Here is a 56,057-nt window from a genome sequence, read left to right on the forward strand (position 1 = left end):
GTAAAGCTGGTTTCTGATCAACTCTGACATCACGACCCCCATTGCGGAGCGCCGCTTCGGCACCGCGCACCAATAACGTTTCAATGGGGGAATTTTAGGGAGCGCGTCGCCGCCGATAAATAGCGGCAACGCGAAGTCACTTGTTCGGCAAACTGAACAATCGCGTCAGGACGCCTTCGCCATGCCGATCAATTGCGCGTCGTACAGCGTGCGCGCATAGGCGCTAGCCCCGACCGGCCGGCTGTACAGGTAGCCTTGCTGCTTGTCGCAATCGATCGCGCGCAGAAACGCCGCCTGCTCGGCGGTCTCGACGCCCTCGGCGGTCACGTTCATGCCGAGCGAGTGGGCCATCGCGACGACCGCCTGCGTGATCGCGATCGAATCGCGATGATCCGGCAGCCCTGCGACGAACGACCGGTCGATCTTCAGGTTATGCAGCGGAAAGCGCTTCAGGTACGACAGCGACGAATAACCGGTGCCGAAATCGTCGACCGACACGCGCACGCCCATTGCGCTCAGCGCGCACAGCATCGGCAGCACGGTGTCGCTGTCGCTCATCAGCAGCCGCTCGGTGATCTCGAGTTCGAGCGCGGCGGGTTCGAGCCCGGACTGCGCGAGACAGCGCTCGATCCGCTCGAGCAGCCCGTCGTTGAATTGCCGCGGCGACAGGTTCACCGCGACGATCAGATGCGGCGCCAACGTGCGCCGCCACTGCGCAACCTGCTGGCAGGCGTGTTCGAGCACCCAGTCGCCGATCTCGACGATCAGCCCGGCGTCCTCGGCGACCGGAATGAATTCGCCCGGCGACACGTTGCCCAGTTCGCTGTTGTACCAGCGCAGCAGCGCTTCCGCGCCGATCGTGCGACCGCTCTGGCTATCGACGATCGGCTGGTACACGAGGCTCAGCTCGTTGGCCGCGAGCGCGCGCCGCAGCGACTGCTCGATCGTGAAACGCCGCTGCAGATGCTGGTTCAGCTCGGCGGTGAAGAACTGGAAGTTGTTGCGACCGCGCTGCTTCGCGTGATACATCGCCGAGTCGGCGTTGCGCATCAGCGTCGCGACGTCCTGGCCGTCTTCGGGAAAGAGGCTAATGCCGATCGACGCGCCCAGGTAGTACTCGTTGCCCGCCACCGCGAACGGCACCGCGATCATGTCGAGAACGCGATGCGCGAGGGCGATCAACTGACCCGTATTGCCGTACGCGCTAGCGACGATCACGAACTCGTCGCCACCCACCCGCGCCAGCGTGTCGCTGCGCCCGACGCAGGCCGACAGCCGCTCGGCGACGCTGCACAGCAAGGTATCGCCGGCTTCGTGACCGGCGGTGTCGTTGACCTTCTTGAAGCCGTCGAGATCGACGAACAGCACGGCGACGCTGGCGAGTTCGCCGCCATGGTCGCCGCTGGCGCGCGGCGCGAACAGGTCGCGCATCCGCTCGGTCAGGTAGGCGCGGTTGTAGAGGCCCGTCAGCGAATCGCGCGTGGCGAGGTACTTCAGCTGGCGCTGCGCCTCGCGCACCGGCCCGATGTCGGAAAACGAAATCAGCACGGAATCCGGCTCGCTGTCGCCGGGCCGCAGGATCGGCACCACGTTTTCCGTGATCCACACGACTTCGCCGCTCATCAGCTCGAGGCCGATCGTCACGCCGAGCATCGGCTTGCCGGTCGCGAAGACCTGGGTGACCGGACGGTTGCCGTCGCCGATCACCGAGCCGTCCTCGCCGAACGCGCGTGTCATCACGGTCTGCATGCTGCGGCCGACGACCTGCGCTGTCACGTGCAGCATGCGCTGCGCACTCGGATTGCAGGCAAGCACGATGCCGGTGCGCGACTGCACGACGATGCCTTCGCTCAGATGATCGACGACCAGCCGGTGACGCTCCTCGCTATGCGCGAGGCGCTGCGCCATCGCGTCCTGATGGACCGCGAGGCCGACGCTGCTGCCGATGTCGCGCAGCATCGCCTCTTCCTCGGGGGTCGGACGGCGGGTGGCGCGGTAGTAGACGGCGAACGCGCCGAGCACGATGCCGGCGTCGTTTTCGAAGGGCACGGACCAGCAGGCGCGCAAGCCGTGCGGCAATGCGAAAGCGCGGAAGTTTTCCCACAGCGGATCGGATTCGATGTCGTCGACGATCACCAGGCGGCGCTCGAACATCGCCGTGCCGCACGAGCCGGCGCGCGGACCGATCGCGGCACCCTCGATCGCGGCGCTGAACGGGGGCGGCAGCGACGGCGCACCGCCGACGCGCACATGCAAGCCGTCGGGGTCGAGCAGCAGGATCGAGCAGCACGCGCCGTCGCCGAGCAGCGCCTCGGCGCGACGGCAGACTTCGTCGAGCAACTCGGGCAGCGGCGTGTTGCGCGTGATCAGCCGCAACACGCTGCGCTCGGATGCGAGTACTTCCTCGGCCCGTTCCGGGCGATAGCGGGCGCCCTCCGGCGCGGCTGTCGTCGTGCCACGTGATGTCGCTTCGCAAATCATAGTTGCGCCCCCCCAACCCAACATCGGCAAGTTAGTGTACGCGGCACACCGGGGTTTACGCTAAGCACGGCGTAAAAATCTGCAGCGCATCGCGTGCGGACGGCTACGGGTGTGGCGTGCAAGCATCGGTTGACGCGGGTACGACGGACGACGGCGCTTTTGGGGTGTCGGTTCGTGGCCCGGAGGCGCCGCGCGGCGGCTCGACGCGCCGGACCGCCGCGGCAGGTTGCGGCGGCCCGTTTGGCACGATTGTCTTCAGCGCGGCGGCGGCGTCAATCGCTCAAATGTCAATTGTTGCCGCCGCCTCCTGGAGGCCGTGTTCCGCCGCCACCGCCGCCTTGAGGACCACCGCCTTGGGGCCCGCCTTGATGACCGCCTGGGGGACGATTTCCGCCGCCCTGCTGGCCGCCGCCCGGCGGACGACCGCCTCCGCCGCCTTGCGGTCCGCCGCCCGGTGGCCGACCGCCGCCGCCCTGCTCCACGCCGGGAGGACGGCCGCCGGCGCCGCCCGGCGGGGGGCCACCCGGTGGGCGTCCACCCGCGTGACCCGGTGGTCGGCCTCCCTCGTTACCCGAAGGCCTTCCACCCGCATTGCCCGGATGCCCACCCGGTGGACGGCCACCCGCATTGCCCGTAGACGCTCCCCCCGGCGGACGCCCGCCCCCATGCCCCGGCAATGGCCGCCAGTTCGGCGGCGGATGCCCGGCGCCCGGCCGCGGCGGCGGGGGCGGCGCATGACGCGCCCAGCGCGAGCGCTGGCCGTACCACGGCTGGCCGCGGTAGTAGTTGCCCCAGTAATCGTTGATCGAAAACGCGAGGATCGGCAGACCGAGCGCGGCGCCGTAGTTCAGCGGCATGTTGTAGCCCTGGTACGGCGAACTGAGCCGCGATGCATACACCCAGCCGCGCAGATTCGGTGTGGCGACGTCGCACCACTGGTAATTGCTCAGGCACCCCATCACCGTCACCGGAACGCCGCCCGGTAGCTGCGCGACGATCGGGTAGTCGGACGCCGGGCCCGCGCGCACGTTGGTCCCGCTGTTCGTATAGGCCTGCGACTGCGCGGCGGCCACGCCGGGCAAACTCAGCAGGCCCGCTGCCATGTAAAGACCGATCACGAGTTGTCGTTGCATTCGTTCTCCCAATTTCGATGGTCGCCTTTGAACCATGCCGGCCTATGGGCCCCCAGTTCCCATCAATAGACGTTGCGCCTATTTCATGACACGCGAACGCGCGCTCGCGCCCGCAGCGCTTACGCACGGCATATGCCAGCCGGCAAGCCCGCGCGGCAACATCTGGTAACGACCCGCCCGAACTCCGGCGTTGTTCGTACGTCTGCGGGGCGGGCAACCGGCCGATCATCGGCGGCATGACCAATCGATGCCCCGCGGGGACCTGATGACCCTCTTTCGCCCCCTCCTGATCGCCGGACTGCTGCTCGCGCATCCGTACGCCAACGCCACCAGCTTCGACTGCCAGCGCGGCCGCTCGCCGGCGGAGCGCATGATTTGCGGCGATTCCGCGCTGTCGGCGCTCGACGACACGTTGGGCCAACTCTACTGGAAAGCGCGTCGACGGGTCGCCCAGCGCCGCGCGTTCATCGACGACAGCGACAGCAAGTGGGCCTGGCGCGAAGCGAACTGCCGCGACGCCGGGTGTCTGCGCACGTGGTACGCGACGCGCATCGACGAATTGCAGCGGCTGCTGGCGAGCTTGCCGGGCGGCGCGCGGCACGCGGCGCCCGTGGGTGGGGATGCGCAAGCGCACTCGGACCACTCGCCGCTGCAATGCACGGCCGCGAAGCCCGGGCTCGTCGTCAACGAGCAGTGTGCGAGCGTGATCGGGCAGTCGGGTCAGCGGTGGAAGTATCAGCCGCGCGATGGCGACTGGTTCTGCGGCGTGGCCACGCTCGAGGCGGCGGACATGGCGCCACCGCAAGCGCAAGCGCCGATGCCGATGCCGATGCAACCGCAGGTGCAGGCGGGCGTCGGGGAATGAGACGGAAGAACGCACCGGTCTTGAATTCCGCGCCGGTGCCGAGCGTGCCAACAAGCTCAGTCAGCGGCCGACGACTCGCCACCCTCGCCCGTGCCGAACAGCTCCGCGCAAAGCTGCGCGCCGCTTTCGCTCAGCGACACGGCTCCGGTGCCATCGTCGTGGAACATCGTATCGACGAGACCACCGCCCGACAGCGCCGCCAATTGCCGCCGCAAGCTGCTCATCGGCACGCCGGCCTGCTTCGACAGCTTCGCGAGCGACCACGCGCGCCGGGGCGTCTCGCGATGCGCGCGCCATAGCTGCGCGAGTATCGCGGCGAGTTGCGGGTCGATGTCGTCGTCGTTCATGTCGGTCTCGCTGTGTTGTGTTGCGCCGTTCACGCCATCGCCGTAGCCAGCTCGCCGAGTGTCTTCAACGCCGCCTCGGCCTGCGCGGTCCACGGATAGCTGTAATTCAGCCGGATGAAGTGCCGATAATCGTTGCTCGTCGAAAACATCATCCCCGGCCCGACCGTGATCCCGCGTTCAAGCGCGGCCTGATAAAGCCGCATCGAGTCGATCGCAACCGGCAGCTCGACCCACAGCACGTAGCCGCCGCGCGGCGTCGACACGCGCGTGCCGACCGGGAAGAAGCGCAGCACCAGCGCGCTCATGATGCTCGCCTGTTGCCGGTACACGCGCCGCAGATGCCGCAAATGCCGGTCGTAGCCGTCCTGACGCAGATAATCGGCAACCGCGACCTGCGGCACCGACGGCGTCGTCAGCGTATTCAGGAACTTCAGCTTCTCCACCTGCGCGCGATAACGCCCCGGCAGCGCCCAGCCGATCCGGTACGACGCGGTCAGGCTTTTCGAAAACGACGCACAGTGCAGCACCAGCCCTCTGGTGTCGAAAGTCTTCAGCGTCGATGGCCGCGCGTCGCCGAAGTACAGCTCCTGGTAGACGTCGTTTTCGATCGCGGGAATCTCGTGCGCGGCCAGCAGTTCGACCAGTTGCCGCTTGCGCTCGTCGGACATGCAGAAACCCAGCGGATTCTGGAAATTCGGCATCACCATGCACGCGGCAATCTTCTGCCGCGCGATTATCTTCGCGAGCGCGTCGATGTCGATACCGTCGACCGGATGCGTCGCCACCTCGATCGCGCGCATGCCGAGGCGCTCGATCGCATGCAGCATCGCGTAGAAGGTCGGCGATTCGACCGCGACGGTATCGCCCGGCTTGGCCACCGCCTGAAGGCTCAGGTTGATCGCCTCGGTCGCGCCGAGCGTGATCACGATTTCGCCGGGATCGACTGGCAGACCGTTTTCCGCATAGCGCCGCGCGATCTGGCGGATCAGCTCGGGGTTGCCCGGCGGCAGATCGTCGATCAGATTCCAGCTCGCGTGCCGCCGTGCGATCGCGTTCGCGTACTGGTTGATGCGCCGCCACGGAAACAGCGACGGATCGGGATACGGCGAGCCGAACGGCACGGCATCGTGCGCGCGGATGCTGCGCAGTGTCGACAGCACGAGCCGGCTCACGTCGACCGTCGCGGGCACCGGCGGCGGCGCGGACTTGCCGCCCGCGCGCGCCGCGGCAGGCACCGGCGCGAGCGCCCGCGCGGCTGCGTCGCGCACGAAATAACCCGACTGCGGCCGGCTCTCGACGATGCCGCGGCTCTCCAGCAGCGCATACGCGTGCAGCACCGTCTTGATGCTGACGCCGTGCTGCTGACTCGCCTGCCGCACCGACGCAATCCGCTCGCCGGCCGCGAACACACCGCGGTGCACGGCTTCGGCGATTTCGTCGGCGAGTTTTTCGTACAGCTTCATGCGATTCGGGCAGGTTCAGGGATCGTCGCGCAACTGTACTCCTGTTCTTTCCGATTTTCTGTATCCGACATGCATTGTGGAACACAGTACGCTGCGGGCATTGGTCTGCAAAGCCTGTCGAATCTTTCCATCGTCACGTCATGAAGAAGAACGAAGCACAAGCCGAACCCCGCATCGAGCCGTACAAGCACCCCGCCGCCGGCTGGGGCGCGCTGAAGTATGTCGCCATCAATCTGCTCAAGGAAAAGGTCGCGGGCGGCAACTACCGCACTCTGCTCAAGCAGAACCAGCCCGACGGCTTCGACTGCCCCGGCTGTGCATGGCCGGATCGCGAGCACGCGTCGACATTCGAGTTCTGCGAAAACGGCGTGAAGGCCGTGGCTGCCGAGGCCACCGGCAAGCGCGTGACGCCCGCGTTCTTCGAGCAGCACAGCGTCACGGAGTTGATGACGCAATCCGACTTCGAGCTCGAGCAGCACGGCCGCCTGACCGATCCCCTCGTCTACGACGCCGCGCGCGACCGCTATGTGCCGATCGGCTGGGACGACGCGTTCGAGCTGATCGCGAGCCATCTGAAGCGCCTCGACGATCCGAACCGCGCCGCGTTCTATACGTCGGGGCGTGCGAGCAACGAAGCCGCGTTCCTGTACCAGCTGTTCGTGCGCATGTATGGCACCAACAATTTTCCCGATTGCTCGAACATGTGCCACGAGGCGACGAGCCGTGGCCTGCCGCACACGGTCGGCATCGGCAAGGGCACGGTCACGCTCGACGACTTCGAACACGCGGATACGCTGCTGATCTTCGGCCAGAACCCGGCCACCAACCATCCGCGCATGCTCGGCGAGTTGCGCGAATGCGCGAAGCGCGGCGCCACGATCGTGTCGATCAATCCGCTGAAGGAGCGCGGCCTCGAACGTTTCGCGAGCCCGCAGCATCCGGTCGAAATGCTGACGATGGGCAGCACCAGAATCAGCTCGGTGTTCATCCGACCGAAGGTCGGCGGCGATTTCGCGCTGCTCAAGGGCGTCGCCAAACGCGTGCTCGAACTCGACGACGAAGCGCTCGTGTCGGGCCTCGAGCGCGTGCTCGACGTCGACTTCATCGCCGAACACACGGTCGGTTTCGCCGCCTTCGCTGACGATCTGCGCGCCGAGCGCTGGGACACGATCGTCGCCGAGTCCGGCGTACCGTTCGACGAGGTGCTGAAGCTCGCCGATATCTATGTGAAGGGCCGCGCGGTGATTTCGACCTGGGGCATGGGTCTCACGCAGCACAAGAACTCGGTCGCAACGGTGCAGCTGCTGTCGAATCTGATGATGATGCGCGGCAATATCGGCCGGCGCGGCGCGGGGCTGTGCCCGGTGCGCGGCCACTCGAACGTGCAGGGCGACCGCACGGTTGGCATCGAGGAAAAGCCTACCGAAGCGTTTCTCGACAAGCTCGGCGCGGCCTACGATTTCACGCCGCCGCGCGAGCACGGACTCGACGTCGTCAACACGATTCAGGCGATGCTCGATGGCCAGGTGAAAGTGTTCATCGGCCTCGGCGGCAACTTCTCGATCGCGACGCCGGACACGCCGCGCACATGGGACGCGATGCGCGCATGCGAGCTGACCGTGCACGTGACGACGAAGCTCAATCGCAGCCACCTCGTGCACGGCCGCGACGCGCTGATCCTGCCGACACTCGGGCGCACCGAGATCGATATTCAGAACGGCGTGGCGCAAGGCGTCAGCGTCGAGGATTCGATGAGCATGGTGCACATCTCGTACGGGATGAACAAGCCGGCGTCGGACAATCTGCTATCCGAAGTGGCGATCGTCGCGCGGATGGCGCATGCGACTTTGGGCAGCGGCAAGGTGGACTGGCTCGCGCATGCGGCCGACTACGCGCTGATTCGCGATGGCATCGCGAAGGTGATCGACGGCTTCGACGACTACAACGAGCGCCTGAAGAAGCCGGGCGGTTTCCATCTCGGCGTCGCGTCGCGCGATCGCATCTGGAAGACGCCGAGCGGCAAGGCGCAGTTCATCGCCCACGCGATCGCGCTCGACACGCCGATTCATCAGGCGAAGAAACGTCACGGCGAACGCCTGATGACGCTGATGACCACCCGCTCGCATGATCAGTACAACACGACGATTTACGGTCTCGATGATCGCTATCGCGGCGTGTACGGACAGCGGCGCGTGCTGTTCGCCAACAAGGACGATCTCGCGATGCTCGGGTTCGCGGTCGGTCAGCGCGTCGATATCACGAGCGTGTGGGCCGATGGCATCGAGCGACGGGTGGACGGCTTTCTGCTAGTCGAATACGACATTCCGCGCGGCTGCCTCGGCGCTTACTACCCGGAGACGAATCCGCTGGTGCCGCTCTCCTCGGTCGCGGATGGCGCGGGGACGCCGACGTCGAAGTCGATTCCGGTTTTGCTGACCGCGTCGGCGGTGCAGGATGCCGCTGCTCTGGCGGCCTGACGTCAGCTCCATTCTCCGCGCCTGCCGCGCGGTGTCCCTCACACGGGCTTTTTCGCCAGATCGCGATGCGTCAGATACAGACGTAGATCGAATTCGATCTGGTGGTAACCCGGCTGCATGAACTCGCACAGACGATAGAACGCCTTGTTGTGATCGCTCTCTTTCAGATGCGCGAGTTCATGCACGACGATCATCTTCAGAAACTCCGGCGCCGCGCCCTTGAATAACGACGCGATGCGGATTTCCTTCTTCGCCTTCAGCTTGCTGCCCTGCACGCGCGAAATGCTCGTATGCAGGCCGAGCGCGTGACGCATCACGTCGAGTTTGCTGTCGTAAGTGACCTTGTCGATCTGCTCCGCGTTGCGCAGGTGTTCGCGTTTGAGCTCGGCGCAGTACTCGTACAGCGCGCGGTCGGTTTGCACCTCGTGCGTGTTCGGGTACTTCTGCGCGAGGTAGGAGCCGAGCTGATCGTCGGCAATCAGCGTCCTCACCTTGTCTTGCAGAGGTGCGGGGTAGCCGGTCAGGTATTTGAGGGGGGACATGAAGGCGGATTGAGGTTGGCGGGGGTGATATTACGCTCTAGCGGATGCTACGGTTTGCGATTCGTCTGTTTGTTGTCCAGACGCCTGGTCAACGTCACAGCCCTGCACGAGCGGTCGAGTTGGCTTCATCCGGTCAACGCCGAAAACTTATATTGTCCAGATCATCAACGGGCCGGACGGGAAGCCCGCCTTCGTCGTCATTCCCTACGCGGATTACATGACTGAGCGCAATGCGGACCGAAACCTGATTCCGAACGACGTCGTGAGCCGCACGGTTGACGGCGCTTCACCGGTACGCGCATGGCGCGAACTTCTCGGTTTCACTCAGGCGGACATCGCGGCGCGTCTTGGCATCAGCCAGTCTGCTTATGCACAACAGGAAAACAGCGATCGTCTGCGCAAATCATCGCGCGAAAAGATCGCGGCGGCGCTCGGTATCAGCGCGAAGCAACTGGATTTCTGATCGGGAAAACTGGAGAGCGAGATCGGCACGGCGATCATCGGCGTGCGCGCATCGTGCCTGTCATTTGAAACTTTGGTGCCGGGGACCGGACTTGAACCGGCAAGCCCGAAGGCGGCGGATTTTAAGTCCGCTATGTTTACCAATTTCATCACCCCGGCAGGGGTCGCAATCGCGCGTGGTCGCGAATTCTACCATCGCGTCGCCGGAGCCCCAAGAACGCCCGACACCACGTTCATCCCCAAGTCACAAACCTTGCCGATAATCCGCTCACGAAAACGATTACAGCGGGCCGCAAACCGATGACGCCGACGATCAAGGATGTCGCCGCCCACGCGGGCTTTTCCATCGCCACGGTATCGCGCGCGATCAACGCGCCGCATACCGTGAACCCCATCACGCTCGACAAGGTACGTCAGTCGATCGACGCGCTGAACTTCCGCCCAAGCCCGCTCGGCAGGCAATTGCGCGGCGAGCGTACGCGCCTGATCGGCGTCGTTCTGCCGACTCTCGCGAACCCGGTGTTCGCCGAATGCCTGCAAGGCATCGACGATCTCGCGTCGGCGCAAGGCTATCGGCTGATGCTGATGACCACGCAGTACGACGTGGACCGCGAACGTCACGCGATCGAAACGCTGCGCGAGCATCGCGTCGAAGGCCTGATCCTGACCGTCGCCGATGCCGACACCCACCCGCTGCTCGACGAACTCGACCGCGACGGCCTGCTGTACGTGCTGATGCACAACGACACGGTGCGCCGCCCGTCGGTGTCGGTCGACAACCGCCTCGCCGCCTACGACGGCGTGCGCCGGCTCATCGCCAACGGCCATCGCCGCATCCTGATGCTGGCCGGCTCGTTCGCCGCGTCGGATCGCGCGCGTCAGCGGCATCTCGGCTACACCCAGGCGATGCAGCAGGCCGGCCTCACGGCCGCGCCCGCGCTCGAAGTCGATTTCAACGCCGACGAACTCGCGCCGTCCGTGCTCGCGCACCTGACGCACGGCGCAAACCCTCCGACCGCCCTCTTCTGCAGCAACGATCTGCTCGCGATGGTCGTGATGCGCGGCCTGCGCCGCGCGCGGCTGAAGATTCCGCAGGACATGTCGATTCTCGGCTTCGACGGCCTCGCGATGGGCGAACTGCTGTCGCCGGCGCTCGCCAGCATCTGCGCGCCGAATCGCGAGATCGGCCGCGCGGCGTGGCAGCGCTTGCTCGCACGCATCGGCGGCGCTCGCGATGAGCGCACATTCCCCGCCACCTCGCTCGCATTGACCTTGCCGCACAGCGTGCGCGAAGGCGCGACGATCGCGGCGCTCGGGTCGCAGACAGATCACTACAGGGCATCACCAACGCAAGGGCTGACCGCCTAGGCAGCTTTCGCGCAATACAACCGCTTGCAACCACCTTTTACGGGCCCGGAGTGAGTGCGAAAGCACTTGCACCGATCGACACAGGAGACCTGCAGTGACCCGCTCAACCTCACGCTTCGCCACCTCGCTCAATCCGCTCTGGCAGAAACTCTCGCACGCCGCCGCGACCGTACTGCCGGCGAGCCTGCTCGTCGCCGGCGCGGCGCTCGTCACGCTCGCGCCGCAAAGCGCGCGCGCCGATGAAACCGCGATCTGCTACAACTGCCCGCCCGAATGGGCCGACTGGGCGAGCCAGATCAAGGCGATCCAGCAAAAGACCGGCATTCGCGTGCCGTTCGACAACAAGAACTCGGGCCAATCGATCGCACAGCTGATGGCCGAGCAGAAAAGCCCGGTCGCCGACGTCGTGTATCTCGGCGTGTCGTCGGCGTTCCAGGCCAAGGACAAGGGCGTGATCCAGCCGTACAAGCCCGCGCATTGGGACGACATTCCCGCCGGCCTGAAAGACCCGCAAGGCTACTGGTTCACGATCCACTCGGGCACCCTCGGCTTCTTCGTCAACAAGGACGCGCTCGAAGGCAAGCCGGTGCCGCGCTCGTGGGCAGATCTGCTGAAGCCGGAATACAAAGGGATGATCGGCTACCTCGATCCGTCGAGCGCGTTCGTCGGCTATGCGGGCGCGGTCGCGGTGAACCAGGCGCTCGGCGGCACGCTCGACAACTTCGAGCCGGGCCTCGACTGGTTCCGCAAGCTCAAGGCGAACGCGCCGATCGTGCCGAAGCAAACCGCGTACGCGCGCGTGCTGTCCGGCGAAATTCCGATCCTGCTCGACTACGACTTCGATGCGTACCGTGCGAAGTACAAGGATCACGCGAACGTCGAGTTCGTGATTCCGCAGGAAGGCACGATCTCGGTGCCGTACGTGATGAGCCTCGTGAAGGGCGCGCCGCACGAAACGAACGGCAAGAAGGTGCTCGATTTCGTGCTGTCCGACGAAGGCCAGAAACTGTGGTCGCAGGCGTATCTGCGGCCGGTGCGCGCGAGCGCGATGAATGCCGAGACCGCCGCGCAGTTCCTGCCCGCGAATGAATACGCGCGCGCCAAGCCGGTCGACTTCGCGAAGATGGCCGAGAAGCAGTCGGGCTTCGGCGAGCGCTATCTGCAGGTGATGCATTGAACGACGTCACGTTCCCGCTGCGCTGGCGCATTGCATTGCTCGCGCCGGCGCTGGCGGTGTTCATCGCGTTCTGGCTGCTGCCGATGGGCGCGCTCGCGCAGCTCTCCGGCGGCGGCCACGCATTCGCGACCTATCGCGCGATGCTGACCAATCCGCGCTATATGTCGAGCCTTGGCGCGACCGTCGTGCTGTCGGCGGCGGTCACGGCGGCCACGCTGGTGCTGTCGGTGATCGCGGGGCTGCTGCTCGCGCGCCGCGAATTCGCCGGCAAGCGCACGCTACTCGCGCTGCTGACGTTTCCGCTCGCGTTTCCCGGCGTCGTCGTCGGCTTCATGGTCATCATGCTCGCCGGACGTCAGGGGTTGATCGGCGCGGTGTCGCTGAAACTCGCGGGCGATCGTTGGGTGTTCGCGTATTCGATGAGCGGCCTGTTTCTCGGCTATCTGTACTTCTCGATTCCACGCGTGATCGTCACCGTGATGGCCTCCGCGACCAAGCTCGATGCGTCGCTCGAAGAGGCCGCGCGCTCGCTCGGCGCATCGCCGTGGCGCATCATGCGCGACATCGTGCTGCCGGCGCTGTCGCCCGGACTGATCGCGGCGGGCGCCGTGTGCTTCGCGACCGCGATGGGCGCCTTCGGCACCGCGTTCACGCTCGCCACCGACATCGACGTGCTGCCGATGACCATCTATACCGAGTTCACGCTGAACGCGAACATGGTGACCGCCGCGGGTCTGTCGATCGTGCTGGGCATCGTCACGTGGGCGGTGCTGGCGATCGCGCGCAGTGCGAGCGGTTCGGGCGTGGCGGCGAGCGCATGAACGGCGCGTCGCCTGAAGCCAGCGTGAGCGCACATAACGACAATCTATCCATGAACTCAGTTACGGCCTCCTCGCCCTCTTCGCCGTCGCAGCCGGCCGCGGGACCGCGCGCGCGACGCGCGTGGCCTTCCACGCGAAGCTGGCTCGCCGCGGGTCAATGGTTCGTCACACTGCTGCTGTGCGCCTTCCTGATCGTGCCGGTCGTCATGTCGATCGTCGCGGGGCTGACGGTCAACTACTTCAAGGGCGTGTCGAGCGGACTCACGCTGCGCTGGCTCGTCGAAGTATGGACCCAGTATCACGGCTCGGTGTGGCTGTCGCTCGAAGTGGCCGCGGCGACGCTCGTCGTCACGCTGTTGACCGGCGTGCCCGCGGGCTACGTGCTCGCGCGCAGCAAGACGCGCTTCGCACGCATCGTCGAGGAGTTTCTGGTGCTGCCGATCGCGCTGCCCGGCCTCGCTTCGGCGCTTGCGCTGCTGGTGATCTACGGCGGCTTCACGGCGTTCCGGATGAGCGCGGCGTTCATCGTGGTCGGGCATGTGGTGTTCACGCTGCCGTTCATGGTGCGCGCGGTCGCCGCGGTCTGCGCGAGCAGCGATCTGCGCACGCTCGAAGAAGGCGCGGCAAGCCTCGGCGCGGGCTTCTTCACGCGCTTCGTCACGATCGTGCTGCCGAACGCGCGGCCCGGCATCGTCGCGGGCGCGCTCGCGGTGCTGACGCTGTCGATCGGCGAATTCAACCTCACGTGGATGCTGCACACGCCCGATACGAAGACGCTGCCGGTCGGCCTCGCCGATACCTACGCGTCGATGCGCATCGAGATCGGCAGCGCTTACACGATCCTGTTCTTCATCATGACGATGCCGCTGCTCGTCGCGATGCAATGGCTCGGCGTCGATGCGACCGGCCAGCGCAGCGCGTCGAAAAAGCGCGTCGTATCTTCCGCCAAGCCGATCGACACGCCATGAAACTGACCTCGGTTCCCATCACGCTCACGCAGTGCGCCAAGACGTTTCGCGGCACGCGCGTGCTCGAACCGCTCGATCTGTCGATCGGCGCGGGCGAAACTCTCGTGCTGCTCGGACCGTCGGGCTGCGGCAAGACGACGACGCTGCGCCTGATCGCGGGCCTCGAAACACCCGACGCGGGCGGCCGCATCGCATTCGGCGACGACGACGTGACCACGCTACCGATCGAAAAACGCGCGGTCGGCATGGTGTTCCAGAGCTATGCGCTGTTTCCGAACCTGACCGTGCGCGGCAACATCGGCTACGGTCTGAAGATCAAGCGTGTGCCGGCGGCAACTGCCCGGCAACGCGTCGACGAGTTGCTCGGCATGATGCGGCTTACCGCTCACGCGGACAAACCGATCGATCAACTGTCGGGCGGCCAGCGTCAACGTGTGGCGCTCGCGCGCGCGCTCGCGGTGCAGCCGCGCGTGCTGCTGCTCGACGAACCGCTGACCGCGCTCGACGCGCGTCTGCGCGACGCATTGCGTAGCGAGATGAACGCGCTGTTGCGCGAGCTCGGCATCACGACCGTCTACGTGACCCACGATCAGGCCGAAGCGATGGAGCTCGGCGATCGCATCGTCGTGATGAGCGCGGGACGCATCGAGCAGATCGGCTCGCCGCGTGACATCTACTATCGCCCGGCCAATCGCACGGTCGCGCAGTTCGTCGGCACGATCAACCGTATTGCGGGCGAGCCGAGCAATGGCATGCTGACGACGAGCGGCGGCGCCGTGCCGTTGCCCGCGCATGCGTCGAATGCGAACGGCGCGCACGAGATCTTCTTTCGCCCCGAGGACGCACGGCTCACCGACCCCGCGCTCGCGCAACTGCGCGGCCAGATCGAAAGCACCGCGTTCCTCGGCGAACGCACGCGCCTGACGATCGGCGGCGCCGCGCCCGAACCGCTTTTCGTCGACGTCGCGGGTCGTGTCGAGCTTGCGCGCGGCACGCCGGTTGGTATCTCGATCGAGCAGGACGCACTGATTGCGCTATCGTAGGCACAAACAGCGCCGCAGCCTGGCGCTCAACACGAAGCAACCCGAAGGACCTCTGTCATGCTGCTGGCTCAAATAAGCGACCTGCATATCAAGCAACCCGGCGCACTCGCGTATCGCCGAGTCGATACGGCTCCGTACCTCGCGCGTTGTATCGACGCGCTGAACGCGCTCACACCGCGCCCCGACGCGGTGCTGATGACCGGCGACCTCGTCGATCAGGGCGACCCTCAGCAGTATGCGCACCTGAAGACACTGCTCGCGCCGCTCGAGATCCCCTACTTCCTGATGGTCGGTAATCACGACGAACGCAACGCGTTGCGCGCGGCGTTTCCCGAGCGCGAGGAATTGCTAAGCGGCGGCGAATTCGTGCAGTACGCGGTCGACGTCGGCCCGCTGCGCGTGATCGCACTGGATTCGCTGGTGCCCGGCTCGAGCGCCGGCATGCTGTGTGACACGCGGCTCGCGTGGCTCGCGCAGCAACTCGATGCGGCGCACGGCAAGCCGGTCGTGGTCGCGCTGCATCACCCGCCGTTCGCGTGCGGCATCGGGCATATGGACGAGATCCGGCTCGACCCGGCGGCATCGGACAAGCTCGCGGCGCTGATCGCCCGCTATCCCAACGTCGAGCGCGTGCTCTGCGGGCACGTGCATCGCTCGATGTTCGTGCGCTTCGGCGGCACGATCGCGAGCGCGATTCCCGCGCCCGCGCACCAGGTGGCGCTCGATTTTCGCGAAGAAGGACCGTCGGCGTTCGTGATGGAGCCGCCCGCTTACGCACTGCATTACTACGCTCCGGCGACGGGCATCGTCACGCATCATGCGTATGTCGATGCGGCCGACGGCCCGTATCCGTTCTACGACGCTGGCGCGTTGATCGACTGAAACGAGCGGTATATCTCTCTGCAACCTGATAGCGGACGCGCGAGCGAGCCTCGCGCGGCCGTCAGCAGGAACCCTGCCGCTCCGGTATGATCGGCACGCTTGAGGACCGCGCATGGGCCGGTCCGTCGATCCGCCTCCGTCATGTCCACTTCCGACGCTTCCACTTCCGCTTCCTCCGCCCGGTCGTTGCGCGGCGTGTTGCTGCTGCTCGCGACGATCGCCGGTGTCTCGGTCGCGAACATCTACTTCAATCAGCCGCTGCTCGACAACTTGCGCCAATCGTTTCCGGACAGCGCGTCCTGGGTCGGCGCGGTGCCTGCCGTCACGCAGCTCGGCTACGCCGCCGGCATGCTGCTGCTCGCGCCGCTCGGCGACCGCTTCGACCGGCGTCTGTTGATCCTGCTGCAGATCGCCGGCCTGTGCGGCGCGCTCGTCGTCGCGGCGTCGGCACCGACGCTCGCGGTGCTGATCGTCACGAGTCTCGCGATCGGCATACTCGCGACGATCGCGCAACAGGCGGTGCCGTTCGCGGCCGAACTCGCACCGCCCTCCGAGCGCGGCCACGCGGTCGGCACCGTGATGAGCGGCCTCTTGCTCGGCATCCTGCTCGCGCGGACCGCGGCGGGCATCGTCGGTGAATACTTCGGCTGGCGCGCGGTGTTCGGCGCATCGGTCGTCGCGCTGCTCGCGCTCGCGGTCGTCATCATTTTGCGTCTGCCGAAGAGCCAGCCGACTTCGACGCTGCCGTACGGCAAGCTGCTCGTGTCGATGTGGCATCTGGTGACCGAGCATCGCGCGCTGCGTGAGGCGTCGCTGACCGGCGCGGCGTTGTTCGGCGCATTCAGCCTTTTCTGGTCGGTGCTCGCGCTGCTGCTCGCGGGCGCGCCGTTTCATCTCGGGCCGCAGGCGGCGGGGCTGTTCGGCATCGTCGGCGCGGCTGGCGCGCTCGCCGCACCGCTGGCGGGCAAGTTCGCCGACCGGCGTGGACCGCGCGCGATCATCACCGTGTCGCTCGTGCTGGTCGTGATCGCGTTCGTGATCTTCGGCGCGTCGGCGAAGAGCATCGCGGGACTCGTGGTCGGCGTGATCATTCTCGACATCGGCGTGCAGGCCGCGCAGATTTCCAATCAGTCGCGCATCTATGCGTTGAAGCCCGATGCGCGCAGCCGCGTGAATACCGTGTACATGGTCGCGTATTTCATCGGCGGGGCGCTGGGCTCGGGTGTCGGCGCGATCGTGTGGCCGGCGTTCGGGTGGATTGGCGTCACGATCGCGGGGATCGGGTTTGCCGGGCTCGGCGCGTGGAATCATTTGCGGTTGCCGGCCCGGGGGGGGAATTGAACGCCCGATTCCATCTTTGATTGATGCCGGCGTCATGCGGACGCCGGCGCTTTCAGCCCTTGCTGCGAACGTTCAAACGCCGCCACCCCGCCCCAACGCATACTCATGCAGCGCATCGAGCACACGATCGAACTCGAACGATTTGTCGTAAAAGTGCCGCACACCGTACTGCTCGCAGCGCGCTCGATACGCGGGCAACGCATGATTGGTCAGCACCGCCGCGAACATCGAATCGATCAGCCCCTCGCGCTGCAGATACGCGAGCACCGGCACGCCCGAGCCCTGCTTCAGCTGCAAATCGACGATGACCGCGTCGAATGCTTCGTCGCCGAGCAACGCGATCGCCTGATCGGCGGAATCGGCATAAGCGGCCACGCGCAGCAGGCCCGAAGCATCGATCGCTTCGACGAGGCTGCGGCGAATCAGCGGCGAATCCTCGATCAGCAGCACGCGCAACGGCGCGCGGCTGGCTGGATCGGTAGCAGGGTTCGATTCGCTGTTCATCGGGATGTCTCGATCGTCCGTCATTCGATCAGACCATTCTTGATCGCGTAATACGTGAGGTCCGCGTTGTTCGCGAGTCGCATCTTCTCGAGTACCCGCGCGCGATACGTGCTCACCGTTTTGACCGACAGATGCAGTTCTTCGGCGATCTCCGTCGGCAACTGGCCGGCCGCGAGCTTGCAGAAGATCTGGAATTCGCGCTCCGACAGCGCCTCATGCGGACGCCCGGCGGCGGGCTTGTCGAGATTGTCGGCAAGCGTATCGGCAACCGCCTCCGACAGATAGCGATGCCCGCGCGCGACCGAGCGGATCGCGCGCACGATTTCCTCCGGCTCGCAGTCCTTGTTCAGATAGCCGTTCGCGCCCGCGCGCAGCAGATTGATCGCGTACTGGCTCTCGGGGTAGCCCGACAGGATCAGCACGCCCTGCTCGGGACGCACCTGCTTGATCACCCGCAATGTATCGATGCCGTTCTTGTCCGGCATCGCGATGTCGAGCAGCACCACGTCGAAGGCCTGCTCGCGCACGAGGCCGATCGCTTCCTCGCCGGTGGCGGCCTCGGCGGCGACGCACATATCCGGCTCGTCGGCGACGAACTGTCTGAAACCACCTCGAACGATCGCATGATCGTCAGCTATCAGCACTCGAATCATCGGTTGGGTGTCCGTGCAAAGGGAGTCGCTCCTAAGCCGACATTGTAATGAGCCGGGGCCGCGACTGAACGCGAAATGCGCGGGCGGCTTCGCACCGTAGCCGCCGGCATTCCCGAGTTCGCTGGCGCCGGGTCGACGCTTTTTCGCCGCGTCTGCCGTCGCCTCCCTGCCACTTTGGCGCGCTATTCACGCCCCGCGAGCAGATCCGCCATATCGTCGGCATGCTCTTCCTCGACCGCGAGAATCTCCTCGAACAGCCGGCGCGTGGTCACGTCCTTCTCGCCGAGATAGCGGACGATCTCGCGGTAAGTGTCGATCGCGATGCGCTCCGCGATCAGGTTCTCGCGAATCATGTCGGTCAGATCGGTGCCTTCCTTGTATTCCGAATGCGCGCGTGCCTTGATGCCGTCCGGCGCGAAGTCGGGTTCGCCGCCAAGCTGCACGATGCGCTCGGCGATGCGATCGGCGTGTTCCTGCTCCTCGCTCGCATGCTCGGCGAATTCAGTCGCGACCGCTTCGGAGTTGATGCCCTTCGCCATGAAGTAGTGCCGCTTGTAACGCAGCGTGCAGACGAGCTCGGTGGCGAGCGCGTCGTTCAGCAGCTTGAGCACCGTGTCGCGATTCGCGCCGTAAGTCGGCGTGACCGGACCATCCGACATATGCTTGCGCGCGTCCTCGCGGATCTTCTTGATGTCCATCACGAACGTGTCGCCAGATTGCTTCGTCATCGAACTTCTCCTTTATCCGGTATTGGGAATCGCGCATCAGCACGCGTCGCGCCTGATGCGCCGAGGGTGGAATGACGGCGCGCTTCGAACGCCGGCGCCTCGAGCGAAGGATTCAGACGCCGCGCGTTCACGCGCCTTTGACTACCTGTTTCTATGTATACGTATTGCGCACTTCGCTGCCGATCTCGTGTTGCGTTCATCCACGGCTCGCGCCGCTAGGTTCGAAACACGCCGAGCAGCAACGTGACCACGAACACGACGAGGAAGATGTAGAACAGGATCTTCGCGATTTCGGCCGCGCCGGCCGCGATGCCGGTAAAGCCGAACACCGCCGCGATGATCGCAATCACGAAGAAGACGATGGCATAGTGAAGCATGGCATTTCTCCCTTTTGTTGGCCCTGCAATCGACTACAGCAAACCACTCGCCTGCTATCAAGGCGCGGCTTGCCGCCACTGCGATGGCCGCGCTAATCGATCATTTTCTTCGTCACGACGAAGCCCAGCACGAGGAACACCACGCACAGCACGACAAAGACGAAGAACAGGAACTTCGCGATCGCCGCCGCGCCGGCCGCGATGCCGGTAAAGCCGAGAACACCCGCGATCACCGCGATAATCGCGAAGAACAGCGCCCACTTCAACATGATGGTTTTCTCCCGAAACATTTGAATCAACGATCGGGTCCATGCTATCGATGCGCGGCGCCGCGCGCATTCCGACGCTCGCCGTTTTTCGTGTGAGAATCCGCTTACATTGGATTACGACGACGTTACGCGCGGCTTCGCTCGATGCTGGAGTCGACGCCCGAGTCGATGCCCTCTTTCTGGAGCAGAAAGTGTCGAATCTGCAGAACCGGCCGCAACCTGCTGGCGCGCGCGCCACGGCGCGGCTCGCCGACTGGATGCGCAAGCGCAGCTGGGCGATCGCGATGACGGTGGCGATCGTGATCACGGTAGGCGGCCTCGTGATTCTGGAGAGCGCGCGTCAGCGCATTACGGCCGAGTACGAAACCGCGCTCGAAGCGCGCGACGTCACCGTGCAACTGAGTACGCTCGCGAGCGACCTGTCGCGCCTCAGCGCGCAACAAAACCAGTTTCTTCTGACGAAGGACGACGCATCCGCTCGCGCGTTCTGCGCGAGCGCCGCACGCATCCGCGAGACGACGCAGCAGTTGGACCACTTCTATCGCGGCGGCCGTGCGGACAGCGCGGAGCTCGCGAGCTTTACGCAGATACTCACGCTGATCGATGCGCGCATCGGCGCGGGCGCCGCCGCGATGCAGCACGCGGCGCCTCATCCGCTCGAGCTCGGCGCATGCGGGCCCGCGAGCGACGTCAATCCGGCGGACGCGTCGTTGATCGACAGCACGCTCACGCTGCTGCGCGACAACGAGGAGCGTCGCGCGCAGCACGCGCTGGCCGCGAGCCGCGCCGATCAGCGGCTGTCGACGCTGTGCGCGGCGGGTCTGTCGGCGCTGAACATCGTGCTGTTCATTCTGCTGTTTCGCAATCTCGGCATTCAGATAGACCGGCAGGCGCGCGCGCAGCGTCAGTTGATCACACAGCAGGAGGAACTCGACCAGTTGGTCAACGAGCGCACCCGCCAGCTCGAAGCGCTCGGCTGGCATCTGCAGGCGGTTAGCGAAAACGAAAAGACCCAGCTCGCGCGCGAGCTGCACGACGAGCTCGGCGCGATTCTGACCGCATGCCGGATGGACGTCGCGTGGGCGCGCCGCAAGCTGAAGGACAGCGAGCCGGACATCGCCGACAAGCTGCAGCGCGCGCTCGCCAATCTCGACCAGGGCATCGCGTTGAAGCGGCGCATCATCGAGGACATGCGGCCGACCGTACTCGCCAATTTCGGGCTCGTCACCGCGCTGCGCACGCTCGCCGACGAAGCCGCGCAGCGCAACAACTGGACGCTCGAGCTGCACCTGCCCGCCGACGATGTCCAGCTCGACGAGCAGACCGAGATCGCGCTCTTTCGGGTCGCGCAGGAGTCGCTGACGAACGCCGCCAAGTACGCGCGGGCCTCGAAGGTCGGCATCGCATTGCGGGTCGGCGACGGCGAGGTCGCGCTGCATATCGCGGACAACGGCGTCGGCATCATGCCGGCCGATCTGAAACGCACGCATACGCACGGCCTGCTCGGCATGCGCCAGCGCGTGGCCGCGCATGGCGGGCGCTTCGACATCCGCCGTGGCGCGCAAAACGGCACCGAAATCGACGTCGTGATGCCGAGCGCGAGCACCGCGACGCCTTCGGTCGATCAGCCGCTGACGTCGCCGGCCACGCCGTCTACTTCGTCGCAAAGTCCCGTCTGACAGGCACTCGCCGCGGCAACGCCAAGCCATTGTAGGAGTGCGCCGACGCAAACACCGGAGCACGCCTACAACAAAATCGCGGCACGGCCGACAGCGCCGCCCCCACCCTTTTTTTACCATGCAATCAGGCCGGTTCGAAACCGGATCGAAACCTGATCGACTGGCATGGCCCCGGTCGGACGACATCAACCGATGCATTCTCGACAAGGAGAAGTTTCATGACTCGACTGATCGCTTTGCTTGTGCTCGCAGGAACCGCCATGCTTGTCACTGGTTGCAACACGATGGCCGGCGCCGGCCAGGATATTTCGAAGGGCGGCCACGCCATCACGAACGAGGCGGAAAAGGCAAAATAAGCCGGCACATGGCAGCAGGATTTGCAGAGCCCGTCGCGGGATGCCGCGGCGGGTTTTTTTTCGTGGAAGCTTGCCTGCAGGTTTGTGGCGCGGCGCGACGCGACGTGTTTTCAGAACGCCATCAAACAGAACGGCGACCCACTGTCGTGGATCGCCGTGCCGTCCTCCCACTTTCCGACCACCCGAAGTCCTTGATTGTCCGGCTGGCGCGAGCGGCTCATCAATGCTCACGCCGCGCGAGGCTCATCCGATGATCGGCGGCCCCGTCATTGCCCGGTCAACGTATTCGACAGTTCCACACTCGGCGTGCTCGTGTTGCCGTTCTGTACGACCAACAGGTGAATCTGCCCCGGCACCAGTTGGCTCAATGCGCCCGCGATCGGCACAGACGTGATCAGCCAGTCCGCGTTGTTCGCCAGCGAGAACGAGTTCGACTGGAAGATCGGCGTCTTGCTGCCGGCCACCGTCGCGATCAGCACGTACTGACCGCCCGACACGTAGATCGAATCCTGGCCGCTCGCCGGCACCGCGTTCTTGAAGGACACGCCGGAGATCGTCGGCGACACGTTGGCGATGCTGGTGGCGGTGGCCTGCACGAGATAAAGGTCGAGGTCCGGCGCGTTCGCCGACGCATTGAAGCCGCGCACGCGCGCGTCATTGGTCAGCAGGCCCTTGTCGAACGGATCGTCGATCAGGCCGATGTCGGGCGCGGACACACCCGGCAACGCGAGCACCGTGTACACGTGGCCTTTCGAGACATTGGGGAAGGTGCCGCTCGCGAGCGCGTTCTTCGTGCCGGTCGCCGCATACGCGACGGTGGTCGAGCCCGTGTCGATATTGGTGAGGTTGGTCACGCCTTTATACGAGATGTTGGTCTGTCCGGAAGGCGCGCTGCCATTGACGAGGAAGTCGACCGCGGGCCCACCCGGAAACGCGTGAACGAAGTGGATCTCGGGATTGGTCAACCCCAGCTCCTTGCCCGCATCGCTGCCACCACCGCCGCCGCACGCGCTCAATACCGCCGCGGCCGCAACGACCGCCATCATGGTTCGAATCATTTTCATTGTGTTCACCTGTGTCGATGTCGGGCTTGACGCTCTTCGCCCATTGATACGTGGACGCCCGCGGAAGACCTCGCGGTCGCCCTCCTCCCATCCGTGCCGCACGGCGCGCCGGTTTTGTCGGTAGCGCGTCCGTGTCGATGGACGCTCGCAGTCAGCAATGGATGTGCCGTGCCCCTAATATCTGGCGCGAGGCAACTGACCAACGTGTTGCGGATCAATGGATTGCGGCGATTTAGAATTTTTCCTCGGCGGTCGGGTCCGGCGCGCGGTGTATCGTTCGTGCGGCCCTTCACTTACACGGTCCCTGCATGTCTTACCAACACTTACTCGCCGAGCTCGACCTGGGCTTCACACGTCTGTCCAACCGCGTGGTGATGGGCTCGATGCATACGGGCATGGAAGACCGCTTCTGGCATTACCCGCAACTGGCCGCGTACTTCCGCGAGCGCGCGAAAGGCGGCGTCGGAGTGATCATCACGGGCGGCATTTCGCCGAATCGTCAGGGCTGGCTGCTGCCGTTCGGCGGCACGCTCAACTCGGTATTCGATCTGCGCAATCACCGGCTCGTGACCGAGGCCGTGCATGCGGAGGGTGGCAAGATCGCGCTGCAGATCCTGCATGCGGGCCGTTATGGCTACCAGCCGTTGGTGGTGTCGGCGTCGCCGTTGAAGTCGCCGATCTCGAAGTTCAAGCCGCGCGCGCTGACGCTCGCCGGCATCGACCGAACCGTGCGCGACTACGCGCGCTGCGCGCGGCTCGCGCAACGCGCGGGCTACGACGGCGTGGAGATCATGGGCAGCGAAGGCTATCTGCTGAACCAGTTCCTGTGCCCGCGCACGAACCGCCGCACCGATCGATACGGCGGCAGCATCGAGAATCGCATGCGGCTCGCCTGTGAGATCGTCGAGCGGGTCCGTGCCGAATGCGGCGAGCGCTTCATCGTCGTGTACCGGCTGTCGCTGATCGATCTGGTCGAGGGCGGCAATACGTGGGAGGAAACCGTCCAGGTCGCGCAAGCGCTCGAGGCGGCCGGCGTGACGATCTTCAACACCGGCATCGGCTGGCACGAGGCGCGCGTGCCGACCATCGTGACCTCCGTGCCGCGCGCGGCGTTCGCTTCGCTCACCGCGCGTCTGAAAGCATTCGTCAACGTGCCGGTGATCGCGTCGAACCGTATCAACACGCCCGAGGTGGCCGAAGCGCTGATCGCCGACGGCGCGGCGGATCTCGTGTCGATGGCGCGGCCGCTGCTCGCCGATCCCGACTTCGTGCTGAAAACCGCCGAGAACCGCGCGCACGAAATCAACACCTGCATCGCGTGCAATCAGGCCTGCCTCGATCACACGTTCAGGAATCAGCGCGCGAGCTGCCTCGTCAATCCGCGCGCGGGGCGCGAAACCGAGCTCGTCTACCGGCCGCTCGCGAGCGCTCGCGAGGCGCGCTCGATCGCAGTGGTCGGTGCCGGTCCGGCCGGGCTATCGGCCGCGACGGTGGCGGCCTCGCGCGGGCATCGCGTGACGCTGTTCGAGGCCAGCGACACGCTCGGCGGCCAGTTCAATCTCGCGATGCGCGTGCCGGGCAAGGAAGAGTTCAGCGAAACGATCCGCTACTTCGGCAGCCAGTTGCAACGCCATCGTGTCGACGTGCGGCTCGGCACGCGCGTCGATGCTGCACTGCTTGCCGCGGGCGCCTACGACGACGTGATCGTCGCGACCGGCATCGTGCCGCGGCGGCCGGCGATTGCCGGCATCGACGGGTCCAACGTGCTGTCGTATGTCGACGTGCTGCGCGGTGCGCCGGTCGGCGCGCGCGTCGCGGTGATCGGCGCGGGCGGCATCGGCTTCGACGTCAGCGAGTTTCTGCTGCATCGCGCGGGCGAGCCGCTGCCGGTGCCGCGCGATACGTGGCTCGACGAATGGGGCGTCGACCTCGCGGTGCGCGAGCGCGGCGGCCTGAAGCCGCCCGTTGCCGCGCAACCGGCGCGGCAGATCTGGCTATTGCAGCGCAAGGCCGGCAAGCTCGGCGCGGGGCTCGGCAAGACGTCGGGCTGGGTGCATCGCGCGGCGCTCGCGAGGAACGGCGTGCAGATGCTCGGCGGCGTCGAGTATCGGGAGATCAGCGCGCGCGGTCTGAAAATCGCGCGAGACGGTGCCGACGAATGGCTCGACGTCGATACGATCGTCGTGTGCGCGGGGCAGGAGTCGTTGCGCGAGCTGTTGCCGTCGACGGTCGATGGCAACCACGGCAGTGGCGGTCCGCGTTTTCACGTGATCGGCGGTGCGAAGCTCGCGACCGAGCTCGATGCGAAGCGAGCGATCCGCGAGGGCGCGGAGCTGGCGGCGGCGCTCTGACAACAGCGGCGCGATTCGACGAGAACCGCGCCGCTCTCAGGCGCTGCCGTTCTTCTGGTAATCGAACCAGAACGACAAGCCGACGCTGCTCAGGATTACGATCGTCGCGATCACCGTCGAGCGCGTGACCGGCTCGCCGAGCAGCAGCGCGCCCAATGCAACTGCGACGATCGGATTCACGTACATGCAGCTGCTCGCAATGATCGGGCTCGTGTGGCGAATCAGATAACCGTACGCGACGAACGCGGCCATCGTGCCGATCAGCATCAGATACAGGAACGCGACGAGCGGCAGAAAATGCAGTTCCAGCATCTGCTCGCCCGCCGCCCACGCGACCAGCGTCGAGATCGCGCCGCCGAGGCCGATCTGCAGCGAGGTCGACAGAAACAGGTCCGACGGCAGCTTCAATACCCCGGCCAGATGCGCGCCGCCAGCCCAGAACAGCGCGCCGCACAGAATCGCGAGACTGCCGCCCACCGAGCCCGGCGTGCTGTCGCCGTGACTCAGAATCACGATGCCGGCGAATCCGAGGCCGACCGCGAACCATTCGCCGCGGCCGATCTTCTGTCCGGCGACGGCCGCGATCACGGTCGCGAACAGCGGCACGGTCGCGACCATCACGGCCGCGGTGCCGGTGCCGACCGTGCGCATGCCGTACGCGAGCATGCCGCTCGACAGACCCACCAGCATCGTGCCGACGAGGCCCGCGTTGCGAATTTCGGCGACGCTCGGCCAGACCGGCTTGCGGCGCGCGGCGAACACGAACAGACCGATGCCGGCGAACAGGTTGCGCAAGCCCGACATCAGCAGCGGCGGGAACGAGCCGAGCGCGACGTGCACGGCGAGATAGGTCGAGCCCCACACCAGATAAACGACGGCAAGCGCGAGCGCGACCCGCCCTTTGCGCGACTGCGGCAGACGCAGCGGCCAGCCACGCGGAGAAAAAATTGAGCGTTGCAGCGACATGCGTTCAGCCCGCCGTCGCCACTCGACCCGCGCGCTGCGCTCGATGCCCGCGAGGCGCCGCGCCTGCGTCGATGCCTTTCGGGCGGGATGGCGGGCACCGCATCGGCGATGCGGTCTGACGGGTGAGGCTGGCGGACATGTCGGTGGAACAGTAAGACGATGAGCGGCGCAGGGAGCGCCAGAAACGGCTATGGCGGCGGAATCGGTCAAAACGACACGATGCAACGCCGCCGTGATGCGCGGCGATGCCGCGGGCGAAGCCGCGGCGCGCAACGCATTATGCAGTAAGCGCCGAGTGCGCCGCGCGACAGAATCGTAACTTTTTGGTGTTCCTGCAACAGAAAAGCCGGGGACGCATCCCCGGCTTGCATTCGGTTCCGTATCCGTTCGATGCTCAGCGCATCAGCAGGATCGCTAAGCACCGTGGGCGCGGACTCAGTTGCCCATCGCGCCCGACGCCTCGTGCTTCATGCCCATCGCGCCGCCGTCCTTTTTCATCGAATCGTGTTTCATCGCGTCTTTTTTCATGCTGCCCTTCGACATGCTGTCTTTGGACATCGAACCTTTCGACATCGCGTCTTTCGACATCGCATCGTTGGACATCGCGCCGCTCGCCTGAGCGAATGCCGCGCCGCCGCTTGCCAGCATCAGCAACGCGATCGTGGTGGTTGCAATCTTCTTCATGGGATGACTCCGTGGGTAGTGGATGAATCGAAACCGGCTCGTGCCGGCGTGCTTCCGAAGCCGCTGCCGCAAGCGCGCGTGCGCCCGCATGCGTCAGGAGCCTCCGAACCAGTTGTAGCCCTGGTCGACCCAATAGCCGCCGGGATACGTGTTGGTGACGAAAATCTCGACGATGTGCTTCGGATTCTTGTAGCCGAGTTTGGTCGGCATCCGCAGCTTCATCGGGTAGCCGTATTTCGCGGGCAGCCGCTCGCCGTCGTAGGAAAACGTCAGCAGCGTTTGCGGATGCAATGCGGTCGGCATGTCGATGCTTTCGTAGTAGTCGTCTGCGCATTTGAAGCCGACGTACTTCGCCGTCGTATCCGCGCCGACACGTCGCAGAAAATCGCCGAATGGCGTGCCGCCCCAGCGGCCGATCGCGCTCCAGCCTTCGACGCAGATATGTCGCGTGATCTGCTCGGCGTGCGGCAGCGCATACAGTTCGGGCAGCGTCCACACGCGCTGGCCGGTCACGAGCCCGCTCAGTTTCAGCTGGTAATCGGAGCCGTCCACGTGCGGCACGTCGTCGATGCCGTAGTACGCGTTGAAGGGAAACGGTCGCGTGATCTGCGCTTCGGTGTAGGTCGGCGCGAGCTGCTTCGGATCGAACAGCGCGGCCTGCGCGCGATCGTTCAGCCGCGATACGGCGCTCAGGAAGCGGTTCACGGAAGTGTCGTCGGTCAGCGAGCAGCCGGTCAGCATCGATAGGCCGCCGAGCGTTAGTAGCTGCTTGCCGAACAGGCGTCGCGACGGCATTGCCAGTTCGCGCTTCGCATCGAGCAGGATCGATGCACGGTCGAGCGTGTGGCTTACGTGCTGCGTGGATTGGCCTGCTGGTTTGTCGATCGGCTTGTTCATGATTCGATATCCGTAGGGTGTTCGCATTGCGCTTTCAGGAGCGTGAACACGAGCATGGTCGTGAGCAGCCGCGGCTCAACGTCCGCGCAGCATCGCGAGCAACGAACGCGGCACGAGCGCCACCATCGCCAGATGCACCGCAAGAAACGCGGCCAGCAGCGACATCGCGGTGAAGTGCACGACGCGCGCGTTGTCGTAGCCGCCCATCAGTTCACGCAGCAGCGGAAACTGCACCGACTTCCAGATCGCGAGCCCCGATAGCACCAGCACGATCAAATCGGCGATCGCGAACAGGTAGGCGAATTTCTGCACCGCGTTGTAGACGCGCAGATCGTCGTGCGACAGCTTCCCGCGCAACGCGGCGATGAAATCGCGCAGCACCGCGCGCGGCGTCAGCGGCAGGAACTTGCGCACGAAACGCCCGCTCGCGAGATTCAGCGCGATATACACGAGGCCGTTGAACACCAGCAGCCACATCGCCGCGAAGTGCCATTGCAGCGCGCCGCCGAGCCAGCCGCCCAGCGTGATCGCGGTCGGAAAGCTGAACGCCGGGAAGATCGGCGACGCGTCGTAGATGCGCCAGCCCGACAGCATCATCACGATCGCGGCGAACGCGTTCAGCCAATGCGTGATGCGCAGCCACAGCGGGTGAATGACGCCGCGCTTGGGTGCGGCTGGCGCGGAGGGTGCGCCGGGGCGCAACGCGTGCGGTGTGGGTGTGGACATGGCGGCCCTCCTCGGGCAGCGGTAGAGAATGCGTCGCGTGCGATGTCGATCAGCGGCACGCGGGAAGATCGGCCGCTTGCAGCACGTCGCCGCTCGCGTCGCTTTCGACGAATGCGACCACGCCAAAGCGGTCGGCGGCGTGGGCGATTGGATCGGCTTTCGGGTCGACGCTCGCATCGCGTACATCGACGTCCTGACGAATCCTCGCGTGACCGGCAACGAGTGGCACGGGCCCGATCCACGCACGCACGACGCGTTCGTGATGCAGCGTCGCGCCGCGGTTTTCGCCCGCGCCGACCTGCGTCGTCAGCGCGTTCTCGTAGACCGCGAGATAGGCGCTCAACGGACCCGTGGCGGGTGCGGCCGTCGTGCTGAACTGCGCATCGACATCGAATGCGCCGGGCTCACGCGGGCTCAGCGCGAGCGCGACGCTCGCCTGCGCGGGTGCGGCGACGAGCTCGTCGATGCGGCGCTCGAAACTGTCGCGTTGCGACCAGTCGCGCAGCTCACGGCCCGCGACGAACACTTCCGGCGTATAGATCGTGTGCGCGCCCGCGAGATGCGTCAGCGTCTGCTGTCGTTCGGTGAAGCGATGCTGGGAAAAGCGGTCGGTCCAGCCGAGGCTGTTCCAGTAGTCGACGTGCAGCGCGAGCGGCACGATGCCGTGCGCGGCGCTATTGCTTTTCCATTGACCGAGCCATCGGTCGGCGGGCGGGCAGCTATCGCAGCCCTCGCTGCTGTACAGCTCGACCAGCGCGAGCCGGTGCGCGGGGCTGTGCGTCGCGCATTGGGGCCCGGCCGCGTCGGCCGCACTGATGCCCGAAGCGCTCAGCAGAACAATCGCGAGGCTGGCGGCGGGCTTGGAAAGAATCGTAAAGCGCTGAAGTATCGAGCGATTGTGCGCGGTCGACATGACGTGCTCCGATCGTAATCTGCACGTTTGTCGAACCGCGCGGCCGGTTATGACAGGCCTCTTTTAATTTTTTTCCGGCATGGGGGAGCGAGCCCGAGCTCGCCTTCGACTCAGTCGTAACTGACCACCACCGTCATGCGCGTGTCCGTATCGGTGCGCTGCGCGTTCAGCGACAGCACGCCGCCGGTGCGATCGACCGCGTAGTGGCCGTCGCGGGCCAGCACGACGTGCCCGGTGCCATCGACGAAACGCGCTGCCACCAGATCGCGCGACTGCGTGCCGCCGTTCACTTCGAGCGCGACATCGGCCCCGCTGACGACGCCCGGCGGCGCGCTGAACGTCACCGTGCGCGAGAAGCGCTGACCGACCACGCTCGCGCTATCGACGGCGACGCCAGTGGGCGCCGTATCCGCGCTGATCTGCAGCGGCGGCGCGACGATCATCCCCACGAACCGGATCACGCCGCCCGTCACCGTCGATGCCGCCGGCGCCGCCAGCGGCGCGGCAAGCAATGCCACCACCGCGGCTGTGCGACCGAACGTTCGCCACCGCATTCTTTCCGCTTTCATGTGCACCTCTCTGTCAATCGGCGCGAGTCGCCTCGCGCCATTCACGCGCCATCCGGCGAATCGCTTCGCTGGAGTGCGGCCTTCGCTGCACCTTGTTTAACGGCAATCCTCTGACTGGCTTGAACGCCGTGGGGACCGCGTCGCTTTCATCTGGCACCGCACGAAGACGGCCGATCGACGCAGCGCGATGTCGCCAACGGAAGGGGCTGAGACAGCGTGCTAACATCAAGCTTTCGTCGCTGGTGTCGCGAACTTCACGTTTTGCTGCGCGGCAACCTCCCGTTCGCTGTTCCCCATCACCTGGTCGTTTTGCCCGTGACTTCTGTGCGTCGTCCGACTTTCCGTGCCCTCGCCCGCTTGCGCCCATGCCGCGCAGGCGGCTGCGCGCGCGCGGGCGTCGCGCTGCACGGCGCCGGCGAGACGTCCCGAACGCTCCCGCTTCACGCCGCCCGGCGCCCTCGCTGACGTAGCCTGCCAATACCCAGGGCCGCGTCGCCGGGCTCCGGGCTTTCCCATTCGTCCACTCATCCGCCGACCACCCACATGGGGTCGTCGCACGCGGCCTTCCTTCACCGACCTATCCGGAGTGCTGATGATGAAGAAGATCAAAACCTGCTATCTGACCGAACTCGACGTGACCCGCCTCGAGAAATATGCGGCCGCCAACGCCAAGCTGCAGCACATGCTCGACGACGTGCTCGAGCGCGCGGTCATCGTCGACTCGCACGATATCCCCGCCGACGTCGTCACGATGAACTCGCAAGCGACGCTGATCGACACGGCGAGCGGCGAACAAATGACGTGGACCGTCGTCTATCCGCCCAATGCCGATTTCGCGCAGGGACGGCTGAACGTGTTTTCGCCGGCTGGACTCGCGCTGCTCGGCGCGCGCCGCGGCGAGAGCATCCGCTTCACGCCACCCAGCGGCGATCAGCAAGTGCTCAAGATCGACAAAATCCTGTATCAGCCCGAAGCCGCCGACGATTTTTCGCTGTAAGCCGGCTGTTCCATTGCTGTAAGTTGCCCTGTCTGATGCGGTCTCGAAACAAGCATAGGAGATGTCCGGTTTCATCCGGACCAGTTTTTTGAATCACTCAGACAGGTTGCCAAACCGCTGGCGGGCGGTGTATCGTGTGCGCTGCTAACGCGGGGGTCCTGCGTAGCGCGGAGCTGGAGGTCCGTGTTGCGTGGGTGAGAAATACCCTTTGAACCTGATCTGGATAATGCCAGCGCAGGGAAGCGTACGGATCTCGCACCAGCCTCAACAGCCTCACCTCTTAGCGATTTCCGACCACTTCCATCTCAGTCTCCTGCTTAGCCGCCCCACTTTGTACGGAGACTTACATGAACGCCAATCCGAAGTTTATTTCCGCCGAAGCCCATGTGGACGAGGCCGCCGTCGCGCCGCTGCCGAATTCGCGCAAGGTCTACGTGACCGGCTCACGCCCCGACATCCGCGTGCCGATGCGCGAAATCTCGCAGGCAGACACGCCCGACAGCTTCGGCGGCGAAAAGAATCCGCCGATCTACGTGTACGACACGTCGGGCCCCTACTCCGACCCGGACGCGAAGATCGACATCCGCGCGGGCCTGCCCGCGCTGCGTCAGGCGTGGATCGAGGAGCGCGGCGACACCGAGCCGCTGACCGGTCTGTCGAGCAGCTTCAGCCGCGAGCGCGCCGCCGATCCGGCCACCGCGCAGCTGCGTTTCCCGGGCCTGCATCGCACGCCGCGCCGCGCGATCGCCGGCAAGAACGTGACGCAGATGCACTACGCGAAGCAAGGCATCATCACGCCGGAAATGGAATACATCGCGATTCGCGAGAACCAGCGTCGTGCCGAGTATCTGGAGACCTTGAAGGCGAGCGGCCCGAACGGCGCGAAGCTCGCCGCGATGATGGGCCGCCAGCACCCCGGCCAGGCATTCGGCGCGAGCGCGTTCGGTCCGAACGGTCTCAGCGAAATCACCGCGGAATTCGTGCGCGAGGAAATCGCGCGCGGCCGCGCGATCATCCCGAACAACATCAATCACCCGGAGAGCGAGCCGATGATCATCGGCCGCAACTTCCTCGTGAAGGTCAATGCGAACATCGGCAACTCCGCGGTGACCTCCTCCATCGGCGAGGAAGTCGACAAGATGACATGGGCGATCCGCTGGGGCGGCGACACGGTGATGGATCTGTCGACCGGCAAGCACATTCATGAAACGCGCGAATGGATCATCCGCAACAGCCCGGTGCCGATCGGCACGGTGCCGATCTACCAGGCGCTCGAAAAGGTCAACGGCAAGGCCGAAGACCTGACGTGGGAAATCTTCCGCGACACGCTCATTGAACAGGCTGAGCAGGGCGTCGACTACTTCACGATCCACGCGGGCGTGCGTCTGCAATACGTGCCGCTCACCGCGAACCGGATGACCGGCATCGTGTCGCGCGGCGGCTCGATCATGGCCAAGTGGTGTCTCGCGCATCACAAGGAAAGCTTCCTGTACGAGCATTTCGAAGACATCTGCGAAATCATGAAGGCCTACGACGTGGCCTTCTCGCTCGGCGACGGCCTGCGTCCCGGCTCGATCTACGACGCGAACGACGAAGCGCAACTAGGCGAACTGAAGACGCTCGGCGAGCTCACGCAGATCGCGTGGAAGCACGACGTGCAGGTGATGATCGAAGGTCCGGGCCATGTGCCGATGCAGCTGATCAAGGAGAACATGGACCTGCAGCTCGACTGGTGCGACGAAGCGCCGTTCTACACGCTCGGGCCGCTCACGACCGACATCGCGCCGGGCTACGACCACATCACGTCGGGTATCGGCGCCGCGATGATCGGCTGGTTCGGCACCGCGATGCTGTGCTACGTGACGCCGAAGGAACACCTCGGTCTGCCGAACAAGGACGACGTGAAGACCGGCATCATCACGTACAAGCTCGCCGCGCACGCAGCGGACCTCGCGAAGGGTCATCCCGGCGCGCAGGTACGCGACAACGCGCTGTCGAAGGCGCGCTTCGAATTCCGCTGGGAAGACCAGTTCAATCTCGGTCTCGACCCGGACAAGGCGCGTGAATTCCACGACGAAACGCTACCGAAGGACTCGGCCAAGGTCGCGCATTTCTGCTCGATGTGCGGCCCGCACTTCTGCTCGATGAAGATCACCCAGGACGTGCGCGAGTTCGCCGCGCAACAAGGCGTCAGCGATAACGAAGCGCTGCAGAAAGGCATGGAAGTCAAGTCGATCGAATTCATGAAGCAAGGCGCGGAGATTTATCAGCGGCAATAAGCGGCTTACGCGATTCGCGCGAGTTGGCCCCGCAGTATCGAAGCCCGCCGGCATGGCGGGCTTTTTTATTTGGCCGCGTCGAGCAGGCACGTTGTGTGCTCAAAGAAGGGAACAACTGCTTCCAACAACGAAGGGAGTCAGCATCATGAAATCGATCCGTCAACTCGGTACTCGTCTTGGCACAGTCGCAGTCGCGTTTTCGCTCGTCGCGGGTCTCGCGGCATGCGGCGACATGTCTCCACGCACACGCGATACCGCGATCGGCGCGGGTGTCGGCGGCGCGGCTGGCGCGGCAATCGGCGGCAGCGGCTTGTCGACGTTGGGCGGCGCGGCGGTGGGCGGTGTCATCGGTAATCAGATCGGCAAGTGAGCGGCCAGTGAGCGTTGCGTCCGCTCACGCGTCTAACGATTCATACAGGACGGCAAACGATTGTTTCGGACCACGATCCGCACGGCCAAGGGCCGCGGATGCGGTGTGCCTTCGTGCCGACAATCCGCGTGGAAATAGACTGAAATATGCGGTTGCGGTTTTGCCACAGCGCTGCCGCGCCAGGAGCGTAAGCTCCTCATAACGACGTCGCGCGAGGCGGCATCGGTTCATCGAGGAGCGCGTTATGAAGTCCCGCGTCGTCACCCATCTTCGCGCGGTGCGCCGCTCGACGCCGCGCGAGTCGCCCAGTTCTTCCGCAAGGTTCGCGCGGCCCGCCGCCGCGCTTTCCGCGCTCGCCTCGAGTCTATTTTTAGCCGGCTGCTATTACCCCGCCGGTTACTATCCCGCGGGCTATTACACGTCGTACTATTCGACCGCGCCCGCGACCACGGCGGACCAAGCCGCACCGGCGACCGATCCGCAGCAAGCGCCTCAAGCCCAGGCGCAAATGCAGGTCGCGCCGCAGGACATGCCGCCCGGTTATGCTGCCCCCGCGCCCGTGTATGTGGCGCCGCCGGTCTATCCCGCCTACTATCCGCCGCCGGCTTATCCCTATCCCGCTTATTACGGCTACCCCGCCTACTACGGACCGTCGATTGCGATCGGCATTGGTGGCTATTGGGGCGGCCATTGGGGCGGCCATTGGCATTGACCTGTCTCTGTTCGCCCACCACCGCGCCCACCCCGCCCGTAGTTTCCCGGCTTGACTCGCCGATATGGCGCTCTATTCTTGAAAGGTTGCACGCAGCACCCGCTTAAATCAGGCGCCGCCGTCGAGGCCACTCGCAAGCGTCCGCCGTGCCAGAGCGACGCGCCGTCATGCGCAATCTCCCGCGTCGAATTACAAACAACGAAGGAGACATGATGTTTCATCAACTGCTCACTCCAGTCGGTAATTCGCTTTTTCCGTCGTTTATCGTCGCCGCGCTGCCGATCATCGTCGTGCTCGCGTTGCTCGGCTGGGCGCGCAGGCCAGCGTGGCAAGCGTCGCTCGCGGGACTGATCGTCGGTTTGATTGTCGCAATCTTGGTCTGGCAGTTTCCGGTCGGACTGGCGTTCAACTCGGTCGCGGCCGGCATCGTGTTCGCAATCTGGCCAGTGATGTGGATCGTGTTCACCGCGATCCTGCTGTACAACATCGCGCAGCGCTCGGGACGCTTCGAGGCCTTCCGCCTGTGGATGATCGAAAACCTGCCGAACGACCGGCGCATCGTGCTCGTCGTGGTCGGCTTTTCGTTCGGCGCGCTGCTCGAGGGCATTTCGGGCTTCGGCACGCCGGTCGCAATCACGAGTTCGCTGTTGATCATGCTCGGCTTTCCGGCGCTCGAAGCGCTGATCTTCACGCTGATCTTCAACACCGCGCCAGTTGCGTTCGGCGCGCTCGGGGTGCCGATCACGGTGCTCGGTGCGGTCACGCATCTGCCGTCCGATGTGCTCGGCAAGATGGTCGGGCGGCAATTGCCGTTCTTTGCGGTCCTGCTGCCCTTCTATGTGATCGGCGTGTACGCGGGCTTTCGCAACATGCTGCGGATCTGGCCGGTGCTGCTGGTGTCGGGCCTGAGCTTCGCGCTGACCCAGTTCGTCGTCTCCAACTTCGTGAACTACAGCCTGACCGACGTGCTGTCGTCGCTGGTTTCGCTGATTCTTACCGTCGCGTTCCTGCGGGTCTGGAAACCCGCCGCCGATCCGAAATTTGCGATCAACGTTGATCGTATCAACGAGGTGCGCGGCAAGATCGGCGGTGCGCAGGGTTGGTATCCGTGGATCATCGTGTCGGTTGTCGTGATCATCTGGACGATCGCCAGGATCTTCACGATCGGCGAAGTCAAGGTGCCGTGGCCTGGCCTCGACAAGGCCGTGTTCATCACGCTGTATAACGCGCCGTACGGCGCAATCTGGGACTTCCAGCCGCTCGCGACCGGCACCGCGATCCTCGTCGCGGCAATCATCACCGCGTTGATCGTGCGGCTCCCCGTCGCCGAGTTCGGCAAAGCGATCGCCGATACGTGGGTACAGACGCGCATCGCGATTCTGACCGTGGCGACGATCGTCGGCCTCGCATATCTGATGAACTACTCGGGCCTCAACTACACGCTCGGCCTAGGCGTCGCATCGGTCGGGCCGGTGTTTCCGCTCGTGTCGGCGTTCCTCGGCTGGGTCGCGGTGTTCCTGTCGGGCAGCGATACGTCGGGCAATGCGCTGTTCGGCAATCTGCAGGTGGTGGCGGCCAAGCAGCTCAATCTGAATCCGGTGCTGATGGCGGCGACCAACTCGTCGGGCGGCGTGATGGGCAAGATGATCTCGCCGCAGAACATTTCGACCGGCGTCGCAACCACCGAGTTGAAGGGCAAGGAAGGCGTCGTGTTCGCCAAGACCTTCAAGCATTCGATTCTGCTCACGGTGCTGCTCGGCGTGCTCGTGTGGGCGCAGCAGAACTTCCTGCAATGGATGATTCCGCAGTGAGCTCGCGCCGCTAACGACGCAATGCGATTCACATCGTTTCGGACGGCTGCCCGCACACCGCGGGCGCCGTTTGCAATTGCATCTCTGCTACCGCTCCGCCGCATCGCAATTTTTCTCACATATCGGTGAGAATTGCTCGTTTGGCCTGCGCCTTCGCAGCGCTTAGCATCGACCTACCCGGACGCGGCCGTCTCCCGGATCTTGCCGTTTCATCCCGCATTGAAACGAATCGCGCGATCGCACTGTTAGGATGAGCTGGCGTCCCGACTCAACTGCGCGCGGCGCCATTCCAATGAAAGCCAGAAACCTTCTGCAACTGCTGATCCTCGCCGCCCTGTGGGGCGCATCGTTCCTGTTCATCCGCGTCGGCGTGACCGACTTCGGCGTCGCGCCGCTGATGGCGCTGCGCGTCGGCATCGGCGCCCTCTTTCTCGCGATCGTACTGATCGCGCGACGGCCGCTGCAACAGTCCACCACGCTGTTGCGCACGCACGCGGTGCCGCTGCTCGTGGTCGGTATCCTCAATTCGGCGGCACCATTCTGCCTGTTCGCGTATGCCGAGCTGACGCTGTCGGCGGGCGTCACGTCGGTGATCAATGCGTGCGCGCCGCTGTGGGGCGCGCTGGTCGGCTTTCTGTGGCTGCGCGACCGGCTCAGCGCGCTGCGCACGCTCGGCCTCGTGGTCGGCTTTCTCGGCGTGCTGATGCTCGTGTGGGACCAGATCGCGGCGCCGGACGGCTCGGCCGCCTCGCCGCTCACCGTCGCACTCGCGGCCGGCGCCGCGCTCGGCGCCACGCTGCTCTATGGCATCGCCGCCAACTACACGAAGCGTCACCTGACTGGCGTCGACGCGCTGAGCGTCGCGACCGGCACGATGATCGGCGCGACCATCGTGCTGCTGCCGCTCGCGGTGATCTACTGGCCCGCCGCGCCGATCTCGCTGCACGCGTGGGGCGCGGTGATCGCGCTCGGCGTCGCCTGCACCGGCATCGCGTACATGCTGTTCTTCCACCTGATCGCGGTCGCCGGACCGACGCGCGCGATCACCGTGACCTTCGTGATTCCGATCTTCGGCATTCTGTGGGGCGCGTTGTTTCTCGGCGAGACGGTGTCGCCGGGCATGCTCGAAGGCTGCGCGGTGATTCTGGTCGGCACCGCGTTGGCGACCGGCGTGATCAAGCGCTTGCCGTGGGTCGGCACGCGACGGCGCGCGGATACCTGAGTAAGCGGTCGAAAAAAAACCGCCCGGATTGCTCCGGGCGGTTTTTTCGTGGAACCGGCGGCGTTGGCCGCGAGGCTCTCGTATCAGTGCAGCTGGTAGGCCATCAGGCTCATGATCTGCTTCGCCTGCGAGCTTTCGTCGACTTGCCCCTTGTCGTCGACCACGGCCACGCGGGTCTGGCTCGGCGTCACGGCGCGCACGTTCACGCGATACTGCTTGGCGACCTTCTCCTTCCGGCCGTGGAAGACCTGGCTCCAGAAGCCCTGCTCGGCCGACGACATATCCTTCGGATCGACGTAGCGCACGAAATACAGGCCGCGGCTCACGTCGCGGTCGTCGACCGTGAAATTGCTGCGATCGAGCGCGAGGCCCACGCGCAGCCACGCGCGGTCATACGGCTCGCCGAGCGTGAGTTCGGTCGATGAGAGCTGCGCCGACGTGTTGTTGGCCGAATCCGTATCCAGCGTCGACGGCTGGGCCGCGAGCGCGACGTTCTGCGCGACAACGGCGGCCGTCGCCGATTTCGCACCCGCCGTCGCGGCGTTCGGCGCGATCTGCGTGCCCGCCGGCGACAGCTCGGCGTTCTGCGTGCCGCCCGCACCCGCTTCGGCCCGCGCCAGCGAGGCCATCAGGCGCTTCAGATATTCCTGCTCGAGCGCCGGGTCGTTCGGCTTGGGTTGCCACTGGGTCGACTCGTTGTTGGTACCGGTGATCGCCTCACGCATGCCTTTCTGGCTGACGAACACGTAGGTGCCGCCCTTCGGCGCCGCTTCGAGACGCGTGCGGAACTTGTTGCGCTCCGAGCTCACGTAGCTGTTGCCCATCGCCTTCGACAGCGTGTTGCGGATAAAGCCGTCGTTGATCTGCGCGTGGGTTTCGTTCCAGTCGGTTTCCATCACGCCCTTGTCTCGCTGGTCGACGACCAGCAGGAAGCCCTGCTCCTGCCAGAAGCGGCGGATTTGCGGCCAGGCCTGATCGGGCGTTTTGTTGTCGATCACGAGCCAGCTTTCGGTGCCGTCGCGCTGGATGTGGATGCCCTGGACGGGCGGCACGACCGCGACCGCGTCGCCGGCCGGCGCCTGCGCCTGGACCTGTTTCAGCGTGGACAGCGAGGTTTCGCCGCCTTGCGGCGGCAGCGAACGCTGATCGGCCGTCTCGTCGATCATGTTCGGCGGTACGGCAAGCGATACCTGCTTCGAACGGGAGTCGCTCCTATAGTCGATTTTGGTCGGCGACGAGGTACCGCAGCCGGCGACCAGCCCGCCTGCCATGAGCATTACTGCAAACCGCTTGGTGAGACGAAAATCAGTCATGTTCGGGGAATCCTTCCGCTACGCCACGGCAAGTTTCCGTGGATCAACCCAACATTTTACCGGTCCCGGCGAGGCGTGTGCAAAAACTGGGGTTTGCCCGGGAAGCGCCGCTTGCCACGGCGACGAAAAAGGTCACGGGGAAAAAGTCCGCGCCGATCACGCTATTTGCCCTCTCATGAGGTAAATTTAACACTCAATGACACTTTCGAGTTGACATTGGGAGTATTCCCAAGTCTTTGCCGGAAGCCCGCCGAATAAGGGCTTCCGGTCTGCATGCGGCTTGTTTTTCAACACGGCGTGCGGCCCTGTCCGCGGCGATGTGCAAAAACCACAAGAAAACCGGTGCTACGTTAATCGAGTTATCTCAATAAAAATCCGGCGCCAAACGAGGAAGGCCTCATGTCCAATTCCTGTTTCACTCCATCCGCGATCGCCTCGGTGATCGCCGTCGTCGCGTGCTGCGCGTGCTTCGGCGCGCATGCCGAGTTGGGCGGCACGATGCCGAGCCAGGCGGTAGCGGGCGCGAGCGCGCCGCGCACGCTGCTCAATGGCGCACTGCGCGAGCGCACGTGGACCGACGCCGGCAATACGACCATCAACGAATACGCAACCAGCACCGGCCTGATCGTCGCCTACGCATGGCAAGGCCCGACGATGCCCGATCTGCACGCGCTGCTCGGCAAATACGGCGATTCGTACAAGACCGGCGCCGCGGCGGCGGCCGGCAGCGGCAATCTGCATTCGTCGCGGGTCTCGCGCTCCGACGTGATCGTCGAGTCCGGCGGACCGATGCGTGGGTACGTCGGCCGCGCGTGGCTACCGGCGGCTTTGCCCGCCGGCGTCAGCTCCGATGACATCCAGTGACGCGTGCGCCGCACGCGTCGCTCGCACACCCTCCACGCCTGAGTTCCACCCGACGGACCGCCACGCCATGAAATCCGCCTTGCGTTTCCATGCCCTGCTTCTGATCGTCTGCGCGGCCTTAGGCGGCTGCGGCGGCGGAAGCGGCAGTTCCTCGTCCGGCCCATCCGGCTCGGGCTCGGGCTCGACGCCATCCGCGAGCGCGCCGACCGGTTCCACGGGCGCGTCGAATACGAGCGCGAACGTGCCGCAATCGACCACACCCAACGTGCAGCCGGTCACGGTCGGCGTGGCGCCCGGCAATACGCGCAACATGCTGATGACGAGCGTCACCGTCTGCCAGGCCGGCACCGGCAACTGCGCGACGATCGACGACATCCAGGTCGACACCGGCTCGAACGGCCTGCGCATCCTCGCATCGGCGCTGCCGACGACCTTGTCGCTGCCGACCATCGCCGCGGGCAGCGGCGTGAGCGCCGAATGCGCGGTGTTCGGCAGCGGCTACGCGTGGGGCTCGATCCGCACCGCGGACGTGCGCATGGCCGGACAACAGGCGTCATCGATTCCGATTCAGCTGATCGCCGACAGCGCGCTGCCCGGCGCGCCCGCCGACTGCGCGAACTCCGGCGGCGCGTCGCTGCTGGCCGTAGCGAGCCTGCACGCGAACGGCATCCTCGGCGTGGGCCTGTTCCCGGTCGACTGCGGCAACGGCTGCGCGAACTCCGCCTTGCCGCGCTGGTACTACAGCTGCACGACGAGCGGCTGCAGCGCGACCGCGCAGCCGCTCGCGCAGCAGGTGACCAACCCGGTCAGCAGCTTCCCGCTCGATAACAACGGCGTCGTGATCGACCTGCCCGCCGTCGCCGATGCTGGCGCGGCGAGCGTCTCGGGCTCGTTGATCTTCGGCATCGGCACCCAGTCGAACAATACGCTGACGAGCACGAACGTTGTGAGGGCGAACTCGGCGACCGGGTACGTGACGACGAACTCGGGCGGCCTGACCTATGCGGTGAGTTATCTCGACAGCGGCTCGAACGGCCTCTTCTTCCACTCGACGCAGTTCCCGTTGTGCGGCTTCTGGTACTGCCCGACTTCGACGCAGTCGGCGAACGCGTCGATCACCGGCATCGATGGCGTGTCGCGCACGGTGTCGTTCGACATCGCCAATTCGAACACGCTGTTCGCGTCGCCGAACAACGCGTTCGACAATCTCGCCGGCAATTCGAGTCTGGGCTTCGGCTGGGGCTTGCCGTTCTTTTACGGCAAACGCATTTACACGGCGATTGCGACGCGCAATACGTCGGCCGGCCAGGGGCCGTATTACGCGTTCTGAGCTTTGCCCCGGTTAGATGCGTAACAACGGTGCGGGGCGCCGGCGCGAACTCAGCCCGCTGCGCTGGCCGGTTCTGCAGCCGGCGTGGCCAGCTGAGGCGGCGCGAGCCAGCGGAACACGTCGAGCTGTTCGCCATGGAATGTGCACTCGGCGGCGGCCGGCGTGCGGACCCTCTGCGGCTGGGCCGGCTTCGCGGCGACCTCGACCTCGGACGCCGCTTGCGACGCCGATGCGGCAAGCGGTGCGGAAGCCGCCGTCGCGGACGCGCTCCCCACATGCTCGATCGTCCCCTCCACCACGACGCGCGAGCCGCGAATCGCGGCCCCGCGATGGGTGACCCGCAGCCTGTCCGACGACATCCCCGACGACGGCTCGGCCAGCTTGCTGCGCATCAATTGCTCGCAGGCGTTCGAGTTGCGCGTGACGATCGTGCAGGCCGCCAGCAGCGCCGCGGCGCTCGCGAGACAGGCGACAGAGAGAAGGCGAATCTTCATCGATGTTCCGTTGTTCGAGGCCCCGGTCATTGTAGCCGCTTGACCTTGACGCGGCGCATCGGCATCGTGTCGGCCGGTGGCGCAATCGGCCGCCAGGTTGGCCACATTGCGCGGCGCATCAAAGCGCCCCCCCGGTAACGACTCCGGCTTCTTCATGCTCGGCCTCGTCCTGCTCGCGATCGTCGCCTACGCCGCGACCAATATCGACAACCTGTTCGTGCTGCTCGGCTTTCTGACCGAAGCGGGCGTAGAGCGCGTCGCGTGGTCGCGGGCCAGTACGCGGGATCATTGATCCTCGTCGCCGCCGCGCTAGTGCTCGCGGCCTTGCTCACGCGCCTGCCGGCCGGTTACGAGAAGTCAATTCGCCGGCCGCGGCGGTTGCACGTAAGTACGCACACCCGCCAGCGGCGCGCCATAGCCGCCCGCGCTCGGGTTGTTCGGCAAGCCGTTGAGCAGTTGCGCGCGCGGATCGGTCGGATTCAGATTCAGCTCTCCCGCCTGCTGATTGCCGTGCGTCGGATACTCGCTGCCGTGCGCCGCATGTGGCATCAGGCGCGTGCTGTTCTGCGGCGCGTTCATGTCGTTCTGCGCGCTGAGCCCCTGCGCGCCGGCTTGCCCGACGAACCCGCATGCCACCGCCGCGCATGCGCAGATCCTTGCGACGGCGGATATCCACGCTACCCTGTTCATGTTCGCCTCCTGCTCAGTGAATTGACGACGCCTCGTGAGCTCACCCGTGAATCGAACGCGGCACGAGCACACTGCGTGCCCTTGACGCAATCTCAATAATATGTTCCCATTGCGCACTATGTACCGCGCCCAGACCACCCTATCGCTACTACTAGCCCGCTCTACCGGGCTAGGTCTGCTGCTGCGCGCGTCCGCTTCTCTCTGATACACCGAAGCATCGCTTGAATCCCCAGTAACTGACCAGCCCCGGTTCCCGACCGGCGGCCCAGTATCGCGTTTTCGTCGTCCGGTCGACACCCGTTCCACGGTCTCTCCCTCGGATGATGAAAATGTTGAAAAACCCCGCTACCAAGTACCGTTCGTTCAAGCCGATCAATTTGACGGATCGCCAGTGGCCGTCGCGCACCATCACGCGTGCGCCGATCTGGATGAGCACCGACCTGCGCGACGGCAACCAGGCGCTGTTCGAGCCGATGAACGCCGAGCGCAAGATGCGCATGTTCAAGACGCTGGTGCAGATCGGCTTCAAGGAAATCGAAGTCGGGTTTCCGTCGGCGTCGCAGACCGATTTCGACTTCGTGCGCGAGCTGATCCAGGGCGGCCATATTCCCGACGACGTGACGATCGAAGTGCTCACGCAGGCGCGCGACGATCTGATCGAGCGCACGTTCGACTCGTTGCGCGGCGCCCCGCGCGCGATCGTCCACCTGTACAACGCGACCGCGCCGGACTTCCGCAAGATCGTGTTCGGCCTCGAAAAGAGCGGCGTGATCGAACTCGCGCAGAAGGCCGCGCGCACGGTGAAGCGTCTCGCCGACGCGCAGCCGGAAACGCACTTCACGCTGCAATACAGCCCGGAAGTGTTCAGCGGCACCGAACTCGAATTCGCGAAGGAAGTCTGCGACGCGGTGTTCGACATCTGGCAACCGACGCCCGAGCACAAGGCGATCGTCAATCTGCCGGCCACCGTCGAGATGGCCACGCCGAACGTCTACGCGGACCAGATCGAATGGATGCACCGCAATCTCGCGCGCCGCGATTCGCTGATCGTCTCCGTCCACCCTCATAACGACCGCGGTACCGCCGTCGCCGCCGCGGAGCTCGCCGTGATGGCGGGCGCGGATCGCGTCGAAGGCTGCCTGTTCGGCAACGGCGAGCGCACCGGCAATGTCGATCTCGTCACGCTCGCGTTGAATCTGTACACGCAGGGCGTCGATCCCGAACTCGATTTCTCGAACATCAACGAAGTCGCGCGCACAGCCGAGGAATGCACGCAGTTGCCGATCCATCCGCGTCATCCGTATGTCGGCGACCTCGTCTTCACCGCGTTCTCGGGCTCGCACCAGGACGCGATCAAGAAGGGCTTCGCCGCGCAGAAGCCGGACGCCATCTGGGAAGTGCCGTACATGCCGATCGATCCGAGCGACCTCGGCCGCACCTACGACTCCGTGATTCGCGTGAACAGCCAGTCGGGCAAGGGCGGCATCGCGTATCTGCTCGAGCAGAGCTACGGCGTCGTGTTGCCGCGCCGCCTGCAGGTCGATTTCAGCTCGGCCGTGCAGCGCTTCACCGACGACAGCGGCCAGGAAGTCACGCCCGCGCAGATCTGGGAACTGTTCCAGCAGGAATACGTGCGCACGGCTGAGCCGGTCCGCTATATCAGCCACAGCCTGTCCGAGCATGACGGCCGGGAGCACATCAAGCTCAACGTCGAAATCAACGGCACGCCGCGCGTGCTGACGGGCGCCGGTAACGGCCCGCTCGATGCGCTGATGCAAGCGTTCGACGTGCCCGTGCGCATCCAGCACTACGAGGAACGCGCGCTCACGCAGGGCGCCGATGCGCGCGCGATCGCGATCGCCGAAATGGCCGGCGCCGATGTGGCCGGCAGCGCGTTCGGCGTCGGTGTCGATGCGAACCTGATCACCGCGTCGATTCGCGCGGTGATCAGCGGCGTGAATCGCGCGTATGCACGCGTGAACGCGGATGCGCAGGAGCGTTTCTTCGACGCCGCGCTGAGCGACGCGACGGTGTGAGGCCAGGGTCTGCCGCGTTGAACGTGCGGCGCGCCGCATGTTCAACGGGCTGACGGCAACGAAGAAGGGGCGTCTCGACGACGCCCCTTCTTTTTACCGTGAATTTATCCGCGTCAGCCCCGGCCGAGGTTCACTGAAACACGTCCCGGCCGAAGTACTTCAGCGAAATCCGCTGATATGTACCGTCTTTTCTGATGCGGGCGAGCGCGTCGTCGATCGCGAGGCGCAGCTTTGGATTGCCCTTGCGGATCAATACCGCCGACTTGTCGCTGCTATCGGGCGACGTATCGACCGCGACGACCTTGATCCTCGCGTCGGGCACGCGCTTCTTATAGTCGAGAAACGACAATGAATCGTTGACGGTCGCATCGACGCGTCCCGCGACGAGCAGATCGATCGATTCGTCGAAGCCCTGCGCCGGGATCACCTGCGCGCCGTGCGCGGCCGCGATCCTGCCGACGTTGCTGGTCAGCGTATTGGCCGACTTGCGGCCCTTCAGGTCATCGAAAGATCTGATCGTCGTATTGTCCGAGGCGACGATCAACACCGCGTGCGATGTGATGTACGGGTCCGAGTAATCGTATTTGAGCTTGCGCTCGTCGGTGACCGCGACCTCGTTGATCACCGCGTCATAGCGATTGACGTCGAGACCGGCGATCAGCCCGTCCCATTTGCCTTCGATGAATTGCGGCTTGACGCCCAGACGCTGCGCGATCGCGCCGGCGAGTTCGACGTCGAAGCCGGTCAGCTTGCCCGCGTCGTCGTGATAGGTGAACGGTGCGTACGTGCCTTCGGTGCCGATCCGGAACACGCCCGATGCCTTGATTTGCGCGAGGTCGTCGGCGCTCGCCGGATGCGCCAGCACGGCCTGCAATAGCGCGGCCATCGCGAGTGAACGAATCGGCTTCATCGGACGGCTCCGTCTGAGTGGCTGCGCAGGTGGCGGACTGCCGCATTTGGCGAGGGGACGCCGGCGCGCGGCCGGCTGCGTGGGCCGACTGTAGCAAACCGTCCGCGATTTTCAAAATGATTCGCGCGCGATCAGTGCGTCAGTACGTCTCCAGATGCAGCCGCCCTTCCCGCTTCAGCTTCGCCCACAACGCTTCCCAATCGATCTGATGCTGCTCGCCGATGTCCTTGAGCGCCTGCAGCACGCCGTCTTCCATACCTTTGAGGCCGCACACGTAGATATATGTGTTGTCGTCTTTCAGCAGGTTCGCGACGTCGGCCGAACGTTCGCGCATCGCGTCCTGCACGTAGCGCTTCGTCTGTCCCGGCGTGCGCGAAAACGCGAGTGTGGTGTCGATGAAATCCTTCGGCAGATTCGTCAGCGGCCCGAAGTACGGCAGCTCCTCCTTGGTGCGCGCGCCGAAGAACAGCATCAGCTTGCCGGTCGCGCCTTTCAGGCGCTTGCGCCGGCGGTACTCGGTCATTGCGCGCATGGGGGCGGAACCGGTGCCCGTGCAGATCATCAGCAGATGCGAGTTCGGATGATTCGGCATCAGGAAGGTGCTGCCGAACGGGCCGATCACGCTGACCACATCGCCCTTCTTCAGATCGCATAGATAGTTCGAGCAGACGCCGTCGATCGCGTCGCCGTGCTGCTGCGACACGCGCTTGACCGTCAGCGACACGTTGTTATAGCCGGGCCGCTCGCCGTCGCGCGGACTTGCGATCGAGTACTGGCGCGCGTGGTGCACGCGCCCGTCGGCGGCAGCGCCCGGCGGCAGAATGCCGATCGATTGGCCTTCGAGCACCGGAAACGGCATCGAGCCGAAATCGAGCACGATGTGATGGATGTCGCTCGACGTCGCGCTGTCGGTGAGCCGGTAGTTGCCGACCACCGTCGCGGTGGTCGGCGCCTTGTGCGTGTACAGATTCACATACGGCTTCGCAGCCGACCACGGCGGCACGACCGCACCGCGCACGGTGTCGACTTCGAGGCCGTCCGCTTCGGCGGAACTGTCGCCCGCGGCGGATGCGGCCGCCGTTTCTTCAGCCGGCACCGCCATCGTGTTCTGCTCCGGCAGCACGTCCCACGTGAACTGCTCGTCGATCGAATACGCGTCGGCTTTCAGCACCGTGCGCCAGTTGTCGATCGCGCCGGTCGGGCACGGCGGCACGCAGGCCATGCAGCCGTTGCAGACGTCGGCCTTCACGACGTAGTTGTTGCCGTCGTGCGTGATCGCATCGATCGGACAGGTCTCTTCGCAGGTATTGCAGCGAATGCAGATCTCCGGATCGATCAGATGCTGCCGCAGAACTTCGATCGATACTGGGCCGTTCATGACTTCCTCCACCTCGCAATACGGCGCGCGCGGGGCGCGCCTTTCGTGCTTCGCCTGCTTCAGTTGAAGCGCACGTATTCGAAATCGACCGGCTGACGGTTCACGCCCATCGCGGGCGGCGCGATCCAGTTCGCGAACTTGCCCGGCTCCGCGACGCGGCCCATCAGCGACGCGACGAACGCACGGTCTTCCGGCGTGGCGAGCCACTTCGCTTCGTTGGCGGCCCATTCGGCTTCGCTGACGACGCGGCCATCGGGCGACACCCGCGTGCCCGCGAACGTGCCGATCTGCCGATTGAACGCCTTGTGCGGCACCGTCATGCGAAAGTCGATGCCGGCCTTCTCGAGCACCTTGTTCCAACGCCCGACGCCCGAGACCGAGTCTTTGATGTAATCGTCGCGCAGCACTTCGTTCATCGCGTTGAGCATCGGCACTTCGCGCTCGACGAGCTTGCCGTCCTGCACGTCGAGCAGCTTGTAGCTATGCTCGTTCAGCCGATGATCGTCGTCGCGCTTGCCTTCCTCATAGCGGCCCTTCAAACCGGAGCTATAGAACGTCGCCGCGTTCGACGAATGATCGGCGCCGAAAAGGTCGATCGTGACCGAGTAATGGAAGTTCAGATAGCGCTGGATGGTCGGCAGATCGATCACGCCTGCCGCGCGGATCTTCGCGACGTCGTCGGTGCCGAGTTCGTTCATCACCTGAGCGGTGCGCTGGATCACGCGCGACACGCCCGATTCGCCGACGAACATGTGATGCGCTTCCTCGGTCAGCATGAACTTCGTGGTGCGCGCGAGCGGATCGAAACCCGACTCCGCGAGCGCCGACAACTGGAACTTGCCGTCGCGGTCGGTGAAGTACGTGAACATGTAGAACGCGAGCCAGTCCGGCGTCTTCTCGTTGAACGCGCCGAGAATGCGCGGATTGTCGTCGTCGCCCGAGCGCCGGCCAAGCAAGGCTTCGGCTTCCTCGCGACCGTCGCGGCCGAAGTAGCGATGCAGCAGATACACCATCGCCCACAGATGTCGGCCTTCTTCGACGTTGACCTGGAACAGGTTGCGCAGATCGTACAGCGACGGCGCGGTCAGGCCGAGATGACGCTGCTGCTCGACCGAAGCCGGCTCCGTATCGCCCTGCGTGACGATGATGCGGCGCAGGTTCGCGCGATGCTCGCCGGGCACGTCCTGCCACGCGGCTTCACCCTTGTGCTCGCCGAAGTGGATCTTGCGATCCTGCTCGCCCGGCGTGAGGAAAATGCCCCAGCGGTACTCCGGCATCTTCACGTAGTCGAAGTGCGCCCAGCCGCCCGGGTCGACGCTGGTCGCGGTGCGCAGATACACGTCGTAGCCGTGCGAGCCTTCCGGGCCCATATCGCCCCACCACGACAGAAAATTCGGCTGCCACTGTTCGAGCGCACGCTGCAGTGCGCGGTCGTCGGCGAGGTTGACGTTGTTCGGAATCTTTTCGCTGTAGTTGATCGAGGACATGGTCGGTTCCCTGGGTCAATTCCCTGTTCGGAAGCTGCAGTGGCGAGAGGCGCGTATCGGCAGGCGGCGTCGTTTAGTCGGAGTGAGCGCGCGGCATCTCACACGCGCGACACATCGAATTGCGCCTTGCTGCCCTTGCCGTACACCTTGAGCGCACCCTTGTCGCCCACTGCGTTCGGCCGGTTGAAGATCCAGTTCTGCCAGGCGGTGAGACGGCCGAAAATGCGCGTCTCCATCGTCTCCGGCCCATTGAAGCGCAGATTCGCTTCGAGGCCCGTCAACGCATCGGGCGACATCGCCGCGCGCTCTTCGAGCGCGATGCGGATTTCGTCGGCCCAATCGATATCGTCCGGCGACGCGGTGACGAGACCGAGGCGCTCGGCGTCGAGCGCCTTGACCGGCTGGCCGATCAGCGCGCGGACCGCGTCGAGCGGCTCGGCTTCCTCGTAGAAGCGCCGCGCGAGCCGCGACTGATGCGTGACCATCGGATACAGACCGAAGTTGACTTCCGACAGCGTGATCACCGGCTCCTCGTCCTCGTTGTCGGGCAGCGCGGCCATGTAAGTGCGATCGGCGGCGAACGCGAGTTCGGCGAACGTGCCGGCGAAGCACGAACCCGGCTCGATCAGCGTGAAGATGGAACGCGACGACACGTCGAGACGCGCGAGCGTACGGCGCAGCATGCCGATCGTTTCGCGCACGAACCAGTGATCCTTGTGCTGCAGCAGCGTCGCATCGACGGCGAGCAGGTGGCGCGCGTCGCCTTCGGTCTTGAACACCCAGGTGCCGATGTCGAGCGCGTTGGTGCGCATCGACAGGATCGCGTCGTCGAGCTCGCGGGCGAATTGCAGCGGCCACCAGTTGGCGCCAGCCGCGACGATCGCGGCGAGGTCGGTCGGTTGCTCGGTGCGCGGCGCGCGCGCGGTGAAGGTCGCCACCCGTTTCGCGCGATCGATCGTCACATCCACGGTTTGATAGCCGAGGCCGTCTGCGCGATCCGTGCGTTCGATGCGCGTGAGCGCGACGCCCTTTGCATCGGCCGGACGATCGCTATGCGCGCCGAGTTCGAGCGCGCGCGCCTGAATGGCCTGCTCGAACTGGTTCGGCTTCACGACTTCGTCGACGAGACGCCATGCTTTCGCGCGCTCGCCGCGCACACCCTCGACCACCGTGCAGAAGATATCCGCGCGATCGTGGCGCACCTTGCGTTTATCGGTCACGCGCGTGAGACCGCCGGTGCCGGGCAGCACGCCGAGCAGCGGCACTTCCGGCAGCGACACCGAAGAGGAACGATCGTCGATCAGATAGATTTCGTCGCAGGCGAGCGCGAGCTCATAACCGCCGCCCGCGCACGCACCGTTCACCGCGGCCAGAAACTTCAGCCCCGAATGGCGCGACGAATCTTCGAGCCCGTTGCGCGTTTCGTTCGTGAACTTGCAGAAGTTGACCTTCCACGCGTGCGACGACAGCCCCAGCATGAAGATGTTCGCGCCCGAGCAGAACACCCGGTCCTTCAGGCTCGTCACCACCACCGTGCGAACTTCCGGATGCTCGAAGCGGATGCGTTGGATCGCATCGTGCAGCTCGATGTCGACGCCGAGGTCATACGAATTGAGCTTCAGCTTGTAGCCGTCGCGAATGCCGCCGTCCTCGGCGATGTCGATGCCGAGCGTCGCGACCGGGCCGTTGAAGCTCAGCTTCCAATGCCTGTACTGCGACGGCTCGGTGCGGTAGTCGACCGGCGCGGCCTCGGCAACGGCGGTGGGGGCTGTGGACATGGGGCGTCTCCTGACTGGACGATGCGATCTGTTTTTTTGAACAATAGTGCATCATCATACACACGTAAAGCACTTTAATGCACTTTTACGTGGAAACCCTGGCGCCCCGATCGGTCAGTTCACCCGCGTTTCGTCTGGCGCTTCCGCCGCGAGCCGCGCGGCGAGACGGTCACGCAACTGCAGGTAAGCATCGGCGAGCGTCTTTTCGCTGGTGTCGAACGTCATGTCGGCGCGCCCGTACAGCTCGGCGCGCCCCGCGAGGATGCGTTTCAGGTCGTCCATCGCTTCGCGGTTGCCGGACATCGGCCGCAGATCGCCTTGCGCGACGACGCGGCGCATGTGTTCCTCGGGCGTCGCCTGCAACCACACGGTGAAGCAGTGCGACAGCAGCACGTTGAACGTGCCCGATTCCGACACGAGCCCGCCCGGCGATGCGATCACCGCGCGCGAATGCTCGTGGATCACCGCTTCGAGCGCGCGCTGCTCATAGCGTCGATACGCGCTCGCGCCGTACAGCGAATGAATCTCCGACGGCGGACAGCCCGCGAGCTGTTCGATCACGCGCGTGAGTTCGATGAACGGCACCTTGCGCTCCTGCGCGAGCATGCGTCCGAGGGTCGACTTACCCGCGCCGCGCAGACCGATCAGCGCGATGCGGTCCTTGCGATGCGGGTCGCGCGGCGCCTGCGCGAACATCTCCGCAAGCGCGATGCGCGCGCGCTGCAGCGCCGCCTGGTCGCGCCCCTGCAACAGTTCGCGGATCAGCAGCCATTCGGCGGACGCGGTGGTTTCGTCGCCGATCACCTCGGCGAGCGGACAGTTCAGCGTGGCCGCGAGCTGCCGCAGCACCAGCACCGACGCATTGCCGACACCCGATTCGAGATTCGCCAGATGCCGCTCCGACAAACCGGTTTCGGCCGCCAACGTCTTGCGCGTCATGCCGCGGCGCGCGCGCAGCAAGCGTACTCGTTCGCCCATCGCGGTCAGAAACGGGTCGCGTTCTTCGCGCTCGCCGCCGCGCTCGGCCGTGCGTTCACCCGCGCGTTCGGGAGGTTCGGCGCGGGCCGCGTCGTCGTCGGTTGCGTCCAACGGTGGGGGAGGATACTTTTGGTTCATGTTTTGCGACCTCTTGACTACGACACATGTACTATAGTGCTTGACACGCACCAGGTGAACGGTTTAATTTTCGCCAAAAGCTGATCCAATCACAAACACAGTCGCGCGCCGCGCTTGCAGTCCGGCCGCGTCACGGAGACGGCGCCGCACTGCGCATGCACCAAAGTTCCGCGGGCCGGCCATCCGGCGATCGGCGGCGGGACATCCGGCCTGCGTGAGCGCGCTTCTGGAGGCTCGCATGTCCGCACAGGAATTCCAGCGCCTGATTGCAGGCGTCACTGGGCAACTCGCCGGGCGGCCGCTCGACGCCGCGCTCGCCGACTGGCTGAACGACACCTGGCCTGCCGACAGCCCCACCTTTCACGAACTCGCGAACGCGTGCCGCAGCGGTGTCGCCGAAGGCTGGCTGTGCAATCGCGAGGCCGGCGGCATCCGCTACGGCCGCATCTTCAAGGCGCTGCCCGACACGCACGGCTTTTCCGTCGACGTCGTCGATATGCAGGACATTGCCGGTCCGCACCACGTCCATCCGCACGGCGAGATCGATCTGATCATGCCGCTCACCGAAGGCGCGACGTTCGACGGCCATCCGGCCGGCTGGTGCGTGTACGGCCCCGGCTCCGCGCATCGTCCGACCGTCGCGAACGGCGAGGCGCTGGTGCTGTATCTGCTGCCGCAAGGGGCGATCGAATTCACGCGCGCGTGAGCCGCGAGCGCCAGGCATCGAGCGGATCACGAGCACACAAAAGCCGGACCGCGTCCACGGATGGAGGAGACATATGGAAACCCTGCTGGAAACGAGCGCGCGCGAGCCGGTTGCGCCGCCGCCCCCGCTGTTCAACTTCGCGAGGCATCTGTTCCAGCTGAACGAAGCGCGCGCGAGCAAAGTCGCTTATATCGACGATCACGGCGCGACGACCTACGGCGAACTCGAACAGCGCGCGCGGCGCTGCGCCAGCGCACTGCTGGCGCTCGGCGTGCATCCCGAGGAGCGCGTGCTGCTCGTGATGCTCGACACCGTATCGTTGCCAGTCGCGTTTCTCGGCGCGCTGTACGCCGGCATCGTGCCGGTCGTCGCGAACACCTTGCTGACAGCCGCCGACTATACGTACATGCTGACGCACAGCCATGCGCGAGCCGTGATCGTGTCGGAACCGTTGCTCCCCAACGTGACGGAGGCGCTGAGCAGCATCGACGACGACGGCTGCCAGCTGATCGTCTCGCAGCCTGACGCTTCCACCGAAAAGCCGCTTACGGCGCCGCGCTTCGAAACGTTGGTCGACACCGCGCCGCCCGCGCTCAAAGGCTGCGCGAGCAACGCGGACGACATCGCCTTCTGGCTCTACTCGTCAGGCTCGACCGGCAAGCCGAAAGGCACCGTCCACACGCACGCGAATCTGTACTGGACCGCCGAGCTGTATGCGAAGCCGGTGCTCGGCATCGTCGAGAGCGACGTGGTGTTTTCTGCGGCGAAGCTGTTCTTCGCATATGGGCTCGGCAACGCGCTGACGTTTCCGCTGTCGGTCGGCGCGACCGCGATCCTGATGGCCGAACGGCCGACCGCCGACGCGATCTTCACGCGCCTCGTCAAGCATCGTCCGACGGTGTTCTACGGCGTGCCGACCTTGTACGCGAACATGCTGGTGTCGCCCAATCTTCCCGCGCGCGCCGACGTCGCGATCCGCGTATGCGCGTCGGCCGGCGAGGCATTGCCGCGCGACGTCGGCGAACGCTTCACCGCGCACTTCGGCGCCGAGATTCTCGACGGCATCGGTTCGACGGAGATGCTGCACATCTTCCTGTCGAATCGCGCGGGCGAAGTCGAATACGGCACGACCGGGCGCCCCGTGCCCGGCTACGAAGTCGAGTTGCGCGACGAAGCTGGGCGGCCGGTGCCCGATGACGAAGTCGGCGACCTGTTCATCAAGGGGCCGAGCGCGGCGCTGATGTACTGGAGCAATCGCGAGAAAACGCGCGCGACGTTTCTCGGCGAATGGATCAGGAGCGGCGACAAGTACCGGCGTCTCGCGAACGGCTGTTATGTGTACGCGGGCCGCAGCGACGACATGCTGAAAGTAAGCGGCCAGTACGTGTCGCCGGTCGAGGTCGAGATGGTGCTCGTCGCGCATCCGGCGGTGCTCGAAGCGGCGGTGGTCGGCGTCGATCATGGCGGACTCGTCAAAACGCGCGCGTTCGTCGTGCTCAAGCGCGACTTCATGCCGTCCGAGATGCTCGCGGACGAGCTGAAGGCCTTCGTCAAGGAACGGCTCGCGCCGCATAAGTATCCGCGCGACATCGTGTTCACCGACGATCTGCCGAAGACCGCCACCGGCAAGATTCAACGCTTCAAACTGCGCGAACTGTCATAGGTGATTCATTGATGCACAACCGAGGTGCCGCCCCTGCTACTCCCTCCGCGAATGCCGCCAGCGGCTTCGCCGAACTGCCGGCAGCCGCGTCGCATGGGCCGCTGCGCATCGAGTACCGCTGGGTCAACGAGCAGGCGAATGCTCAACACGACGATCCGCCGATCGCGGTCTTCCTGCACGAAGGTCTCGGCTCGATCGCGATGTGGCGCGACTGGCCGCCGACGTTGTGCGAGCGGCTCGGCATGCGCGGGCTCGTCTATTCGCGGCCCGGCTACGGACTCTCGACACCGCGAGCGCCTCAAGACAAATGGCCGGTCGATTTCATGACCGCACAGGCGCGCGACGTTCTCCCCGCCTTGCTCGACGCGCTCGATATCGACCTGCGGCAACGCCAGCGCATGTGGGTAATCGGCCATAGCGACGGCGGCTCGATCGCACTGCTGTACGCGGCGCTGTATCCCGATGCGCTCGCGGGCGCGGTCGTGATCGCACCGCACGTATTCGTCGAAGACATCTCGGTGCAAAGCATCGCCCAGACGAAGCAGCTTTACGAAACCACCGAGCTGCGCGCGAAGCTCGCCCGCTATCACGCGGACGTCGATTCCGCGTTCTACGGCTGGAACGATATCTGGCTCGATCCCGAGTTCAGGCAGTGGTCGATCGTCGAGGCGCTCGCGCCGATCCGGCGACCGCTGCTCGCGATCCAGGGCCACGACGACAACTACGGCACGATGGCGCAGATCGACACGATCGCCGCGCGCGTGCCGCACGCGCAACTCGTCAAGCTCGACGCATGCGGACACTCGCCGCATCGCGATGTGCCCGCCGCGCTCAATGACGCGATCGCGGCGTTCGTTCGCGCGCAGCGATAAGCGGCGCCCCACCTGTTACCGATACTTCATAAAAATTACACGGATCGGCGATTATGCTGCTGCATCGCTGACCTCGGCACTCGATGGCGAGGCATCCCTTCCCCGCCCGGAGACAGTGCCATGCCTTTCGTGTCGAAGCCGATTCGCGCGCCGCGTCGCAAACGTTTGACCGGCGCCGTGACGGTCATCGCGCTGTGCGCGCTGGCAGGAGCATGCAGCAACGACGACCCGCCCGCGAGCACGAACACGATCAGTTCAACGGAGCATTCCGCCGCTAACTCCGGCGACCCATCGATCGCCCCGCCGCCGGCCGACTCCGCGCCGCCGACGCTGACGATCCAGACACCAGCGGCACCCGCATCCGAAGCCGGCACGGCGCTGTCCGCCGCCGCGCCGCCGCTTGCCCGCCCGATCATCCATACCGTCGATTGAGCATCGCGCCGCGCGCGGCGGTTAGCTTGCCTGCGCGTGTCCGACGCAGCATTGCCGTTCAGTACCGCAAGTCGTCTTCCCCGTGCCTTTTTCCTCCACCGAAGATCAAAGCCACAACCATGACATCAACAAATCGCCGTGATTTTCTGCGCTCGGCCGCGCAAGCCGCCGGTTCCTTCACCGCGTTGAGCATGCTGCCGCCGGGCATCCGCAATGCGCTCGCGATTCCAGCGAACAACCGCACCGGCACCATCCGCGACGTCGAGCACATCGTCGTGCTGATGCAGGAGAACCGTTCGTTCGACCACTACTTCGGCACGCTGAAGGGCGTGCGCGGCTTCGGCGACACCCGCGCGATCAGCCTCGCTAACGGTCAACCGGTGTGGTATCAGCCGCTCACCACCGATACCACCGGCGCCAGCTACGTGCTGCCGTTCCGGCCGAGCGCGCCGAACCTCGGCCTGCAATTCCTGCAGGATCTCGCGCACGACTGGGGCACCACGCACGCCGCATGGAACGGCGGCCGCAACGATCAGTGGGTACCGTCGAAAGGCGCGACCACGATGGCCTACCTGACGCGCGACGACATCCCGTTCCACTATCAGCTCGCCGACGCATTCACGATCTGCGACGCGTACCACTGCTCACTGATGGGACCGACCGATCCGAACCGCTACTACATGTGGAGCGGCTGGGTCGGCAACGACGGCAGCGGCGGCGGTCCGGTGATCGACAACTCGGAGCTCGGCTACGGCTGGTCGACCTTCCCCGAAGTGCTGCAGAACGCGGGCATCTCGTGGAAGATCTATCAGGACATCGGCACCGGGCTCGACGCGAACGGCTCGTGGGGCTGGACGCAGAACGCGTACATCGGCAACTACGGCGACAACTCGCTGCTCTATTTCAACCAGTACCGCAACGCGCAGCCGGGCAACCCGCTGTACGACAACGCGCGCACCGGCACCAACGCAGCGAACGGCGACGGCTACTTCGACATCCTGAAGCGCGACGTGCAAAACGGCACGCTGCCGCAGGTGTCGTGGATCGTCGCGCCCGAAGCGTACAGCGAACATCCGAACTGGCCGACCAACTACGGCGCGTGGTACATCGACCAGGTGCTGCAGATCCTCACGTCGAACCCGGACGTGTGGAGCAAGACCGTGCTGCTGATCAACTACGACGAGAACGACGGCTTCTTCGATCACATCGCTGCACCGTTCGCGGCGGCGTCGAGCGCGAACGGTCTGTCGACCGTCGACATCACGAAAGACATCTATGCTGGCGATCCGAAGAACGTCGCCGGGCCGTACGGGCTCGGACCGCGCGTGCCGATGCTGGTGGTGTCGCCGTGGTCCAAAGGCGGCTACGTGTGCTCGGAAGTGTTCGACCACACGTCGGTGATCCGCTTCATCGAAAAGCGCTTCGGCCGCGAGCACGATCTCGGCGAATCGAACATCACGCCGTGGCGCCGCGCGGTGTGCGGCGATCTGA

General features: G+C 65.3%; 54 protein-coding genes, 1 tRNA gene and 1 riboswitch (2 of these 56 running past the window's edge). Of the genes, 28 read left to right on the top strand and 27 right to left on the bottom strand.

Going from position 1 to position 56,057, the window contains the following annotated elements; genetic code table 11:
• From GCT19_RS03825 to GCT19_RS03835, 3 genes are all read right to left on the bottom strand, one after another.
• Window positions 1–30, bottom strand: partial view of a hypothetical protein gene (locus GCT19_RS03825; RefSeq protein ID WP_008922008.1) — the 5' portion only. It extends 159 nt beyond the left edge of the window; the window shows 30 of its 189 coding nt (coding positions 1–30); it begins with the start codon at window positions 28–30; its stop codon lies beyond the left edge, outside the window.
• A 135-nt stretch (window positions 31–165) separates the two neighbouring features.
• Window positions 166–2,481, bottom strand: coding sequence for a putative bifunctional diguanylate cyclase/phosphodiesterase (locus tag GCT19_RS03830; RefSeq protein ID WP_018435382.1), 2,316 nt, complete (start codon window positions 2,479–2,481; stop codon window positions 166–168).
• 287 nt (window positions 2,482–2,768) lie between these two features.
• Window positions 2,769–3,614, bottom strand: coding sequence for an SH3 domain-containing protein (locus tag GCT19_RS03835; protein WP_152851043.1), 846 nt, complete (start codon window positions 3,612–3,614; stop codon window positions 2,769–2,771).
• A 265-nt stretch (window positions 3,615–3,879) separates the two neighbouring features.
• On the opposite strand from GCT19_RS03835, the gene GCT19_RS03840 reads away from it, so the two are divergent.
• Complete coding sequence (locus GCT19_RS03840; RefSeq protein ID WP_152851044.1) at window positions 3,880–4,479, top strand: lysozyme inhibitor LprI family protein; 600 nt, start codon at window positions 3,880–3,882, stop codon at window positions 4,477–4,479.
• A gap of 56 nt (window positions 4,480–4,535) precedes the next feature.
• On the opposite strand, the gene GCT19_RS03845 is transcribed toward GCT19_RS03840, so the two are convergent.
• Entirely contained in the window at window positions 4,536–4,826 is a 291-nt protein-coding gene (locus GCT19_RS03845) for a helix-turn-helix domain-containing protein (protein ID WP_152851045.1), read from the bottom strand.
• A gap of 29 nt (window positions 4,827–4,855) precedes the next feature.
• Entirely contained in the window at window positions 4,856–6,289 is a 1,434-nt protein-coding gene (locus GCT19_RS03850) for an aminotransferase-like domain-containing protein (protein ID WP_152851046.1), read from the bottom strand.
• A 140-nt stretch (window positions 6,290–6,429) separates the two neighbouring features.
• Between GCT19_RS03850 and GCT19_RS03855 the strand changes: the two genes are divergently transcribed.
• Complete coding sequence (locus tag GCT19_RS03855) at window positions 6,430–8,766, top strand: FdhF/YdeP family oxidoreductase (protein ID WP_152851047.1); 2,337 nt, start codon at window positions 6,430–6,432, stop codon at window positions 8,764–8,766.
• Between the two features lie 38 nt (window positions 8,767–8,804).
• Here the strand turns inward: GCT19_RS03855 and GCT19_RS03860 are convergent, their stop codons facing one another.
• Window positions 8,805–9,308 carry a M48 metallopeptidase family protein gene (locus GCT19_RS03860; protein WP_152851048.1) on the bottom strand — a complete coding sequence of 168 codons (504 nt, stop codon included), beginning with the start codon at window positions 9,306–9,308 and terminating at the stop codon, window positions 8,805–8,807.
• Between the two features lie 151 nt (window positions 9,309–9,459).
• Here GCT19_RS03860 and GCT19_RS03865 point away from each other — a divergent pair, with 151 nt between their 5' ends.
• Entirely contained in the window at window positions 9,460–9,771 is a 312-nt protein-coding gene (locus GCT19_RS03865) for a helix-turn-helix domain-containing protein (protein ID WP_321576751.1), read from the top strand.
• Window positions 9,772–9,844: 73 nt separating this feature from the next.
• On the opposite strand, the gene GCT19_RS03870 is transcribed toward GCT19_RS03865, so the two are convergent.
• Window positions 9,845–9,929: transfer RNA gene (locus GCT19_RS03870), tRNA-Leu, on the bottom strand.
• Window positions 9,930–10,070: 141 nt separating this feature from the next.
• Here GCT19_RS03870 and GCT19_RS03875 point away from each other — a divergent pair.
• The 7 genes from GCT19_RS03875 (at window position 10,071) to GCT19_RS03905 (ending at window position 17,370) form a co-directional block, all read left to right on the top strand.
• Window positions 10,071–11,138 (top strand): LacI family DNA-binding transcriptional regulator, encoded by a 1,068-nt coding sequence (locus tag GCT19_RS03875; RefSeq protein ID WP_018435309.1) that lies wholly within the window; start codon window positions 10,071–10,073, stop codon window positions 11,136–11,138.
• Window positions 11,139–11,232: 94 nt separating this feature from the next.
• The gene (locus tag GCT19_RS03880) at window positions 11,233–12,315 is read left to right on the top strand and encodes an ABC transporter substrate-binding protein (protein WP_018435308.1); all 1,083 of its coding nucleotides are present in this window, start codon (window positions 11,233–11,235) and stop codon (window positions 12,313–12,315) included.
• Window positions 12,312–13,136: an ABC transporter permease gene (locus GCT19_RS03885; RefSeq protein ID WP_018435307.1), complete on the top strand. Its 825-nt coding sequence runs from the start codon at window positions 12,312–12,314 to the stop codon at window positions 13,134–13,136. Before GCT19_RS03880 ends, GCT19_RS03885 begins: the two co-directional genes overlap by 4 nt.
• A gap of 50 nt (window positions 13,137–13,186) precedes the next feature.
• Window positions 13,187–14,104, top strand: coding sequence for an ABC transporter permease (locus GCT19_RS03890; RefSeq protein WP_193727367.1), 918 nt, complete (start codon window positions 13,187–13,189; stop codon window positions 14,102–14,104).
• Window positions 14,101–15,147 (top strand): ABC transporter ATP-binding protein, encoded by a 1,047-nt coding sequence (locus GCT19_RS03895; protein ID WP_152851051.1) that lies wholly within the window; start codon window positions 14,101–14,103, stop codon window positions 15,145–15,147. Before GCT19_RS03890 ends, GCT19_RS03895 begins: the two co-directional genes overlap by 4 nt.
• A 57-nt stretch (window positions 15,148–15,204) precedes the next feature.
• On the top strand, window positions 15,205–16,029 hold the full coding sequence (locus tag GCT19_RS03900; protein WP_018435304.1) for a phosphodiesterase: 825 nt from the start codon (window positions 15,205–15,207) through the stop codon (window positions 16,027–16,029).
• Window positions 16,030–16,170: 141 nt separating this feature from the next.
• A complete protein-coding gene (locus tag GCT19_RS03905) occupies window positions 16,171–17,370 on the top strand; it encodes an MFS transporter (protein WP_152851052.1) in 1,200 nt (399 codons plus the stop codon).
• Between the two features lie 72 nt (window positions 17,371–17,442).
• Here GCT19_RS03905 and GCT19_RS03910 read toward each other — a convergent pair whose 3' ends face one another.
• From GCT19_RS03910 to GCT19_RS03930, 5 genes are all read right to left on the bottom strand, one after another.
• Window positions 17,443–17,874, bottom strand: a complete 432-nt coding sequence (locus GCT19_RS03910) for a response regulator (RefSeq protein ID WP_152851053.1) — start codon at window positions 17,872–17,874, stop codon at window positions 17,443–17,445.
• 20 nt (window positions 17,875–17,894) lie between these two features.
• On the bottom strand, window positions 17,895–18,527 hold the full coding sequence (locus GCT19_RS03915) for a response regulator (RefSeq protein WP_013089872.1): 633 nt from the start codon (window positions 18,525–18,527) through the stop codon (window positions 17,895–17,897).
• 182 nt (window positions 18,528–18,709) lie between these two features.
• Entirely contained in the window at window positions 18,710–19,255 is a 546-nt protein-coding gene (locus GCT19_RS03920; protein WP_152851054.1) for a ferritin-like domain-containing protein, read from the bottom strand.
• Between the two features lie 215 nt (window positions 19,256–19,470).
• Window positions 19,471–19,632, bottom strand: coding sequence for a DUF1328 domain-containing protein (locus GCT19_RS03925; RefSeq protein ID WP_006052455.1), 162 nt, complete (start codon window positions 19,630–19,632; stop codon window positions 19,471–19,473).
• Window positions 19,633–19,724: 92 nt separating this feature from the next.
• A complete protein-coding gene (locus GCT19_RS03930) occupies window positions 19,725–19,901 on the bottom strand; it encodes a DUF1328 family protein (protein ID WP_026228667.1) in 177 nt (58 codons plus the stop codon).
• Between the two features lie 191 nt (window positions 19,902–20,092).
• On the opposite strand from GCT19_RS03930, the gene GCT19_RS03935 reads away from it, so the two are divergent.
• Both GCT19_RS03935 and GCT19_RS03940 read left to right on the top strand, forming a co-directional pair.
• Window positions 20,093–21,580 (top strand): sensor histidine kinase, encoded by a 1,488-nt coding sequence (locus GCT19_RS03935; protein ID WP_408582368.1) that lies wholly within the window; start codon window positions 20,093–20,095, stop codon window positions 21,578–21,580.
• 218 nt (window positions 21,581–21,798) lie between these two features.
• The gene (locus GCT19_RS03940; RefSeq protein WP_013089876.1) at window positions 21,799–21,936 is read left to right on the top strand and encodes an entericidin A/B family lipoprotein; all 138 of its coding nucleotides are present in this window, start codon (window positions 21,799–21,801) and stop codon (window positions 21,934–21,936) included.
• A 266-nt stretch (window positions 21,937–22,202) separates the two neighbouring features.
• On the opposite strand, the gene GCT19_RS03945 is transcribed toward GCT19_RS03940, so the two are convergent.
• Window positions 22,203–23,000 carry a DUF4397 domain-containing protein gene (locus GCT19_RS03945; RefSeq protein ID WP_152851056.1) on the bottom strand — a complete coding sequence of 266 codons (798 nt, stop codon included), beginning with the start codon at window positions 22,998–23,000 and terminating at the stop codon, window positions 22,203–22,205.
• 308 nt (window positions 23,001–23,308) lie between these two features.
• Here GCT19_RS03945 and GCT19_RS03950 point away from each other — a divergent pair, with 308 nt between their 5' ends.
• On the top strand, window positions 23,309–25,351 hold the full coding sequence (locus GCT19_RS03950) for an NADPH-dependent 2,4-dienoyl-CoA reductase (protein ID WP_152851057.1): 2,043 nt from the start codon (window positions 23,309–23,311) through the stop codon (window positions 25,349–25,351).
• A 36-nt stretch (window positions 25,352–25,387) separates the two neighbouring features.
• Here GCT19_RS03950 and GCT19_RS03955 read toward each other — a convergent pair whose 3' ends face one another.
• The 6 genes from GCT19_RS03955 to GCT19_RS03980 all read right to left on the bottom strand — a co-directional run bounded on the left by GCT19_RS03955 (window position 25,388) and on the right by GCT19_RS03980 (window position 30,106).
• Window positions 25,388–26,317, bottom strand: coding sequence for an EamA family transporter (locus GCT19_RS03955; protein ID WP_152851058.1), 930 nt, complete (start codon window positions 26,315–26,317; stop codon window positions 25,388–25,390).
• Window positions 26,318–26,752: 435 nt separating this feature from the next.
• Window positions 26,753–27,001: a pentapeptide MXKDX repeat protein gene (locus GCT19_RS03960; RefSeq protein ID WP_152851059.1), complete on the bottom strand. Its 249-nt coding sequence runs from the start codon at window positions 26,999–27,001 to the stop codon at window positions 26,753–26,755.
• Window positions 27,002–27,094: 93 nt separating this feature from the next.
• Window positions 27,095–27,898 (bottom strand): molybdopterin-dependent oxidoreductase, encoded by an 804-nt coding sequence (locus GCT19_RS03965; RefSeq protein ID WP_018435293.1) that lies wholly within the window; start codon window positions 27,896–27,898, stop codon window positions 27,095–27,097.
• 75 nt (window positions 27,899–27,973) lie between these two features.
• Window positions 27,974–28,624 (bottom strand): cytochrome b/b6 domain-containing protein, encoded by a 651-nt coding sequence (locus tag GCT19_RS03970; RefSeq protein ID WP_152851060.1) that lies wholly within the window; start codon window positions 28,622–28,624, stop codon window positions 27,974–27,976.
• A gap of 49 nt (window positions 28,625–28,673) precedes the next feature.
• Window positions 28,674–29,537 (bottom strand): DUF1223 domain-containing protein, encoded by an 864-nt coding sequence (locus GCT19_RS03975; RefSeq protein WP_152851061.1) that lies wholly within the window; start codon window positions 29,535–29,537, stop codon window positions 28,674–28,676.
• Between the two features lie 110 nt (window positions 29,538–29,647).
• Window positions 29,648–30,106 carry a hypothetical protein gene (locus GCT19_RS03980; protein ID WP_152851062.1) on the bottom strand — a complete coding sequence of 153 codons (459 nt, stop codon included), beginning with the start codon at window positions 30,104–30,106 and terminating at the stop codon, window positions 29,648–29,650.
• 592 nt (window positions 30,107–30,698) lie between these two features.
• Here GCT19_RS03980 and GCT19_RS03985 point away from each other — a divergent pair.
• The 6 genes from GCT19_RS03985 (at window position 30,699) to GCT19_RS04010 (ending at window position 37,497) form a co-directional block, all read left to right on the top strand.
• Window positions 30,699–31,103 carry a GreA/GreB family elongation factor gene (locus GCT19_RS03985; protein WP_013089885.1) on the top strand — a complete coding sequence of 135 codons (405 nt, stop codon included), beginning with the start codon at window positions 30,699–30,701 and terminating at the stop codon, window positions 31,101–31,103.
• A 141-nt stretch (window positions 31,104–31,244) separates the two neighbouring features.
• Window positions 31,245–31,362, top strand: a riboswitch (TPP riboswitch).
• Between the two features lie 88 nt (window positions 31,363–31,450).
• Window positions 31,451–33,382 (top strand): phosphomethylpyrimidine synthase ThiC, encoded by a 1,932-nt coding sequence (thiC, locus tag GCT19_RS03990; protein ID WP_018435288.1) that lies wholly within the window; start codon window positions 31,451–31,453, stop codon window positions 33,380–33,382.
• 145 nt (window positions 33,383–33,527) lie between these two features.
• Entirely contained in the window at window positions 33,528–33,752 is a 225-nt protein-coding gene (locus tag GCT19_RS03995) for a glycine zipper 2TM domain-containing protein (RefSeq protein ID WP_018435287.1), read from the top strand.
• A 244-nt stretch (window positions 33,753–33,996) separates the two neighbouring features.
• On the top strand, window positions 33,997–34,464 hold the full coding sequence (locus GCT19_RS04000; protein WP_152851063.1) for a hypothetical protein: 468 nt from the start codon (window positions 33,997–33,999) through the stop codon (window positions 34,462–34,464).
• Between the two features lie 212 nt (window positions 34,465–34,676).
• Complete coding sequence (locus tag GCT19_RS04005; RefSeq protein WP_026228660.1) at window positions 34,677–36,275, top strand: L-lactate permease; 1,599 nt, start codon at window positions 34,677–34,679, stop codon at window positions 36,273–36,275.
• A 292-nt stretch (window positions 36,276–36,567) separates the two neighbouring features.
• Complete coding sequence (locus GCT19_RS04010) at window positions 36,568–37,497, top strand: DMT family transporter (RefSeq protein ID WP_152851064.1); 930 nt, start codon at window positions 36,568–36,570, stop codon at window positions 37,495–37,497.
• Window positions 37,498–37,580: 83 nt separating this feature from the next.
• Here GCT19_RS04010 and bamC read toward each other — a convergent pair whose 3' ends face one another.
• Window positions 37,581–38,810: an outer membrane protein assembly factor BamC gene (gene bamC / locus GCT19_RS04015; protein WP_152851065.1), complete on the bottom strand. Its 1,230-nt coding sequence runs from the start codon at window positions 38,808–38,810 to the stop codon at window positions 37,581–37,583.
• A gap of 399 nt (window positions 38,811–39,209) precedes the next feature.
• On the opposite strand from bamC, the gene GCT19_RS04020 reads away from it, so the two are divergent.
• Both GCT19_RS04020 and GCT19_RS04025 read left to right on the top strand, forming a co-directional pair.
• Complete coding sequence (locus GCT19_RS04020; RefSeq protein ID WP_152851066.1) at window positions 39,210–39,674, top strand: DUF2844 domain-containing protein; 465 nt, start codon at window positions 39,210–39,212, stop codon at window positions 39,672–39,674.
• A gap of 67 nt (window positions 39,675–39,741) precedes the next feature.
• Entirely contained in the window at window positions 39,742–41,004 is a 1,263-nt protein-coding gene (locus tag GCT19_RS04025; protein ID WP_152851067.1) for a DUF3443 domain-containing protein, read from the top strand.
• 50 nt (window positions 41,005–41,054) lie between these two features.
• On the opposite strand, the gene GCT19_RS04030 is transcribed toward GCT19_RS04025, so the two are convergent.
• Window positions 41,055–41,498, bottom strand: coding sequence for a hypothetical protein (locus GCT19_RS04030; protein ID WP_026228659.1), 444 nt, complete (start codon window positions 41,496–41,498; stop codon window positions 41,055–41,057).
• 154 nt (window positions 41,499–41,652) lie between these two features.
• Here GCT19_RS04030 and GCT19_RS04035 point away from each other — a divergent pair, with 154 nt between their 5' ends.
• A complete protein-coding gene (locus GCT19_RS04035; protein WP_227749165.1) occupies window positions 41,653–41,790 on the top strand; it encodes a hypothetical protein in 138 nt (45 codons plus the stop codon).
• A 65-nt stretch (window positions 41,791–41,855) separates the two neighbouring features.
• Here GCT19_RS04035 and GCT19_RS04040 read toward each other — a convergent pair whose 3' ends face one another.
• On the bottom strand, window positions 41,856–42,188 hold the full coding sequence (locus GCT19_RS04040; RefSeq protein WP_152851068.1) for a hypothetical protein: 333 nt from the start codon (window positions 42,186–42,188) through the stop codon (window positions 41,856–41,858).
• Between the two features lie 329 nt (window positions 42,189–42,517).
• On the opposite strand from GCT19_RS04040, the gene leuA reads away from it, so the two are divergent.
• Window positions 42,518–44,224, top strand: a complete 1,707-nt coding sequence (gene leuA / locus GCT19_RS04045; RefSeq protein WP_026228657.1) for a 2-isopropylmalate synthase — start codon at window positions 42,518–42,520, stop codon at window positions 44,222–44,224.
• 130 nt (window positions 44,225–44,354) lie between these two features.
• On the opposite strand, the gene GCT19_RS04050 is transcribed toward leuA, so the two are convergent.
• From GCT19_RS04050 to GCT19_RS04070, 5 genes are all read right to left on the bottom strand, one after another.
• Complete coding sequence (locus tag GCT19_RS04050; RefSeq protein ID WP_018435277.1) at window positions 44,355–45,134, bottom strand: amino acid ABC transporter substrate-binding protein; 780 nt, start codon at window positions 45,132–45,134, stop codon at window positions 44,355–44,357.
• A gap of 139 nt (window positions 45,135–45,273) precedes the next feature.
• A complete protein-coding gene (gene boxA / locus GCT19_RS04055; protein ID WP_018435276.1) occupies window positions 45,274–46,512 on the bottom strand; it encodes a benzoyl-CoA 2,3-epoxidase subunit BoxA in 1,239 nt (412 codons plus the stop codon).
• 59 nt (window positions 46,513–46,571) lie between these two features.
• Entirely contained in the window at window positions 46,572–47,999 is a 1,428-nt protein-coding gene (gene boxB / locus GCT19_RS04060) for a benzoyl-CoA 2,3-epoxidase subunit BoxB (protein WP_152851069.1), read from the bottom strand.
• A gap of 98 nt (window positions 48,000–48,097) precedes the next feature.
• The gene (boxC, locus tag GCT19_RS04065; RefSeq protein WP_152851070.1) at window positions 48,098–49,777 is read right to left on the bottom strand and encodes a 2,3-epoxybenzoyl-CoA dihydrolase; all 1,680 of its coding nucleotides are present in this window, start codon (window positions 49,775–49,777) and stop codon (window positions 48,098–48,100) included.
• Window positions 49,778–49,891: 114 nt separating this feature from the next.
• Window positions 49,892–50,893 carry a helix-turn-helix transcriptional regulator gene (locus GCT19_RS04070; RefSeq protein WP_152851071.1) on the bottom strand — a complete coding sequence of 334 codons (1,002 nt, stop codon included), beginning with the start codon at window positions 50,891–50,893 and terminating at the stop codon, window positions 49,892–49,894.
• A 238-nt stretch (window positions 50,894–51,131) separates the two neighbouring features.
• Here GCT19_RS04070 and GCT19_RS04075 point away from each other — a divergent pair, with 238 nt between their 5' ends.
• The 5 genes from GCT19_RS04075 to GCT19_RS04095 form a co-directional block, all read left to right on the top strand.
• Entirely contained in the window at window positions 51,132–51,599 is a 468-nt protein-coding gene (locus tag GCT19_RS04075) for a DUF4863 family protein (protein WP_152851072.1), read from the top strand.
• A gap of 73 nt (window positions 51,600–51,672) precedes the next feature.
• Complete coding sequence (locus tag GCT19_RS04080; RefSeq protein WP_018435271.1) at window positions 51,673–53,262, top strand: benzoate-CoA ligase family protein; 1,590 nt, start codon at window positions 51,673–51,675, stop codon at window positions 53,260–53,262.
• 11 nt (window positions 53,263–53,273) lie between these two features.
• Window positions 53,274–54,134: an alpha/beta fold hydrolase gene (locus GCT19_RS04085; RefSeq protein WP_152851073.1), complete on the top strand. Its 861-nt coding sequence runs from the start codon at window positions 53,274–53,276 to the stop codon at window positions 54,132–54,134.
• 120 nt (window positions 54,135–54,254) lie between these two features.
• Window positions 54,255–54,566 carry a hypothetical protein gene (locus GCT19_RS04090; RefSeq protein ID WP_152851074.1) on the top strand — a complete coding sequence of 104 codons (312 nt, stop codon included), beginning with the start codon at window positions 54,255–54,257 and terminating at the stop codon, window positions 54,564–54,566.
• A 119-nt stretch (window positions 54,567–54,685) separates the two neighbouring features.
• A protein-coding gene (locus GCT19_RS04095; RefSeq protein ID WP_152851075.1) for a phosphocholine-specific phospholipase C crosses the window boundary here: on the top strand, window positions 54,686–56,057 show its 5' portion. The gene runs 746 nt beyond the window's last position; only the first 1,372 of its 2,118 coding nucleotides appear in the window; the start codon lies at window positions 54,686–54,688; its stop codon lies off the right edge, out of view.

This window comes from Paraburkholderia atlantica, from assembly GCF_009362785.1.
Lineage (GTDB): Bacteria > Pseudomonadota > Gammaproteobacteria > Burkholderiales > Burkholderiaceae > Paraburkholderia > Paraburkholderia atlantica.

Excerpts from the sequence above, each read along its gene's own strand:
- GCT19_RS03830 (WP_018435382.1), bottom strand. The coding sequence starts at position 2,481 with ATGATTTGCGAAGCGACATCACGTGGCACGACGACAGCCGCGCCGGAG.
- GCT19_RS03835 (WP_152851043.1), bottom strand. The coding sequence starts at position 3,614 with ATGCAACGACAACTCGTGATCGGTCTTTACATGGCAGCGGGCCTGCTG.
- GCT19_RS03840 (WP_152851044.1), top strand. The coding sequence starts at position 3,880 with ATGACCCTCTTTCGCCCCCTCCTGATCGCCGGACTGCTGCTCGCGCAT.
- GCT19_RS03845 (WP_152851045.1), bottom strand. The coding sequence starts at position 4,826 with ATGAACGACGACGACATCGACCCGCAACTCGCCGCGATACTCGCGCAG.
- GCT19_RS03850 (WP_152851046.1), bottom strand. The coding sequence starts at position 6,289 with ATGAAGCTGTACGAAAAACTCGCCGACGAAATCGCCGAAGCCGTGCAC.
- GCT19_RS03855 (WP_152851047.1), top strand. The coding sequence starts at position 6,430 with ATGAAGAAGAACGAAGCACAAGCCGAACCCCGCATCGAGCCGTACAAG.
- GCT19_RS03860 (WP_152851048.1), bottom strand. The coding sequence starts at position 9,308 with ATGTCCCCCCTCAAATACCTGACCGGCTACCCCGCACCTCTGCAAGAC.
- GCT19_RS03875 (WP_018435309.1), top strand. The coding sequence starts at position 10,071 with ATGACGCCGACGATCAAGGATGTCGCCGCCCACGCGGGCTTTTCCATC.
- GCT19_RS03890 (WP_193727367.1), top strand. The coding sequence starts at position 13,187 with ATGAACTCAGTTACGGCCTCCTCGCCCTCTTCGCCGTCGCAGCCGGCC.
- GCT19_RS03895 (WP_152851051.1), top strand. The coding sequence starts at position 14,101 with ATGAAACTGACCTCGGTTCCCATCACGCTCACGCAGTGCGCCAAGACG.
- GCT19_RS03900 (WP_018435304.1), top strand. The coding sequence starts at position 15,205 with ATGCTGCTGGCTCAAATAAGCGACCTGCATATCAAGCAACCCGGCGCA.
- GCT19_RS03905 (WP_152851052.1), top strand. The coding sequence starts at position 16,171 with ATGTCCACTTCCGACGCTTCCACTTCCGCTTCCTCCGCCCGGTCGTTG.
- GCT19_RS03910 (WP_152851053.1), bottom strand. The coding sequence starts at position 17,874 with ATGAACAGCGAATCGAACCCTGCTACCGATCCAGCCAGCCGCGCGCCG.
- GCT19_RS03915 (WP_013089872.1), bottom strand. The coding sequence starts at position 18,527 with ATGATTCGAGTGCTGATAGCTGACGATCATGCGATCGTTCGAGGTGGT.
- GCT19_RS03920 (WP_152851054.1), bottom strand. The coding sequence starts at position 19,255 with ATGACGAAGCAATCTGGCGACACGTTCGTGATGGACATCAAGAAGATC.
- GCT19_RS03925 (WP_006052455.1), bottom strand. The coding sequence starts at position 19,632 with ATGCTTCACTATGCCATCGTCTTCTTCGTGATTGCGATCATCGCGGCG.
- GCT19_RS03930 (WP_026228667.1), bottom strand. The coding sequence starts at position 19,901 with ATGTTGAAGTGGGCGCTGTTCTTCGCGATTATCGCGGTGATCGCGGGT.
- GCT19_RS03940 (WP_013089876.1), top strand. The coding sequence starts at position 21,799 with ATGACTCGACTGATCGCTTTGCTTGTGCTCGCAGGAACCGCCATGCTT.
- GCT19_RS03945 (WP_152851056.1), bottom strand. The coding sequence starts at position 23,000 with ATGAAAATGATTCGAACCATGATGGCGGTCGTTGCGGCCGCGGCGGTA.
- GCT19_RS03950 (WP_152851057.1), top strand. The coding sequence starts at position 23,309 with ATGTCTTACCAACACTTACTCGCCGAGCTCGACCTGGGCTTCACACGT.
- GCT19_RS03955 (WP_152851058.1), bottom strand. The coding sequence starts at position 26,317 with ATGTCGCTGCAACGCTCAATTTTTTCTCCGCGTGGCTGGCCGCTGCGT.
- GCT19_RS03960 (WP_152851059.1), bottom strand. The coding sequence starts at position 27,001 with ATGAAGAAGATTGCAACCACCACGATCGCGTTGCTGATGCTGGCAAGC.
- GCT19_RS03965 (WP_018435293.1), bottom strand. The coding sequence starts at position 27,898 with ATGAACAAGCCGATCGACAAACCAGCAGGCCAATCCACGCAGCACGTA.
- GCT19_RS03970 (WP_152851060.1), bottom strand. The coding sequence starts at position 28,624 with ATGTCCACACCCACACCGCACGCGTTGCGCCCCGGCGCACCCTCCGCG.
- GCT19_RS03975 (WP_152851061.1), bottom strand. The coding sequence starts at position 29,537 with ATGTCGACCGCGCACAATCGCTCGATACTTCAGCGCTTTACGATTCTT.
- GCT19_RS03980 (WP_152851062.1), bottom strand. The coding sequence starts at position 30,106 with ATGAAAGCGGAAAGAATGCGGTGGCGAACGTTCGGTCGCACAGCCGCG.
- GCT19_RS03985 (WP_013089885.1), top strand. The coding sequence starts at position 30,699 with ATGATGAAGAAGATCAAAACCTGCTATCTGACCGAACTCGACGTGACC.
- thiC (WP_018435288.1), top strand. The coding sequence starts at position 31,451 with ATGAACGCCAATCCGAAGTTTATTTCCGCCGAAGCCCATGTGGACGAG.
- GCT19_RS03995 (WP_018435287.1), top strand. The coding sequence starts at position 33,528 with ATGAAATCGATCCGTCAACTCGGTACTCGTCTTGGCACAGTCGCAGTC.
- GCT19_RS04000 (WP_152851063.1), top strand. The coding sequence starts at position 33,997 with ATGAAGTCCCGCGTCGTCACCCATCTTCGCGCGGTGCGCCGCTCGACG.
- GCT19_RS04005 (WP_026228660.1), top strand. The coding sequence starts at position 34,677 with ATGTTTCATCAACTGCTCACTCCAGTCGGTAATTCGCTTTTTCCGTCG.
- GCT19_RS04010 (WP_152851064.1), top strand. The coding sequence starts at position 36,568 with ATGAAAGCCAGAAACCTTCTGCAACTGCTGATCCTCGCCGCCCTGTGG.
- bamC (WP_152851065.1), bottom strand. The coding sequence starts at position 38,810 with ATGACTGATTTTCGTCTCACCAAGCGGTTTGCAGTAATGCTCATGGCA.
- GCT19_RS04020 (WP_152851066.1), top strand. The coding sequence starts at position 39,210 with ATGTCCAATTCCTGTTTCACTCCATCCGCGATCGCCTCGGTGATCGCC.
- GCT19_RS04025 (WP_152851067.1), top strand. The coding sequence starts at position 39,742 with ATGAAATCCGCCTTGCGTTTCCATGCCCTGCTTCTGATCGTCTGCGCG.
- GCT19_RS04030 (WP_026228659.1), bottom strand. The coding sequence starts at position 41,498 with ATGAAGATTCGCCTTCTCTCTGTCGCCTGTCTCGCGAGCGCCGCGGCG.
- GCT19_RS04035 (WP_227749165.1), top strand. The coding sequence starts at position 41,653 with ATGCTCGGCCTCGTCCTGCTCGCGATCGTCGCCTACGCCGCGACCAAT.
- GCT19_RS04040 (WP_152851068.1), bottom strand. The coding sequence starts at position 42,188 with ATGAACAGGGTAGCGTGGATATCCGCCGTCGCAAGGATCTGCGCATGC.
- leuA (WP_026228657.1), top strand. The coding sequence starts at position 42,518 with ATGTTGAAAAACCCCGCTACCAAGTACCGTTCGTTCAAGCCGATCAAT.
- GCT19_RS04050 (WP_018435277.1), bottom strand. The coding sequence starts at position 45,134 with ATGAAGCCGATTCGTTCACTCGCGATGGCCGCGCTATTGCAGGCCGTG.
- boxA (WP_018435276.1), bottom strand. The coding sequence starts at position 46,512 with ATGAACGGCCCAGTATCGATCGAAGTTCTGCGGCAGCATCTGATCGAT.
- boxB (WP_152851069.1), bottom strand. The coding sequence starts at position 47,999 with ATGTCCTCGATCAACTACAGCGAAAAGATTCCGAACAACGTCAACCTC.
- boxC (WP_152851070.1), bottom strand. The coding sequence starts at position 49,777 with ATGTCCACAGCCCCCACCGCCGTTGCCGAGGCCGCGCCGGTCGACTAC.
- GCT19_RS04070 (WP_152851071.1), bottom strand. The coding sequence starts at position 50,893 with ATGAACCAAAAGTATCCTCCCCCACCGTTGGACGCAACCGACGACGAC.
- GCT19_RS04075 (WP_152851072.1), top strand. The coding sequence starts at position 51,132 with ATGTCCGCACAGGAATTCCAGCGCCTGATTGCAGGCGTCACTGGGCAA.
- GCT19_RS04080 (WP_018435271.1), top strand. The coding sequence starts at position 51,673 with ATGGAAACCCTGCTGGAAACGAGCGCGCGCGAGCCGGTTGCGCCGCCG.
- GCT19_RS04085 (WP_152851073.1), top strand. The coding sequence starts at position 53,274 with ATGCACAACCGAGGTGCCGCCCCTGCTACTCCCTCCGCGAATGCCGCC.
- GCT19_RS04090 (WP_152851074.1), top strand. The coding sequence starts at position 54,255 with ATGCCTTTCGTGTCGAAGCCGATTCGCGCGCCGCGTCGCAAACGTTTG.